The sequence below is a fragment of the Ralstonia psammae genome (genome assembly GCF_958405935.1).
Classification (GTDB): Bacteria; Pseudomonadota; Gammaproteobacteria; order Burkholderiales; family Burkholderiaceae; genus Ralstonia; species Ralstonia psammae.
On sequence record NZ_CATZBU010000012.1, the window covers coordinates 115,344 to 157,350 of the forward strand.

At 63.5% G+C, this 42,007-nt stretch carries 35 protein-coding genes and 1 tRNA gene (1 of these 36 running past the window's edge); 24 read left to right on the forward strand and 12 right to left on the reverse strand.

The window, feature by feature from the left end; translation table 11 throughout:
- The 3 genes from R2N16_RS20235 to yoaA form a co-directional block, all read left to right on the forward strand.
- Positions 1-695, forward strand: partial view of a hypothetical protein gene (locus R2N16_RS20235; protein WP_316667938.1) — the 3' portion only. The gene continues 70 nt to the left of window position 1, outside the view; the window shows 695 of its 765 coding nt (coding positions 71-765); its start codon lies beyond the left edge, outside the window; its stop codon occupies positions 693-695.
- 34 nt (positions 696-729) lie between these two features.
- The gene (locus R2N16_RS20240) at positions 730-933 is read left to right on the forward strand and encodes a DUF465 domain-containing protein (RefSeq protein ID WP_027681294.1); all 204 of its coding nucleotides are present in this window, start codon (positions 730-732) and stop codon (positions 931-933) included.
- A gap of 84 nt (positions 934-1,017) precedes the next feature.
- Entirely contained in the window at positions 1,018-3,159 is a 2,142-nt protein-coding gene (gene yoaA / locus R2N16_RS20245) for a DNA repair helicase YoaA (RefSeq protein WP_316667942.1), read from the forward strand.
- Positions 3,160-3,229: 70 nt separating this feature from the next.
- Here the strand turns inward: yoaA and R2N16_RS20250 are convergent, their stop codons facing one another.
- Entirely contained in the window at positions 3,230-4,087 is an 858-nt protein-coding gene (locus R2N16_RS20250) for an outer membrane protein assembly factor BamD (protein ID WP_316667944.1), read from the reverse strand.
- 15 nt (positions 4,088-4,102) lie between these two features.
- On the opposite strand from R2N16_RS20250, the gene R2N16_RS20255 reads away from it, so the two are divergent.
- Both R2N16_RS20255 and pgeF read left to right on the forward strand, forming a co-directional pair.
- Entirely contained in the window at positions 4,103-5,215 is a 1,113-nt protein-coding gene (locus R2N16_RS20255) for an RluA family pseudouridine synthase (RefSeq protein WP_316667946.1), read from the forward strand.
- A complete protein-coding gene (pgeF, locus tag R2N16_RS20260) occupies positions 5,199-6,008 on the forward strand; it encodes a peptidoglycan editing factor PgeF (RefSeq protein ID WP_316667948.1) in 810 nt (269 codons plus the stop codon). Before R2N16_RS20255 ends, pgeF begins: the two co-directional genes overlap by 17 nt.
- Positions 6,009-6,012: 4 nt before the next feature.
- Here pgeF and R2N16_RS20265 read toward each other — a convergent pair whose 3' ends face one another.
- A complete protein-coding gene (locus R2N16_RS20265; protein WP_316667950.1) occupies positions 6,013-6,249 on the reverse strand; it encodes a hypothetical protein in 237 nt (78 codons plus the stop codon).
- Between the two features lie 270 nt (positions 6,250-6,519).
- On the opposite strand from R2N16_RS20265, the gene phaC reads away from it, so the two are divergent.
- The 9 genes from phaC (at position 6,520) to R2N16_RS20310 (ending at position 17,246) form a co-directional block, all read left to right on the forward strand.
- The gene (gene phaC / locus R2N16_RS20270) at positions 6,520-8,313 is read left to right on the forward strand and encodes a class I poly(R)-hydroxyalkanoic acid synthase (RefSeq protein WP_316667952.1); all 1,794 of its coding nucleotides are present in this window, start codon (positions 6,520-6,522) and stop codon (positions 8,311-8,313) included.
- Between the two features lie 89 nt (positions 8,314-8,402).
- Entirely contained in the window at positions 8,403-9,584 is a 1,182-nt protein-coding gene (locus R2N16_RS20275) for an acetyl-CoA C-acetyltransferase (RefSeq protein ID WP_316667954.1), read from the forward strand.
- Positions 9,585-9,707: 123 nt separating this feature from the next.
- A complete protein-coding gene (locus tag R2N16_RS20280) occupies positions 9,708-10,448 on the forward strand; it encodes a 3-ketoacyl-ACP reductase (protein ID WP_316667956.1) in 741 nt (246 codons plus the stop codon).
- A gap of 405 nt (positions 10,449-10,853) precedes the next feature.
- Entirely contained in the window at positions 10,854-11,408 is a 555-nt protein-coding gene (gene phaR, locus R2N16_RS20285; RefSeq protein ID WP_004627096.1) for a polyhydroxyalkanoate synthesis repressor PhaR, read from the forward strand.
- A gap of 198 nt (positions 11,409-11,606) precedes the next feature.
- Complete coding sequence (locus R2N16_RS20290; RefSeq protein ID WP_316667958.1) at positions 11,607-12,587, forward strand: tRNA dihydrouridine synthase; 981 nt, start codon at positions 11,607-11,609, stop codon at positions 12,585-12,587.
- A gap of 66 nt (positions 12,588-12,653) precedes the next feature.
- Positions 12,654-14,015 carry a 30S ribosomal protein S12 methylthiotransferase RimO gene (rimO, locus tag R2N16_RS20295; RefSeq protein ID WP_316667960.1) on the forward strand — a complete coding sequence of 454 codons (1,362 nt, stop codon included), beginning with the start codon at positions 12,654-12,656 and terminating at the stop codon, positions 14,013-14,015.
- An 87-nt stretch (positions 14,016-14,102) separates the two neighbouring features.
- Entirely contained in the window at positions 14,103-15,287 is a 1,185-nt protein-coding gene (gene bktB, locus R2N16_RS20300; RefSeq protein ID WP_316667962.1) for a beta-ketothiolase BktB, read from the forward strand.
- Positions 15,262-15,996 carry a hypothetical protein gene (locus tag R2N16_RS20305; RefSeq protein ID WP_316667964.1) on the forward strand — a complete coding sequence of 245 codons (735 nt, stop codon included), beginning with the start codon at positions 15,262-15,264 and terminating at the stop codon, positions 15,994-15,996. Before bktB ends, R2N16_RS20305 begins: the two co-directional genes overlap by 26 nt.
- A gap of 65 nt (positions 15,997-16,061) precedes the next feature.
- Positions 16,062-17,246, forward strand: coding sequence for a cystathionine beta-lyase (locus R2N16_RS20310; RefSeq protein ID WP_316668012.1), 1,185 nt, complete (start codon positions 16,062-16,064; stop codon positions 17,244-17,246).
- 74 nt (positions 17,247-17,320) lie between these two features.
- On the opposite strand, the gene R2N16_RS20315 is transcribed toward R2N16_RS20310, so the two are convergent.
- The 4 genes from R2N16_RS20315 to mfd form a co-directional block, all read right to left on the reverse strand.
- Positions 17,321-18,382 (reverse strand): PDDEXK nuclease domain-containing protein, encoded by a 1,062-nt coding sequence (locus tag R2N16_RS20315; protein ID WP_316667966.1) that lies wholly within the window; start codon positions 18,380-18,382, stop codon positions 17,321-17,323.
- Positions 18,383-18,388: 6 nt separating this feature from the next.
- Entirely contained in the window at positions 18,389-19,246 is an 858-nt protein-coding gene (gene serB, locus R2N16_RS20320) for a phosphoserine phosphatase SerB (protein ID WP_316667968.1), read from the reverse strand.
- Between the two features lie 112 nt (positions 19,247-19,358).
- Positions 19,359-20,552: an acetylornithine deacetylase gene (argE, locus tag R2N16_RS20325; RefSeq protein ID WP_316667970.1), complete on the reverse strand. Its 1,194-nt coding sequence runs from the start codon at positions 20,550-20,552 to the stop codon at positions 19,359-19,361.
- 37 nt (positions 20,553-20,589) lie between these two features.
- On the reverse strand, positions 20,590-24,021 hold the full coding sequence (gene mfd / locus R2N16_RS20330) for a transcription-repair coupling factor (RefSeq protein WP_316667972.1): 3,432 nt from the start codon (positions 24,019-24,021) through the stop codon (positions 20,590-20,592).
- A gap of 171 nt (positions 24,022-24,192) precedes the next feature.
- On the opposite strand from mfd, the gene ispD reads away from it, so the two are divergent.
- Together ispD and ispF are read left to right on the forward strand one after the other, a co-directional pair.
- The gene (gene ispD / locus R2N16_RS20335) at positions 24,193-24,951 is read left to right on the forward strand and encodes a 2-C-methyl-D-erythritol 4-phosphate cytidylyltransferase (protein WP_316667974.1); all 759 of its coding nucleotides are present in this window, start codon (positions 24,193-24,195) and stop codon (positions 24,949-24,951) included.
- Positions 24,948-25,454: a 2-C-methyl-D-erythritol 2,4-cyclodiphosphate synthase gene (gene ispF / locus R2N16_RS20340; protein ID WP_316667976.1), complete on the forward strand. Its 507-nt coding sequence runs from the start codon at positions 24,948-24,950 to the stop codon at positions 25,452-25,454. Before ispD ends, ispF begins: the two co-directional genes overlap by 4 nt.
- An 80-nt stretch (positions 25,455-25,534) precedes the next feature.
- Here ispF and R2N16_RS20345 read toward each other — a convergent pair whose 3' ends face one another.
- The 4 genes from R2N16_RS20345 to ompR form a co-directional block, all read right to left on the reverse strand.
- Positions 25,535-26,056 carry a carboxymuconolactone decarboxylase family protein gene (locus R2N16_RS20345; RefSeq protein WP_316667978.1) on the reverse strand — a complete coding sequence of 174 codons (522 nt, stop codon included), beginning with the start codon at positions 26,054-26,056 and terminating at the stop codon, positions 25,535-25,537.
- A gap of 80 nt (positions 26,057-26,136) precedes the next feature.
- A complete protein-coding gene (locus R2N16_RS20350; protein ID WP_316667980.1) occupies positions 26,137-26,685 on the reverse strand; it encodes a peroxiredoxin in 549 nt (182 codons plus the stop codon).
- A gap of 279 nt (positions 26,686-26,964) precedes the next feature.
- Positions 26,965-28,326, reverse strand: a complete 1,362-nt coding sequence (locus tag R2N16_RS20355; protein ID WP_316667982.1) for an ATP-binding protein — start codon at positions 28,324-28,326, stop codon at positions 26,965-26,967.
- A 33-nt stretch (positions 28,327-28,359) separates the two neighbouring features.
- Complete coding sequence (gene ompR / locus R2N16_RS20360) at positions 28,360-29,082, reverse strand: osmolarity response regulator transcription factor OmpR (RefSeq protein ID WP_004627064.1); 723 nt, start codon at positions 29,080-29,082, stop codon at positions 28,360-28,362.
- A 190-nt stretch (positions 29,083-29,272) separates the two neighbouring features.
- On the opposite strand from ompR, the gene R2N16_RS20365 reads away from it, so the two are divergent.
- The 4 genes from R2N16_RS20365 to R2N16_RS20380 all read left to right on the forward strand — a co-directional run bounded on the left by R2N16_RS20365 (position 29,273) and on the right by R2N16_RS20380 (position 34,986).
- Positions 29,273-29,719 (forward strand): hypothetical protein, encoded by a 447-nt coding sequence (locus R2N16_RS20365; RefSeq protein ID WP_316667984.1) that lies wholly within the window; start codon positions 29,273-29,275, stop codon positions 29,717-29,719.
- Between the two features lie 68 nt (positions 29,720-29,787).
- A complete protein-coding gene (locus R2N16_RS20370; protein ID WP_316667986.1) occupies positions 29,788-31,413 on the forward strand; it encodes a DUF1800 domain-containing protein in 1,626 nt (541 codons plus the stop codon).
- A gap of 25 nt (positions 31,414-31,438) precedes the next feature.
- The gene (locus R2N16_RS20375; RefSeq protein ID WP_316667988.1) at positions 31,439-32,623 is read left to right on the forward strand and encodes a DUF1501 domain-containing protein; all 1,185 of its coding nucleotides are present in this window, start codon (positions 31,439-31,441) and stop codon (positions 32,621-32,623) included.
- A 260-nt stretch (positions 32,624-32,883) separates the two neighbouring features.
- Positions 32,884-34,986, forward strand: a complete 2,103-nt coding sequence (locus tag R2N16_RS20380) for a glycosyl hydrolase family 28 protein (protein ID WP_316668014.1) — start codon at positions 32,884-32,886, stop codon at positions 34,984-34,986.
- Positions 34,987-34,992: 6 nt separating this feature from the next.
- Here R2N16_RS20380 and hpnD read toward each other — a convergent pair whose 3' ends face one another.
- Positions 34,993-35,826 (reverse strand): presqualene diphosphate synthase HpnD, encoded by an 834-nt coding sequence (gene hpnD / locus R2N16_RS20385; RefSeq protein WP_316667990.1) that lies wholly within the window; start codon positions 35,824-35,826, stop codon positions 34,993-34,995.
- Positions 35,827-36,012: 186 nt separating this feature from the next.
- Here hpnD and R2N16_RS20390 point away from each other — a divergent pair, with 186 nt between their 5' ends.
- The 4 genes from R2N16_RS20390 to R2N16_RS20405 all read left to right on the forward strand — a co-directional run bounded on the left by R2N16_RS20390 (position 36,013) and on the right by R2N16_RS20405 (position 41,272).
- A complete protein-coding gene (locus R2N16_RS20390) occupies positions 36,013-37,221 on the forward strand; it encodes an efflux RND transporter periplasmic adaptor subunit (protein ID WP_316667992.1) in 1,209 nt (402 codons plus the stop codon).
- Positions 37,222-37,263: 42 nt separating this feature from the next.
- Entirely contained in the window at positions 37,264-40,383 is a 3,120-nt protein-coding gene (locus tag R2N16_RS20395) for an efflux RND transporter permease subunit (RefSeq protein ID WP_316667994.1), read from the forward strand.
- A 149-nt stretch (positions 40,384-40,532) separates the two neighbouring features.
- A tRNA-Leu gene (locus R2N16_RS20400) sits at positions 40,533-40,619 on the forward strand.
- Between the two features lie 167 nt (positions 40,620-40,786).
- Positions 40,787-41,272 carry a hypothetical protein gene (locus R2N16_RS20405; RefSeq protein WP_316667996.1) on the forward strand — a complete coding sequence of 162 codons (486 nt, stop codon included), beginning with the start codon at positions 40,787-40,789 and terminating at the stop codon, positions 41,270-41,272.
- A gap of 146 nt (positions 41,273-41,418) precedes the next feature.
- Here R2N16_RS20405 and R2N16_RS20410 read toward each other — a convergent pair whose 3' ends face one another.
- Positions 41,419-41,856 carry a VirK family protein gene (locus tag R2N16_RS20410; protein WP_316667998.1) on the reverse strand — a complete coding sequence of 146 codons (438 nt, stop codon included), beginning with the start codon at positions 41,854-41,856 and terminating at the stop codon, positions 41,419-41,421.
- Positions 41,857-42,007 lie beyond the last annotated feature (151 nt).

Genomic DNA, 42,007 nt, shown 5'->3' on the forward strand with positions numbered 1-42,007 from the left:
TTCTGCCGGCGTCCATACTGAGTTTCGCGCTGCTTGCCGCGCCTGTATGGGGCCAGTCTCAGCCCGCCGCTGCGCCGGCTGCCGCGGTGCCTGCCACACAGCCCGATTTCGGCGCCGAGCACGATCGCATCAACAGCGCCAAAACCTGGGCCGAATACCGTTACGCCGAGGCTGAACGCGCTTGCTACGACAAATTCCTCGTCACACGCTGCATCGACAAAGCCAAGGATGTGCGCCGCACGGAACTCCACACCATCCGCGAACGCGAGTTGGCACTGGACGAGGCCGAGCGTGCCGACCGCGCTGCCCGCCGCGACCAGGAGCGCGCCATCCGCGAGGCCCAGTACAACGCCGAGCGCCCGCAGCGCGAAGCCACCGAGCAGAAGAATCGAACCGATTTTGCGAGCAAGCAGGAGCAACAGCGCCTGAATGAAGCGCAGCGCCAGGCGCAAGCGCCGCAGCGCGCCGCCAACGCGCAGGCCGCGGCCAAGAAGCAATCCGATTACGACGCCAAGCTGAAGGCCGCACAGGAGCAGGGCGCTGCAAACGCCGCCAAGCGTGCCGAAAGCGCCAAGCAGTTCCAGGAAAAGCAGCAAGACGCCGCCAAGCGCCAGAAGGAACTGGAAGAGCGCCGCGAACAAACCAAGCGCCGCAACGAGCAAAACCAGAACAACACCAGTCCGCTGGGGTTCTAAACTTCAGCCAGGGCCGGGTTTCCGGAGGAGAGCGATGGACAGCGATCTGAATACGATCTCGCGTCGCATCATTGAATTGCAGATCGAGCACCGCGATCTCGATTTCCTGATCGACCGGCTGGCGGCTACAGCCGATCACGACGAGTTGCAGCTGCGCCGTCTCAAGAAGCGCCGTCTGAAACTCAAGGACACCATCACCCTGCTACAGTTGCAGCTTGAGCCGGACGTGCCGGCTTAGCGCCTGCCCAAAGTTGGTTCGATTTTCATCCTGAGAGGCCGCAATCACGTGCGGCCTCCGTCATTTGATCCCACGGATTCCGCGTTGACTTCGCTTTCCCCGCTGGCCGAGCCGTCGGCTGATTCCAACGCCGACACCCGCGACGCTTCGGCTCCGCCTGCCTCTGTACCTGCCGATGCCCATCATGCCGAGCTGGCGACGCTGTTCGCCGATGAAGGCACGCTGGCCAAGGGTATCGACGGCTACCGGCCCCGCAGTGCGCAGCTGACGATGGCGCAGGCCGTGGCCAATGCCATCGAAGCCGCCGACTCGATAATCGTCGAGGCCGGCACGGGCACGGGCAAAACCTACGCTTACCTTGTCCCGGCGATGCTCTGGGGCGGCAAGGTCATCCTCTCCACCGGGACGAAGAACCTGCAGGACCAGCTTTTCCTGCGCGACATCCCGACGGTGCGCAAGGCGCTGAATGCGCCGGTGTCGGTGGCGTTGCTCAAGGGGCGCGCCAACTATGTCTGCCATTACCACGTGGAGCGCACGTCGCAGAACGGGCGCCTCTCTTCGCGGCAGGACGCCGCGTGGCTGCGCCAGATCAACCTCTTTCTGAAGACCACGAAGACGGGCGACAAGGCCGAACTCGCCAGCGTGCCCGAGAACGCGCCAGTGTGGAACCTCGTCACGTCCACGCGCGACAACTGCCTGGGTTCGGACTGCGCGTACTACAAGGACTGCTTCGTCATGCGCGCCCGCAAGGAGGCGCAGCAGGCCGACGTGGTGGTGGTCAACCATCACCTGTTCTTTGCGGACGTGATGTTGAAGGACACCGGCATGGCCGAACTGCTGCCGGCCGCCAATACGATCATCTTCGACGAAGCCCATCAACTGCCCGAAACCGCCACGTTGTTCTTTGGAGAGACCCTCTCCACGAACCAGATTCTCGAACTCGCGCGCGACAGCGTGGCCGAAGGCCTTTCGCACGCACGCGATGCGGTGGATTGGGTTGCGATTGCCGCGCCGCTGGAGCGTGCCGCGCGTGATTTGCGCCTGGTCTTCCGCCAGGATGGCTCGCGCCTGTCGATCAAGCAGATCGACAATGATGCGGCACTCGCCAAGCCGTTCTACGAGGTGCTGCCGAAGCTGGAGCAGGCGCTTTCCGACTTTACCGGCGCGCTGGAGGCGCAGGCTGAACGCGCCGAGACCATCGAGCAATGCCACCGCCGCGCCGTGGCACTGTGCGAGAAGCTTGAGGCGTGGGCTGACCCCAAGCCGCCGAAGGCACCGAAGAAAGAAGGTGGCGACGAGAGCAAGGAGAGCGAGAACGCGGCCCCCGCCGACGAACGTGTGCGCTGGGTCGAGGTGTTCGCCAACGCCGTGCAATTGCATCTGACGCCGTTGTCGATCGCGCCGATCTTTTCGCGCCAGCGTGCCGGACAGCCGCGCGCGTGGGTCTTTACCTCGGCCACGCTTTCGGTGCGCGGCAACTTCACGCACTACGCCGCGCAGCTGGGCCTTGATCGTGATCGCTCGATGACGCTCGACAGCCCGTTCGACTACGCATCGCAAGGCTTGCTGTATGTGCCGCGCGATCTGCCGCAGCCGAGCGATCCGCGCTTTACCGATGCGGTACTCGACGCCACCTTGCCGCTGATCGAAGCGGCGGGCGGCAAGACATTCCTGCTATGCACGACGCTGCGCGCCGTCAACCGCGCGGCCGAACGGCTGACTGATGAATTCGCGCAACGCGGTTGGGATTTCCCGCTGCTCGTGCAGGGCCAGGCCAGCCGTACGGAGCTGCTGGACCGTTTCCGTGTGCTCGGCAATGCCGTGCTGATCGGCAGCCAGAGTTTCTGGGAGGGCGTGGACGTGCGCGGCGAGGCGCTCTCGCTGGTCGTGATCGATAAGTTGCCGTTTGCCCCGCCCGATGATCCGGTACTGAGCGCCCGCATGGAGGCGCTGGAGAAAAAGGGGCTGAGCCCGTTTGCCGTGCACCAGTTGCCGCACGCAGTGATCACGCTCAAGCAGGGTGCTGGACGGTTGATTCGCTCGGAGACCGATCGCGGCGTGCTGATGATCTGCGACCCGCGGCTGGTCGAGAAGAACTACGGTCGCCAGATCTGGCAGAGCCTGCCGCCGTTCAAGCGTACGCGCGAGGCCGAGACGGCTGCCGAGTTCCTTCGCTCTCTGCGGCCCGCTTCCGACGATCCGCCTGCCTGCGATACGGAAAACTGATCCGCGCTCACAAACAAAAAGCCCGGCCAATCGACCGGGCTTTTTTTTTGCTGTGATGTTCAAGCCTTGCTCACCACCATTGGTACCAGGGCTTGTCTTTCTTGCGCTGGCCGTAGGCGAGGAAATCGCTTTTCGGGTAGTTCTGCTTGATGATGCGTTCGGTGTCGTCGCGCATGTCTTTCATGCCCAGCGCTTCGTACGACTTCATCATGATGTACAGCGCTTCTTCCACAGCCGGGGCGCGGTCGTAATCCTTGATGGCGTCCTGTGCGCGGTTGACGGCAGCCAGATAGGCGCCACGGCGGTAGTAGTAGCGCGCGGCGCCCACTTCATGCTCGGCCATCGCGTTCACGATGTACTGCATGCGCTGGGTGGCGTCCGGCGTGTACTTGCTGTTCGGGAAACGCGTGATCAGCGTCTTGAATGCGTCGTACGCAGCGCGGGCGGCCTTCGGGTCGCGCTCGCTCAAGTCCTGGTTCGAGAAGCGGCCGAGCCAGCCCAGGTTGTCGTTGAAGTTGATCAGGCCCTTGAGGTAATAGGCGTAATCAACACTGGGGTGATTCGGGTGCAACTGGATGAAGCGATCCACCGCAGCCAGCGCGGCAGCCGTCTCGCCATCCTTGTAGTTGGCGTAGGCGGTTTCGATCTGGGCCTGTTGGGCGTACGGACCAAACGGATAGCGGCTTTCGAGCTTTTCGTAGTACTTGACCGCCTTGGCGTAGTCACCGCCATCGAGCGAGTCCTTCGCTTCCGAATATAATTTGTTAGCTGACCAGCCAGCGGTTTCGTCTTGCTGTTCCGGCAGGATGCCGCAGGCCGAGATAGCCAGGCATGCAACGCCTGCCACCAACGCTGCTCCAATGTGTGCGCGGATTCGACTGCCGATTCGACTGCCAATACGCGCCTGCTTTACGCTCGTGACCGACATGGGCACCTTTTCTGAATGAAAAATCGCATCAAGCATTATAGCCCAAGCCCTGTGTCAGACGACGCACTGGCTGACGTTTCCCTCACTGTGCAGGAGACGGAAGACGCCCTCGATGATGAGGCGCTCGATTTGCCAGCCGCCGCAGCGGCCCAGGCAGTCGAGCCGATCATCGTCGAGGTTCCAGAATCCATGCACGGCGAGCGCCTGGACAAGGCGCTCGCCAAGCTGCTGCCCGACTATTCGCGCAGCCGCTTGCAGCAATGGATCGACGCCGGTGCGGTACGCCTGCGTGGTGAGGCGGTGCGCCCGCGTGCGGCCATCTCAGGCGGGGACCGCATCGAAGTTGTCCCGCAACGGGCGGCCGACGAAAACGCCTTCGTTGCCGAGCCCATCGATCTGGATGTGGTGTACGAAGACGACACGCTGCTCGTCATCAACAAGCCTGCCGGGCTCGTGGTGCATCCGGCCGCGGGCAACTGGAGCGGCACGGTGCTCAACGGCCTGCTGCATCGCTATCCGGATGCCGTGGAGTTGCCGCGCGCGGGCATCGTCCACCGCCTGGACAAGGACACCTCCGGCCTGATGGTGGTCGCCCGTACGTTGCCCGCACAGACCGACCTCGTGCGCCAATTGCAGGCACGTACCGTCAAGCGGACTTATCTCGCACTCGTGTGGGGCGAGACGCCGGAAGAGGCCACGATTGACGCTCCGATCGGCCGCGACCCGCGTGACCGCACGCGCATGGCCATCATCGAGACGGCCAGCGGCAAGCCGGCGCGCACGCATTTCAAGACGCTGGATGTGGTGGACCTCGGGCGCGCTCAGGTGTCGCTGGTGCGCTGCCAACTCGAGACCGGTCGTACACACCAGATTCGTGTGCACTTTGAATCGGAGGGGCATCCGCTGCTTGGCGATCCGGTGTACACGCGCAACTTCCGCCGTGGCCAGCCGCAGACGATCAAGGCGCCGCTGCCGGTGCCTTTTACGCGGCAGGCGCTGCACGCGGTGCGCCTGGGGCTCGTGCATCCCGCATCGGGCAAATCGGTCCACTGGGAAGCGGCCGTGCCCGACGACTTCGCCGCTCTGCTGGAAGCCCTCGACCTGGACCCCGATGCCGATGTCAACTGATTGGATCGTCCCCGACTGGCCTGCGCATCCGCATGTCAAAGCGCTGGCCACGACCCGGCTGGGTGGCGTCAGCACGGGGCCTTACGGATTGGCCGGTGGTTTGCCGGGGGGTCTGAACCTCGGCCAGCACGTGGGTGACGCGCCCGAAGCCGTTGACAAGAATCGCCGCATCTTGCGTGCAGCGCTACCCCTCGAGCCGACGTGGATGGAGCAGGTGCACGGCACCGGCGTGGCTGATCTTGATCAACTCGTCGGCACGTCATCGCCTGTGGTCGCCGATGCGGCGGTGGCGTCCTGGTGGGATCGCGTCTGCGTGGTCATGACGGCCGATTGCCTGCCTGTCTTGCTGAGCGACGCGCGCGGCGTCACCGTGGGCGCGGCGCATGCGGGCTGGCGTGGACTATGTGGCGGCGTGATCGAGCGCACGCTCGATGCCATGATGCAGCGGCTGCGCGCCAGCGGCCAGGAAGCCGATCCAACGTGGCTGGCATGGCTGGGGCCAGCCATCGGACCATCGTGCTTTGAAGTGGGTGCGGAAGTGCGCCAAGCCTTTATCGACGCTGCTGGTCCCGGCGAACTCCCTGCCACGGAAGCCGCGTTCGTGAGGGGCGCATCTGCTGGCAAGTTCTTCGCCGATCTGTATACGTTGGCCCGGCTGCGGCTGGCGCGCGCCGGCTGTACCGAGGTGTACGGCGGCGGCCTGTGCACGATGACGGACGCCGAGCGCTTCTATTCGTACCGCCGGGAACGTACCACGGGCCGCATGGCCACACTGATCTGGCGCGCGGCGTGAGCGTTCAGACGGCGCCGTCGCCTTTGCTGCTGCGCAATGTGGGGGGAGTGTCCGCCTTGTCGCGTTCGGTTTCCTGGGCTTTCCGGCGCCGCCTGCGTGCCGGCGTGCCGACAATCCACAGGAAGAGCGACAACGGCGCCACGCCGTAGAAGACAAACGTGCCGATGCCGGCAATCCAAGATTGCTCAGTCAAGGACATCATCAGCACGACGTAGAGCCAGGCGATGGCGACGATATACATGGAAAAAAGCAGTGCCCGGCGTTGGCGCAATGCGGCAGTCTCGCACGAAATTGTGCAGATTGGACCATAGCCCCGGCTCCGCGCTTAGCCATTCGGTGGGCGCCGTTTTCGGTGAATGTGGCAAAACCCTTTCTGGGCCTGGGTTTCCGGTCGATCATCCGGTAACTCCGATTGACAGCCTTGAAACGGCAAGGCAACAATGCCCCGCAATACTACGAGTTGCGCCGCCTTTCCAACCGGAGCGGCGCATATCGTCGGATCGAGGGCACTATGGCATCGCGTCAATCGGCATCATCCAAAGCATCTAGCGCCCACACTCAAGCTCCCTGGCAGGGCTTGTCGGACCCTAAGCAGTGGGCAGAGCAGTTCAAGCAATGGCAAGCCTTTGCGGGCGCCTTCGCTCAACCCGGCGCCGCGGCATCGGGTCTTGGTCAGTTCAACGGTGCCGCGATGGGCGAAGGGGAGGCTCCCTTCGCGCTGATCCCGCACGAGCGGCTGGCCGAAATTCAGCAGAAATATCTCGAAGAATGGCTCCAGATCTGGCGCCACATGAGCACTGGCGAAAGCGCCGAGGCCGTGGCCCCGTCGGATCGTCGCTTCTCGAACGATGCGTGGCGCAAGAGCCCGCTCTATGGCTATGCAGCAGCGTTCTACGTGCTCAACGCTCGCACGCTGATGGAAATGGCCGACGCCGTGCAGGCGGACGCCAAAACTCGCGAGCGCGTGCGTTTTGCCGTGTCGCAATGGACGGCCGCCATGTCGCCGTCTAACTTTCTTGCGACCAACCCCGAGGCGCAGAAGCAGCTGATTGAGTCGCGTGGCGAATCCCTGCGCACCGGCATCCTGAACATGCTGCAGGACATGGAGCGTGGCAAGATATCGCAGACGGACGAAACGGCGTTCGAGATCGGCCGCAATGTCGCCAACAGCGAAGGCGCCGTCGTCTTCGAGAACGACTACTTCCAGCTCATTCAGTACAAGCCGCTGACGGCCAAGGTGTATGCGCGCCCTCTGCTGCTGGTGCCGCCTTGCATCAACAAGTACTACATCCTCGATCTGCAGCCGGCCAATTCGCTCGTGCGCTATGCGGTGGAGCAGGGTAATACCGTGTTCCTGGTGTCGTGGCGCAATCCGGACGCGAGCATGGCCTCCCGCACGTGGGACGACTACATCGAAGGCGGCGCGATCGAGGCGATTCGCGTTGCACGCGAGATCTCCGCGCAGGATCAGATCAACGTGCTGGGCTTTTGCGTAGGCGGCACGATCCTGTCGACTGCCCTGGCGGTGCTGGCCGAGCGCGGTGAACATCCGGCCGCGAGCCTGACGCTGCTGACCACGCTGCTCGACTTCACGGACACCGGCATTCTCGACGTGTTCGTCGATCAGGCCCAGGTGGAAATGCGCGAGAAGACCATCGGCACCAACGCGCCGACCGGCCCGGGCCTGCTGCGTGGCGTGGAGCTGGCAAACACATTCTCGTTCCTGCGCCCGAACGATCTGGTCTGGAACTACGTTGTCGAGAACTACCTGAAGGGCAAGACGCCCGCGCCGTTCGACCTGCTGTACTGGAACGGCGATTCCACCAACCTGCCGGGCCCCTGGTACTGTTGGTATCTGCGCCATACGTATCTGCAGAACGATCTCAAAACGCCGGGCAAGCTGAAGGTGAACGGCACGCCGGTGGATCTCGGCAAGATCGACGTGCCGGTTTACATCTACGGTTCCCGTGAAGACCACATCGTCCCGTGGAAGTCGGCTTATGGCTCTGTGCCGCTGCTCAAGGGCAAGCGGCGTTTCGTGTTGGGCGCCTCCGGACATATCGCAGGTGTAATCAACCCGCCCTCGGCCAACAAGCGCTCGCACTGGATCAACGCCAAGCTGCCCGAGACCGCCGATGCATGGTTCGAGGGCGCCAAGGAACATCCGGGCAGCTGGTGGCCGGATTGGTCACTGTGGCTGGCGTCGCATGCAGGCGCGCAGAAGTCTGCACCCAAGGGCTACGGCAATGCGGACTACCCGGCCATCGAGCCGGCACCTGGCCGCTACGTCAAACAGAAAGCGTAAGATCGCGCGCATGACCCCCCGTTGCCGTCGCGGCTTCGGCCGCTGACGGTGTCCGACGACCCTCTCTTTCGAAAGTGGAAGGTAAGCAAATGACCGATGTTGTGATCGTATCGGCGGTACGCACCGCCGTGGGCAAGTTTGGTGGTTCGCTGGCGAAGATCGCTGCGCCTGACCTCGGCGCGGCCGTTATCCGCGAAGCGCTGGCGCGCGCCAAGGTGGCACCGGACCAGGTGAGCGAAGTCATCATGGGCCAGGTGCTGACGGCGGGCTCGGGCCAGAACCCGGCACGCCAGTCCGTCATCAAGGCTGGGCTGCCGAACATGGTGCCTGGCCTGACCATCAACAAGGTGTGCGGCTCGGGCCTGAAGGCCGTGATGCTGGCTGCCAACGCCATCATTGCGGGCGATGCCGAGATCGTCGTGGCCGGCGGCCAGGAAAACATGTCCGCTGCGCCGCACGTCCTGCCGGGCTCGCGCGACGGTTTCCGCATGGGCGATGCCAAGCTCATCGATTCGATGATTGTGGACGGGCTGTGGGACGTCTACAACCAGTACCACATGGGCATCACGGCTGAGAACGTCGCCAAGGAGTACGGCATCACGCGAGAGGCGCAGGACGAGTTTGCCGTGGCTTCGCAGAACAAGGCCGAAGCTGCGCAGAAGTCGGGCCGCTTCAATGACGAAATCGTTCCGATCCTGATCCCGCAGCGCAAGGGCGACCCGATCGCCTTCGCGCAGGACGAGTTTGTTCGCCATGGCGCTACGCTCGAATCGATGGCTGGCCTGAAGCCCGCCTTCGACAAGGCAGGCACAGTGACGGCGGCCAACGCCTCGGGCCTGAACGATGGCGCCGCCGCTGTTGTGGTGATGTCGGCCGCCAAGGCCAAGGCGCTGGGTCTGACGCCGCTGGCCACGATCCGCTCTTACGCGAGCGCAGGCCTGGACCCGAAGGTCATGGGCATGGGTCCGGTACCGGCGTCGCAGCGCTGCCTGTCGCGCGCCGGCTGGTCGGTGGGTGACCTGGACCTGATGGAGATCAACGAGGCGTTTGCCGCTCAGGCGCTGGCAGTGCATCAGCAGATGGGCTGGGATACGTCCAAGATCAACGTCAATGGCGGGGCGATTGCGATCGGTCACCCGATCGGCGCGTCGGGCTGCCGCATCCTTGTCACGCTGCTGCACGAAATGCAGAAGCGCGATGCGAAGAAGGGCCTGGCCTCGCTGTGTATCGGTGGCGGCATGGGCGTGGCGCTGGCGGTTGAGCGTCCGTAAGCTTTTTGCAGTGGGATTGGGCGTGATGTGGAACGAAAGCCGCACACGCCAATCCGAGACACCTGAGCATCTGCTGCCCGGCAAGAGGCCGGGCGGTTCTAACAACAAGGACTAGGAGTGGACATGACCAAACGCATCGCATACGTCACCGGTGGCATGGGCGGTATCGGAACGGCGATTTGCCAGCGCTTGGCGCGCGACGGTTTCACCGTTGTCGCAGGCTGCGGCCCGAACTCGCCGCGCAAGGCGAAATGGCTCGAACAACAAAAGGCGCTTGGTTTCGATTTCGTGCCGTCCGAGGGCAATGTCGGTGATTGGGAGTCGACCAAAGCCGCGTTCGACAAGGTCAAGGCGGAAGTGGGCGAGGTGGATGTCCTGATCAACAACGCCGGCATCACGCGCGACGTGGTGTTCCGCAAGATGACCCGCGCCGATTGGGATGCGGTGATCGACACCAACCTGACTTCGCTGTTCAACGTGACCAAGCAGGTCATCGACGGGATGGCGGATCGTGGCTGGGGCCGTATCGTCAACATCTCGTCGGTGAACGGCCAGAAGGGGCAGTTTGGCCAAACCAACTACTCGACGGCCAAGGCTGGCTTGCATGGCTTCACGATGGCGCTGGCGCAGGAAGTAGCCACCAAGGGCGTGACGGTCAACACGGTATCGCCCGGCTACATCGCCACCGACATGGTGAAAGCGATTCGTCAGGATGTGCTCGACAAGATCGTCGGCACGATCCCGGTCAAGCGCTTGGGCGAGCCGAACGAGATTGCCTCGATCTGCGCATGGCTGGCATCGGAAGAATCTGGCTTCGCCACCGGCGCGGACTTCTCCCTCAACGGCGGCCTGCACATGGGCTGACGCCCCCACGCCCATGCTGCGGCGATGCTGCAGCATGGGTGCAGCAATTTCCCCCTTGATTTGCCTGCGTGCTGCGATGCTCGATTGCATCGCAGCAGGCTTTTCGCGTGCTCTCCGGGCAATTGCGCGAGTGCGTGAGTCGCATCAAAATGCTGCGGGTTTTTACCGGGGGAGGTCGCCTTTTCTTTGCAGGGCGATCCGCATAGAATCCAACCACGGAGGCGCTCCGCAGGGAGACACGGGGCGTCCGATCATAACCGGATGCATCTGCGCTGCTCTTGAATGCAGCATTCGCGCGCAGATCGGAACAGCCGGGCAACCGCGTATTTTGCTGCATTGCTCGATGCAGTCATTTCGCACTGCATCGGCTGCACCGCAGCAGCATCGCCAACACGGAAAGGCACGATGGCCACCAGCAAGAAGGGCACCGAACGGCTGATCAAGAAATATCCCAACCGCCGGCTCTACGATACCCAGACCAGCACGTACATCACACTGGCGGACGTCAAGCAGCTTGTGATGGAAACCGAGGAGTTTCGCGTCGTCGATGCGAAGTCCGGTGAAGACCTGACCCGCAGTATCCTGCTGCAGATCATCCTGGAAGAGGAAACCGGCGGCGTGCCGATGTTCTCCGGCGCGATGCTCGCTCAGATCATCCGTTTCTATGGCAACGCCATGCAGGGCATGATGGGCACGTACCTGGAAAAGAACATCCAGGCGTTTGTCGACATCCAAAGCAAGCTGGCCGAAAACTCGAAGGATCTGTACAGCGGCAACACCTTCAACCCTGACATGTGGTCGCAGTTCATGAACATGCAGGGGCCGATGATGCAAGGCATGATGAGCAACTACATCGAGCAGAGCAAAAACCTGTTCGTGCAGATGCAGGAGCAGATGCAGAGCCAGGCCAAGAACATGTTCGGGACATTCCCGTTCAACCAGCCGCCCGAAAAGAAGTAAGTTCGGCGGGCTGGCAAAACGAGGCGAATCGCGTGGCGGTTCGCCTTTTTTGTTGGGCACGCGCAGGTGAGGGCGGCAAGGTAAAATGCGGGTCCTTCAGGTGAGGTGAACGCCTCTCCAACGATCACGATTCCCGCTTCGGTCTCCCATGTTTGATGTCCGCCCCCGGCCTGCGCGCCGGCTGTCTTCCGTTTTCGCATGAGCCGCCTTTTGCTTGCCCCGATGGAAGGGGTTGCGGATTACGTCATGCGCGACGTGCTGACTCAAGCAGGCGGCTACGACGGGTGCGTCTCCGAGTTTGTCCGGGTGACGGGTTCATTGCTGCCCGCGCGCACCTACGAACGTGAGACGCCCGAGATCCGTAACGGCGGCTATACCGCCAGCGGCACGCCGATGACCATCCAGCTTCTCGGCAGCGATCCGGAATGGCTGGCCCGCAATGCGGCGTACGCGGCGACCCTGACGCCGCATGGCATCGACCTCAACTTCGGCTGCCCGGCCAAGGTGGTGAACCGCCACGGCGGCGGCGCCATGCTGCTTGCCACGCCAGAAGTGCTGCACGACATCGTGCACGCCGTGCGGGCCGCGGTGCCGGCCAACATTTCGGTGACGGCCAAGATGCGGCTCGGCGTTTCAGATACGTCCCGAGCGATTGATTGTGCGACGGCACTGGCGGAAGGCGGGGCCGAATCGCTCGTCGTGCACGCCCGCACGCGGGACCACGGCTACCGCCCCCCCGCCCATTGGGACTGGATTGCACGTATCGCCGACGCCGTCAGCATCCCCGTGACCGCCAATGGCGAAGTCTGGAGCGTGGCCGATTGGGAGCGCTGCCGCGCCGTCAGCGGCTGTCATGACGTGATGATCGGGCGTGGCGCCGTGTCCGACCCATTCCTGGCCCAGCGCATTCGCGGGCAGATGGAGCAAGCGCCGTCTGCGGCGGAATGGCCGATCGTGCTGGGCTATCTCGCCGATTATCTGAAGAAGCTGCACGCGCGCATCTCGGCCAAGCATGAGCATGGCCGCGTCAAACTGTGGCTCAGTTATCTGAAACGGACGTGGCCGCAGGCCGCAGAGCTGCACGACGCGATCCGCAGGCTGCAGGATGCGCTGGAAATCGAGCGCGTGATTGAACAGATGCAGCTTCGGCTTGGCCGCCCAGGCGCTGCGAACGGTTAAAATACGCAACCGCGCGGTGCACCCCGTGTGCACAGTGCACATCCTCTCCCACATCAGGTTGTTCCCATGTCCGACGTCAGTACCCAGAGCCCCAAGGTGGGGTTCGTCAGTCTCGGTTGTCCCAAGGCCTTGGTCGATTCCGAGCAGATCATCACCCAACTGCGCGCGGAGGGGTATGAGATCTCCGGCACGTACGGCGGGGCGGACCTGGTGGTCGTCAACACCTGCGGCTTCATCGACGAGGCTGTGCAGGAAAGCCTGGATGCGATTGGCGAAGCGCTGGCCGAGAACGGCAAGGTGATCGTGACCGGCTGCCTGGGTGCCAAGAAGGACGCCGCGGGCCAGGACATCATCACCAGCGTGCACCCGAAGGTGCTGGCAGTGACGGGCCCCCACGCGCTGGGCGAGGTGATGGAAGCCGTGCACACGCACCTGCCCAAGCCGCACGACCCGTTCGTCGACCTGGTGCCGCCGCAGGGCATCAAGCTCACGCCAAAGCACTACGCGTATCTGAAGATTTCTGAAGGCTGCAACCACCGTTGCAGCTTCTGCATCATCCCGTCGATGCGCGGTGATCTTGTCTCGCGCCCGGTGGCCGAAGTGATGCTGGAGGCGGAAAACCTGCTGAAGGCCGGCGTCAAGGAGCTGCTCGTCATCTCGCAGGACACCAGCGCTTATGGCGTCGATGTCAAATTCCGCATGGGCTTCTGGAACGGCCGCCCGCTGAAGACGCGCATGACCGAGCTGGTCGGTGCGCTTGGCGAGTTGGCGTCGCAATACGGCGCCTGGGTGCGCTTGCATTACGTCTACCCGTACCCGAGCGTGGATGAGGTGATGCCGCTGATGGCCGAAGGCAAAGTCCTTCCGTATCTGGACGTGCCGCTGCAGCACGCCCACCCCGACGTGCTCAAGCGCATGAAGCGCCCCGCCAATGCCGAGAAGACGTTGGACCGCATCCGCGCCTGGCGCGAGGTGTGCCCGGAGCTGACCATCCGCAGCACCTTCATCGCGGGCTTCCCGGGTGAAACGGAAGAAGAGTTCCAAACGCTGCTCGACTTCATCGCCGAAGCGGAACTCGATCGCGTGGGTTGCTTCGCGTATTCGCCCGTGGAGGGCGCCACCGCCAACGACCTGCCGGGCGCGCTGCCCGATGAGGTGCGCGAGGAGCGCCGCGCGCGCTTCATGGAAGTTGCCGAGCGCGTGTCTGCCCGCCGTCTGCAGCGCAAGGTTGGCAAGTCGCTGCGCGTGCTCGTGGACGAAGTGAATCAGGACGGCGGCATCGGCCGTTCGTCGGCGGATGCGCCGGAGATCGACGGTCTGGTCTATATCGCGCCGCCGTCGAAGCCGTACAAGCGCTACAAGGCGGGCGATTTCGTTTCGGTCAAGATTACCGGCGCGGATGGCCATGACCTGTGGGGCGAGGTCTGATCCACTTAGGTAGTCGTACCTAAATTTTGCGAACGGTCGTGCGTTTATACTGGCCGCCATCCAATTTCGATGGCACAGGAGACAGCAATGGCACGTGAAGTGGTGGTGGTCAGCGGCGTTCGTACCGCAATCGGGACATTCGGCGGCAGCCTGAAGGATGTGGCGCCGTGCGAACTGGGCGCGCTCGTCGTGCGCGAGGCTTTGGCCCGCGCCAGCGTGAAGGGCGAGGAGGTCGGCCACGTGGTGTTTGGCCACGTGATCAACACCGAGCCACGCGACATGTATCTCTCGCGGGTGGCCGCTGTGAACGGCGGTGTCTCGGCCGAGACGCCCGCATTCAACGTCAATCGCCTGTGCGGCTCGGGTCTGCAGGCCGTGGTGAGCGCCGCGCAAACCGTGCTGTTGGGCGACGCCGATATCGCCATCGCCGGCGGCGCGGAGAGCATGAGCCGCGCTCCGTACCTGGCGCCCGCCGCCCGCTGGGGTTCGCGCATGGGCGACGCCAAGATGGTCGACATGATGCTTGGGGCGCTGCACGACCCGTTCCACACGATCCACATGGGTGTGACGGCAGAAAACGTCGCCCGCGAATTCGGCATCAGCCGCGAACAGCAAGACCAGACTGCGCTGGAATCGCACCAGCGTGCATCGCGCGCCATCCAGGCCGGCTACTTCAAAGACCAGATCGTTCCGGTGACGATCAAGTCGCGCAAGGGCGATATCCAGTTCGATACCGATGAGCACGTCCGTCACGACGCGACCATCGACGACATGACCAAGCTCAAGCCGGTCTTCACGAAAGAAAACGGCACGGTCACGGCTGGCAACGCTTCGGGCCTGAACGACGCGGGCGCGGCGCTGGTGCTGATGGAGCGTTCAGTGGCCGAAAAGCGCGGCCTCAAGCCGTTGGCACGACTGGTGTCGTACGGCCATGCAGGTGTAGACCCGAAGATCATGGGGATCGGCCCCGTGCCGGCCACGCGCAAGGCGCTGGAGCGCGCAGGCCTGTCGGTCAAGGATCTGGACGTGATCGAGGCTAACGAAGCCTTCGCGGCTCAGGCGTGTGCCGTGACGAAGGAACTCGGCCTGGACCCGGCCAAGGTCAACCCGAACGGCTCGGGTATCTCGCTGGGCCACCCGATCGGTGCAACGGGTGCGCTGATCACCGTCAAGGCGCTGCACGAGCTGCAGCGCATCGGTGGTCGCTACGCGTTGGTGACCATGTGTATTGGTGGAGGACAAGGCATTGCGGCGGTGTTCGAGCGCATCTGAACGCATTTTCTCGATTGAACGCCTGATTCGGCCAACCGGCGCGCTGCTTGCGCTGGTGCTGGCCGCAGGTCTGGCACCGGTGTCTGCGCAGACGCCGGCCGCCAACAACGGCTACGACGTGTCGACCGGCAGCACCAACGTGCAGCCGGGTGACTTGGGCCTGAACCGCGCGGTTGCCGATGGCGACAAGCGCCGCGCTCAGGCCAAAGGGGGCGACAACGGGTTCTCCGCCCAGACCGCGCCACTTCGTGTGTTGCAGCCGCAGCCCGACTACGCAAAGTACCCCGTCTATACCGGGGTGATCGGCGACATGCCGATCCACATGCGGCTTGGCCGCAAGACCGGTGAAATCGACAGCGTCCACGGCGAATACGTCGCGGGCAATGCGGCGGGCGTGCGCTTGGTGACCGGCGAATACGAAAACGGCGGCTTTCTCATGGAGGAGTCCGACGACGGTACACACGTCACCGGCACCTGGGAAGGCGCCATCGACGGCCGCGGCATTGTGCGCGGCACGTGGACGGACGTGGCCCACGACGGCCGTACGCTGCCCTTTTTGCTGCGGCCCGTCGCGGTGGTCGTGATTCCGCCGTACGATGCCGCAGCTAATAGCAATGCCGCCGTGCCCGCCGCGCCACTCGTGCCTGCGGCGCCGGGTCAGGTTGCGCCACCATCCGGCAATCCAGCGCGATCAAGTGCGCACTGGTAGGCCGCCGGAAATCGCTCATACGCCATCAAACAGGAAACCACGTGAACGACAGCAAGCTCCCGCCCATGTTTCCCGCGACCCAGGCTGTGCATCCGGAATTGCATATCCCGCCGGGCTTTGCGGCGTTCTCGCATGCCACGCATCGTGCGTCGACGGTGGTGTTCAAGAACCTCGCCGACATGCGCGCCTTCGGCAGCGGCAGCGTGGTGCACTGGCGTTACGGCCTGCACGCCACGCCGACATCCGACACGCTGTGCCAGGCGCTGGCCCAGATCGAAGGCGGCTCGCATGCGTTGCTGCTCCCGTCAGGGCTGGCGGCGATTTCGCTGGTGTATTTCGCGCTCATCAAATCTGGCGACGATGTACTGATTCCGGACAATGCCTACGGCCCGAACCGCGACCATGGCGAGTGGATGGCGCGCCAGTTCGGCATCACCGTGCGCTACTACGACCCGATGATAGGCGCCGGTATTACCGACCTGATGCGCCACAATACCAAGCTTGTGTGGCTCGAAGCGCCGGGCTCGGTGACGATGGAAGTGCCGGACTGCAAGGCCATCGCGGAGGTGGCGCGCAAGGCCGGTGCCATCACCGCCATCGACAACACCTGGAGTGGCGGCGTGTACTACCAGCCGTTCGAACACGGCATCGACATCTCCGTGCAGGCGCTGACCAAGTACCAGTCGGGTGGCAGCGATGTGCTCATGGGCGCCGCCATCACCAACGACGAAGCGCTGCACCACAAACTGCTTGCCACGCGCATGCGCATGGGCTGGGGCGTGTCGGCGGACGATTGCTATTTCGTGCTGCGTGGCCTGCCGAGCCTGCCGACGCGCTTGGCAGCACACGACGCGCACGCCCGTGAAGTGGCCGAATGGCTGGCTGACCGGCCCGAAGTCGTCCGCGTGCTGCACCCGGCGCTGCCCGATTGTCCTGGTCATGAAAACTGGAAGCGCGACTTTACCGGCGCGACCGGATTGTTCTCGATCGTGTTGCACGAGCGTTATTCGCAGGCGCAGATCGATGCCTTCATTGAGGGCCTGCGCTATTTCGCCATCGGCTTTTCGTGGGGCGGGGCGCACAGCCTGGCGCTGCCGTACAACATCCCGTCGATGCGCACGGCGACCGCTTGGCCGCCGGCCGATTGGGAGAACGCGGGCGGTTTCGTGCGGCTGTATATCGGGCTGGAAGATCCGCGTGATTTGGTTGCGGATTTGAAGCAGGCGATGGAGACGCACCTGCGGACTTAATCTTTTAAGCTTCAGTCGGCGGTGATGGCGGGGCGTGCGAGTTGATCGTGGCGCCCCGTTTTTAATGATCGTGGCTACAGTGTTTCAAGCAGACGCGCAATGGCTTCAGGCGAAGGCAACTGACCCTGTAACTCTTTCGGTAAGCGCTTGGTGATGGCGTAAGTCGCTACGCCAATCGGTTTCCTTGCGTCGCGCAAGGCGTATTCAACGATGGTGCGCTTCTTTTCCTTGCACAGGATGATGCCAATGGACGGGTTCTCGTCGTCCTGGCGGACCTGTTCGTCAAGCGCTGCAAGGTAGAACTGCATCTTGCCGATGAACTCAGGTTCGAACTTGCCGATTTTCAGTTCGATGGCCACCAGCGAGCGCAAGCGGCGGTGGAACAGCAACAGGTCGATGAAATAATCGTCGCCATCCACTTCAAGTCGGTATTGGCTACCTAGGAAGGCAAACATGCCGCCCATTGCACGCAGGAAATCTTCGATGCGGGTAATCAGTGCACGTTCCAGCTCCCGTTCGCTATGCTGGTCGCCGAGTTCGAGAAAATCGAAGGCGTATTCATCTTTTACCGCAAGCTTGGCTTGCGCGCGCAGGGCTGGCGTCAGCGCCTTGTCGAAATTGGTCTGGCCCAGAAGTGATTTTTCGTAGCTCTGATTATCGATCTGGTGGGCCAGAACATTTTTCGACCAACCGAACTTGCGGGTCATGCGCAGGTAGAACTCGCGCTCTTGAGCGTCTTTGCAGCGCTCGAGAATGAGCAGGTTATGGCTCCAACCGATTTCTCGCACCAGTGGTGCGAGTTTTGTCGCGTCGCAGTAAGTCTCGAAGAAACCTTTCATCCGCCACAGGTTGGATGCCGAAAAACCGCCCGTGCCGGGAAAACTTGCCTGCAGGTCTGTGGCCAACTGCTGCACGACAGCTTTGCCCCAACCCTCGGTTTGCTGTCGGGCCACGATCCGTTGTCCGATGTCCCAATACAGCCCTACCAGCTCTTTGTTGACCGCTCGTAGGGCCGCGTATTGCGCAGCCTGAATGCGCGTCCGGATTTCGGTTAGCAGGGCTGCATAATCGTGCGCGTCCACCGTTTCTCGCACCACCGGTGCGAGTTTCCTGCGGGCAGGTTGGCGGGTCGCCATCGCCGCTTACTGCTGCGGGAACAGATTCAACAACCCATCCAGGCCGACAACGTTGAACGCCACGTCGGCTTGGGCCTGCACGATGGGCTTGGCGCGGAACGCTACCGACAGGCCGGCCACGCCCATCATCTTCAGATCGTTCGACCCGTCGCCCATGGCGATGGCGTTGTGCGGCGACACGCCCAGATCTTGGCAGAACGCTTTGAGTGTCTGCGCCTTCACATCCGCATTGACGATCTCACCGAGCACGCGGCCGGTCAGCTTGCCGTCGACGATCTCCAGTGTGTTGGCTCGCGTGCGGTCCAGGCCCAGGCGCTCCTGCAGGCGCGAGGTGAAGAATTCGAAGCCGCCTGACACCAGCAGCGTTCGGATGCCCAGCGCTTGCACGGCCTTGAGCATCTTTTCGGCACCCAGGGAGAGCTGCAGGCGCTCGGAGTAGACGCGCTCCAGCACGCTCGCATCCAAGCCCTTGAGCAGTTCGACGCGGCGGGTCAGGCTCTCGTTGAAATCCTTGATCTCGCCGCGCATCGACGCTTCGGTAATGGCCGCCACTTGCGGCTTGAGCCCGCAGAAATCCGCAATCTCGTCGATGCACTCGATGGTGATGAGCGTGGAATCCATGTCCATCGCCAGCACACGGAAGTCGCCGAACGTCCATTCGTCGGGAATCCACGCGTAGTCCATCTTCAGGTTGGCGCAGATGGCATCCAGCTGCACGCGCAACTCGCTGGGCAGTTCGTGCACCCATTCGATGGCGGCGACGTTGGGCGCGCGCATCTCGTAGGTGGCGCTGCCGAACAGGCTGCGGACGGATTCAATGTCGCCGGTAGACAGCGGCGACGGGCTTTGCAGGATGACGGGCATGGAGTGACAGGAGCGGGGAGCAGGCAGTTCGGCGCCGGGGAAGCCCGCTATTGTAGCGAACGCCCCCGGCGGAATGCGCCCCACCAAAAGGTGAGGCGTTGCTGTGTAAGCATTAGGCGGACGCGGTTTCGACCATCAGGCTGCGCGCCACCTTGGCGAGGAAGCGGTCGCACGCGTCGAGCTGCGCGAGTTCGACGAATTCGTTGGCCTTGTGCGCTTGTTCGATGTCGCCTGGGCCGCACAGCACGGCCGGAATGCCGGCGCGCTGGAAGAGCCCGGCTTCCGTGCCGTATGCGACCTTGCGTTTGTCGTTGTCTTCGGTCAGCACGCGCACAAGCTGCGTGATGGCGGCTTGCTCGGATGCGTCCAGCGACGGCGCGGCGGCAATCTCGTCGAGTTCGATGCGGGCGTCCGGGTGCTCGCGCTGCATGGCGGGCTCGATCGTTTCGCGCACGTAGTGCTCGACGCGCGCGCGGATGGCCGGCGCATCCACGCCAGGCAGGTTGCGGAACTCAAACACCAGCTCGCAGAGCGCAGGGATCGTGTTCAGCGCGATGCCGCCGTGGATGAGGCCCGTCGATGCCGTGGTGAACGGCACGTCAAACGCGTCATCAAACGGGCCCTTGGCGCGGAATTCATCGGCCAGGTCGCGCACGAAGCAGATGATGCGCGCGGCGTATTCGATGGCGTTGACACCCTGCGGCGTGAGCGACGAATGCGCGGCGCGGCCATGCACGCGGCAGCGGTACGCATTGATGCCCTTGTGGGCGATGATCGGGCGCATGGAGGTGGGCTCGCCGACGATGCAGCCGGCGGGCTTGATGCCGCGCGCGATCAAGTCTTCGATCATGCGCGGGGCGCCCACGCAGCCGACTTCCTCGTCGTAGGACAGCGCAAGGTGCACGGGCTCGCGCAGCCGCGCCTGCAGCAGCGACGGCACCAGCGCCAGCGACGAGGCAATAAACCCCTTCATGTCGCAGGTGCCGCGTCCGTAGAGCTTGCCGTCGCGCACTTCCGGCACGAACGGGTTGCTGTCCCATTTCTGGCCATCCACCGGCACCACATCGGTATGGCCCGACAGCACGATGCCGCCTTGCACGCTGCCGTCCGCTGCCGGAATGGTGGCGAACAGATTGGCTTTGTTGCCATCGTCGTTGTGCGACAGGTGCGATTCGAGGCCGAGGCCGCGCAGGTAGTCGCGCACGGTTTCGATCAGCGCCAGGTTGGAGCCGCGGCTGGTGGTGTCGAAGCTGACAAGCTTGTTCGTCCAATCGAGGGTGGAAAACGGGGTGAGGGCGGTGCTCATGATGGTTTCCTTGTTCTGATCGGCTGATCCTACTGGATCACGTCAATTGACGCATGGCGTGGCGAATGGTCTGCGCCAGCGCGGCGAATTCGCCCGGAATGTTTTCGATACGCAGACGATCTTGCCCCGCCAGCTTGATCTGTCGGTTCTTCTGCACGAGATCGATGATCTTGATCGCGTCCACAGGCGGGTTCGGTACGAACTGCAGCGTGACGGCGTTCGCGCCCGTGTCGATCTTGCGGATGCCCAGCGGCGCAGCGGCAATGCGCAGCCGGTGCGTTTCGATGAGGGATTGCGCTTGCGGTGGCAGCTTGCCGAAACGGTCGATCAGTTCTTCCTGGATGTTGTCGATGGTCTCGCCGCTTTCGCAGTTGGCCAGGCGCTTGTACAGCGACAGGCGTTCCTGCACATCGCCGCAATAGTCTTGCGGCAGCAGGGCCGGGGTGCCGAGGTTGATCTCGGTCGTGGCCGCGAGCGGCGCCATCAGATCGGGTTCCTTGCCGGCCTTGAGCGACTTCACCGCCTGGTTGAGCATGTCGGTGTAGAGCTGGAAACCGATCTCGGAAATTTCGCCCGATTGCTTGTCGCCCAGCACCTCGCCGGCACCGCGGATTTCCAGATCGTGCATCGCCAGGTAGAAGCCCGCACCCAGTTCTTCCATCTGCTGAATGGCTTCAAGGCGGCGTTGCGCCTGCTTGGTCAGGCCGTCCACGTCGTGCACCAGCAAGTACGCGTACGCCTGGTGGTGCGAGCGTCCGACGCGGCCGCGCAACTGGTGCAACTGCGCCAGGCCGAACTTGTCGGCGCGGTGGATCAGGATCGTGTTGGCGGTCGGCACGTCAATGCCGGTTTCGATGATCGTCGTGCACAGCAGGATGTTGGCGCGCTGGGCCACGAAATCGCGCATCACGCGTTCCAGTTCGCGCTCGTGCATCTGGCCGTGGGCAACCACCACGCGGGCCTCCGGAATCAGCTCTTCGAGCTTGGCGCGCTTGTTCTCGATGGTTTCGACCTCGTTGTGCAGGAAGTAGACCTGGCCGCCGCGTTTCAGCTCACGCAGGATGGCCTCGCGCAGCACGCCGTCTTCTTCGCGGCGCAGGAAGGTCTTGATGGCCAGCCGCTTCTGCGGTGCAGTGGCAATCACCGAGAAATCGCGCAAGCCTTCCAGGGCCATACCCAGCGTGCGCGGGATCGGCGTGGCCGTGAGCGTGAGCACGTCCACTTCGGCGCGCAGCGTTTTGAGTGATTCTTTCTGACGCACGCCAAAGCGGTGTTCCTCGTCGATGATGACGAGGCCCAGCCGGTTGAACTTCACATCCGGCGAGAGCAGCTTGTGCGTGCCGATCACGATGTCGATGGTGCCGGCGTTGATGGCCTCGATCGCGCCATCGATCTCCTTCTTGTTCTTGAAACGCGAGATCTCGGCAATGCGCACCGGCCAGTCGGCAAAGCGGTCGACCAGCGTCTGGTAGTGCTGTTCGGCCAGCAGCGTGGTCGGCGCCAGGATGGCAACCTGCTTGCCACCCATCACCGCAACAAACGCGGCACGCAGCGCGACTTCCGTCTTGCCGAAGCCGACGTCGCCGCAGACGAGGCGGTCCATCGGCTTGCCCGACGTCATGTCGGCGATCACGGCGGCGATGGCGGCGGCTTGATCGGGCGTTTCGTCAAAGCCGAAGCTCTCGGCGAATGTGGCGTAGTCCTCAGGCGTGAGCGGGAAGGCGAAGCCCTGGCGCAACGCGCGTCGCGCGTACAGGTTCAGCAGTTCGGCGGCGGTATCGCGAATCTGCTGGGCCGCCTTGCGCTTGGCCTTTTCCCATTGACCCGAGCCGAGCGAATGCAGCGGCGCGGTTTCCGGATCGGCGCCCGAGTAGCGCGAGATCACGTGCAACTGATGCACCGGCACGTAAAGCTTGCTGCCCTTGTCGTAGTCGAGGTGCAGGAATTCTTCCTCGCCGTTGCCCATGTCGATGGACACCAGCCCCTGATAGCGTCCAATGCCGTGCTCGCTGTGCACCACCGGGTCGCCGATCTTCAGCTCGGCCAGATCGCGCACCATCGAATCGACGGCAGTGGCCTGCTCCTGCTTGCGGCGACCGGCGCGGCGAACGGTTTGTGCGTACAGCTCGGTCTCGGTGATGAGCGCGATGCGTTCGTCGCCGAGGATGAAGCCCTGGTACAGCGGTGCCACGCCGAGCACGAACTTGGCATCGCCGCTCATCAGGTCGGCGAAGTCCGCCACGCCTTCGGGGTGCAGACCGCTGGCGGCAAGCATTTGCGCGAGCGTTTCACGGCGGCCTGCGGATTCGGCGCAGATCATCACACGGCAATTGCTGCGCATCAGGAACGATTCGAGATTGACCAGGGGGTCTTCCGCGCGGCGGTTGACAGCAACGTTTGGCAACGGCAACGAAAGCGGTGCATCGCCCGGCTCGGTGCGCAACACCAGACGTGCGTGCGGCTTGGCCGCCACGAAGAACGCCTCTTCATCCAGGTACAACGCAGACGGCTGCAGCAGCGGCCGCTCGCGGTCATGGCGCATGAAGTTGTAGCGCTGCGTGGTGTCGGCCCAGAAGCGGCGTACCGCACCTTCGATGTCGCCGACGAAGGCAAGATGCGTGGCGCCCGGCAGGTAGTCAAACAGCGTCGCGGTCTCTTCGAAGAACAGCGGCAGGTAATACTCGATGCCGGCGCTGGGCACGCCGTTGCCGATGTCTTTGTAGATCGGCGAGCGCGTCGGGTCACCCTCGAACACCTCACGCCAGCGGCCGCGGAAGGCAGTGCGCGAGGCCTCGTCCATCGGGAACTCGCGGCCCGGCAGCAGGCGGACTTCGTTCACCGGGTAGAGGCTACGCTGCGTGTCGGGGTCGAACGAGCGGATGGTCTCGATTTCGTCGCCAAACAGGTCGAGCCGATAGGGCAGCGGTGAGCCCATCGGGAACAAGTCGATCAGGCCGCCGCGCACGGAGTATTCGCCCGGGCGCATCACGGCGCTGACGTGCTCGTACCCGGCCAGCGTGAACTGCGCTTTCAGCGCAGCCTCGTCCAGCTTCTCGCCCTTCTTGAAAAAGAACGTATAGGCGGCCAGGAACGATGGCGGCGCCACGCGTTGCAGCGCCGTGGATGCCGGCACGAGCACGATGTCGCACGCACCGTTCTGCAGATCATGCAGGGTCGCCAGCCGCTCGGAGATCAAATCCTGGTGCGGCGAGAAATTGTCGTACGGCAGCGTCTCCCAGTCCGGCAGCAGCTTCACGCGCGCCTGCGGGGCAAACCAACGTAGCTCCTCCGCCAAGCGCTGGGCATCGACGGCATTGGCGCAGACCACCGCCAGCATCGGCACGGCGGCGCGATGCTGCTCCAGGTAGCGCGCAAGCAACAGGGCATCTGCCGCGCCCTGGAGGCCGCTGAAGACGAAGCGCGAGCCCGGTTTGACGGCGGGCAGGGCAGAGAGCGAAAAATCGGACATGAGGCGTCAGGTTCTGTGGGCACGACTGCAAGACAAAGCACGACACCCCGCCGGCATGTGCAGGCGGGGTGTCGTGACGCAGACCGCTATTATAAAATCCGCGCCAGCCGCGCGCTTGCGAGGGCCAAAATCCACGCAAATGCTGCGCCAACGTTCATTTTCCCGCCTGTCATGTCGATTTCCCACCCCGGCCGACGCCGTTTTGCGCTGATCCCCTCGGCCGGCACCGGCTCGCGCGCCGGCGGCGATCTGCCCAAGCAATATCGGGTGATCGCGGGGCGGCCGATGCTGTGGCACACCGCGCAGGCCTTCCTGGCGAGCCCCGAAATCGATACCGTGCTTGTGGTGACGACGCCAGGTGCCCAGCCGCTCGTCCAGCGCTTTCCCGATGGTGGTTTCGATACCCCCAAGCTGGTGGAGGTTGATTGCGGTGGAGATTCGCGCCACGCATCGGTCACGCACGGGTTGGCGGCGTTGCGTGGCCGGGGCGCGCACGATGACGACTGGGTGCTCGTGCATGACGCGGCGCGCCCTGGCTTGACGCCCGCCCTGATCGCGCGTTTGGTCGCGGCTGTGGAGGCCGAGGGCACGCAAGCTGCGGGCGGCATCCTTGCGCTGCCCGTGGCAGACACGCTCAAACGTGGCGATGCAGCTCAGCACATCGGCGCGACCTTGCCACGCGATGGCCTGTGGCAAGCGCAGACGCCGCAGATGTTTCCGCTTGGCCTGCTGGAGCGCGCCTTGCGGGAAGCGCTGCTGCAACATCGCATCGTCACCGATGAAGCCAGTGCGATTGAAGCCGCCGGTTACCCGCCGCTGCTGGTGCCGGGGGCGCTGCGCAACTTCAAGGTGACGTATCCCGACGATTTCGCGCTCGCCGAGGCCATCCTTGCGCCGAGCGCACAACCCAACGAGGCATCGCAAGCATGAACTGGATGGACATCCGCATTGGGCAAGGCTACGACGTACACGCGCTGGTCGAGGGCCGCAAGCTGATCTTGGGCGGCGTGGAGATTCCGCACACGCGCGGCCTTCTGGGGCACTCCGACGCAGACGCGCTGCTGCATGCGATTACCGACGCTCTGTTCGGCGCCGCTGGGTTGGGCGACATCGGCCGGCACTTTCCCGACACGGATCCTGCCTTTGCCGGCGCCGACAGTCGCGTGCTGCTGCGCGAAGCCGTGCGCCGCGTGCGCAAGGCCGGCTATGCGGTCGGCAATGTCGACGCGACGGTCATCGCGCAGAAACCGAAACTCGCGCCACACGTGCCGGGCATGGTGGCCAACCTTGCAGAAGACCTGGGCATTGCGCCCGAGCGGTGCAACGTCAAGGCCAAGACCAACGAGAAGCTCGGCTTTGAAGGCAAGGAAGAAGGCATCGTCGCGCAGGCTGTGGTGTTGATCTATCGTGCGGAAGGGGCCGATCAGGACTGAGTTGGCATCGTTTCCGCCCAAGGCAAACGGCAGCACCGGAGCGATCCGGGCTGCCGTTTTCGTTTGCGGAATCGGCCCGGCTATTCGGCCGCGATGACCTGCGCTGCCGCGTTGATGACGGCCGCGATACGACCCACATCTCGCAATTGCTGCGCACTCATGCCCTGGTGGTTCTTCAGCAAGTCGTAGTGCGACTTGATGCAGAAATGGCATTTCCCGATGATGGCGGCGGCCAGCGCATACATTTCGAAGCGGCGTTTGTCGACGCCGCCGTTGTTGGCGTAGGCGTTCATGCGCAGCTCCGCCTTCTGCTGCGCGAGGTCGGAGTCGTCCGCCATCTCGATGTACGGATACCAGACGTTGTTCATGCCCATGAGGGCGGCGGCGGTCAGCGCGCCGTTCACCTCCTCGGGCGAGAGCACCTCGGCATTGCGGATGGCGTCAGTCAGCACCTTGCTCTTCGCGGCAAACGCGGCCGCCAGCGCCACGCCTATCGCGTCATTGCCCTCCAGCGACGAGCGCGCGATCGTGCCATCCAGATTGAGGCGGATGTCTTTGGCATAGTCGGGAATCCGGCCCTTGATCGTCTGCAGAAATTCCATCGATTTCTCCTATCAGCGGCGGCGGAAAACGAAAGCCCGCGCGGGGGCGGGCTCCGGGTTCGGAGGGCGCCGCGTGGCGGTTACAACGTGGCGCCGCCGACTGCGCGGTTGCACGGGCACAGCTCGTCCGTCTGCAGACCGTCGAGAATGCGCAGCACTTCGTCCGGATTGCGACCCACGTTCAGGTTGTTGACCGACACGTGCTGGATCACGTTGTCGGGGTCGACGATGAACGTGGCGCGCAGCGCAACGCCGGCCTCGTGCTCGCGTACGCCAAGCTGGTCGACCAGCGCACCCGTCGAGTCGGCAAACGACCACTGGTTGAGCTTGTTCAGGTCTTTGTGCTCGCGGCGCCATGCGAGCTTGACGAATTCATTGTCGGTCGAGCCGCCGAGCACGACGGTGTCGCGGTCAGCAAAGTCATTGTTCAGCTTGGCGAAGGCAACGATCTCGGTCGGGCACACAAAGGTGAAGTCCTTCGGATAAAAGAAGATGACCTTCCATTTGCCCGGGAACGAGGTTTCGGTGATGTCTTCGAACGCCGACTGGCCGTTCTCCTCGTGATTGTTGAACCCGGGCTTGACGCCGACGACCTTGAACGGTTCGAGCTTGTCACCAATGGTCTTCATGAGCTTCTCCTGGAGTTGTGTGGCAATGGGTGCGAAACCCAACGGGACTTGCAGACACACGCTCACCGGCCGTCCGGGGCCGGGTGGAGCGTTCGGACGGAGACGAAGAACGCGCAGGCGCGCAGCCTGGCGGCTGGAGTATTGGCGAGGAATTCAAAACCGGCCAATTGATATTCTCAACGCCGGCCATAGCGCTGCCTGCCGCCGCACCCCATAGGCGGCGCATGACAGTCTGAGGAGCAGGGGATGTGCCCGGGCGGGCCGAGGCGGTGTGCCGGATCAGGCGCGCGCGTAGCAGGCGCTGACGAGCAGCCCCGTTTCGGGCGGTGTGCGGTTCTCGAGCACGAGGCGGCCGCCGCTGCGCTGCAAGATGCGATTGACGATCGACATGCCGAGCCCGGCGCCCTTGGCTTCACTGCGTGCCGATTCAAGGCGGTAGAACGGCCGCGTGAGCAACGCGAGCTGATCCGTCGGCACACCTGCACCGCGATCGGCCACGCACAATACAACCTCGTTGCCTTGCAGGAACGTGCTGACGGTGATCTTCGCGCGGCTCGTGCCGGGGGTCTTGCCATAGCGTCGTGCGTTCTCGATCAGGTTGTCGAGAATGCGCTGCGTTTCCATGCGGTTGCAGCGGGCGATGGCCTCGGGCGCGAGCTTGAGCGTCAGGTCGATATCGTCGTGTGCGGAGTAGACGGGCGCCGTGTCGCGCACGAGTTCGGTAAGGTCCACGTCTTCGAGCATCTCGCCGCTGGGGCGCGCGTAGTCCAGGAACTGGCCGATGATCGCGTCCATCTGTTCAATGTCGGCCACCATCAGTTCACGCGTTTGCTCGTCGACGGGGCTCATCTCGGTTTCCAGGCGCAGGCGCGTGAGCGGCGTGCGCAGGTCGTGCGAGATGCCAGCCAGCATGACGGCGCGATCGGCCTCAAGTTGTTTGAGGTCGCGCACCATCTGGTTGAAGCTGTGATTCGCCTGCGCCACTTCGGTGCCGCCGCCTTCGGGCAATGCCTTCGGATCATCCCCGGCACTGATGGCGCGCGCCGTGTCGGCCAGGCGCTTGAGCGGCTGGTTCACGCGTGAAGTAATGAACGCCGCGCCCAGCACTGACAGCACCAGCGCCGCCATCGACCACCACAGCCACTGCAACCCGGGCACGTGCTCAAAACGGTCCGGGCTGATGGCGACCCAGTAGTCGTCGCCCTCGATCTGGAAACTCACCCAAACGCCCGGGATGTCATTGACTGCCGTGGCGATCACCGCGTCGGCGCCAAGCCGGTTGCGGATTTCCTGTTGGACGAGCTGCGTGAGATACGGGTTGGTGTGGGGCTCGCGGTATTCGTCTTCCTTCTCGCGCGGGTAGACCTTGATGCCCTCGTTCTGCACGAGATCGAGCAGCAGGAAGCGGCGTCGAGACGGATCCGAATACAGCAGCGCCGCTCGCGTGAGCTTGACCACGCTGACCACCTGCATGGCGATCTGCTGCGCGCGCGGTTCACGCTCGAAAATACGGAAGCTCTGGAACCACACGCCCAGAGAAATCGCGATGAGCAATGCGATCAGCATGAAGGTTCGCCAGAACAGCGAACCAAACACACTGATCAGCAGACGCCGCAACGCGGCCGGACGCGGGATGCGCAAGTCGGATGCGGAAAAGAAGGGTTGCTCGGGTGCTTACTTGGCGCCGTCGGGAATGAACACGTAGCCCAGGCCCCACACGGTCTGGATGAAGCGGGGGTTGCTGGCGTCCGGTTCAATCAGCTTGCGCAAGCGCGAAATCTGCACGTCGAGGCTGCGGTCAAACACTTCGTATTCGCGCCCGCGTGCCATTTCCATGAGCTTCTCGCGCGATAGGGGTTGGCGCGGATGGCGCGCAAACACCTTGAGCACGGAGAATTCGCCCGTCGTGAGGGTGATCTCTTCGTCGTTTTTCTTGAGCGTGCGCGTGGCCAAGTTGAGCACGAAATCGCCAAAGGCGAAGGTTTCGGGGGTCTCCGACGGCGCCCCAGGGATCTCTGCCGGGCCGCGGCGGCGCAGCACGGCGTGGATGCGCGCAATCAGCTCGCGGGGGTTGAAGGGCTTGGGCAGGTAATCGTCCGCACCCATCTCGAGGCCGACAATGCGGTCCACGTCTTCGCCCTTGGCGGTGAGCATGATGATGGGGGTCTGATCGTTTGCGCCGCGCAGGCGGCGGCAGATCGACAGGCCATCTTCGCCCGGCATCATCAGGTCGAGCACGAGCAGGTCGAAGCGCTCGCGCAGCCAGAGTTTGTTCATGGCCGTGGCGTTTTCTGCCACCAGCACGGTGAAGCCCTGTTCCCCCAGGTAACGACGCAGCAGATCGCGCAGGCGGGGGTCGTCGTCGACGACGAGAATCTTTTGACCGGAATTTTCCATGGCGCTAATGGTAACGACAAAAACATGGGCCCAATGGACAGCAGAAGGCAGTAAAAGCCCAATTGAAACAGACGGTTACATTATTTACCGAGTTACGCGAACAGTCTGTAGGACGCGCAGCTACACTGCCCTGGCAGTTCCTCGCAACGGTTTGGGGTCTGTCGACCCCCGCGGAGGGGACTGGCGTGCAATGCGGTTGCCTGTTATCGATTGTCGCGCAATGATGCATGGCGCATCGGTTTCCAGCAACAAAGACGTGGCTTCTCAACTTCCTTTTTCGAATCGCTCAGTGATGTTTCGGCGGCGCGCGGCGCTGTTGACCTGTGTTCTTGCCCTCTGTGCGGCCGGCTCGCAGGCGCACGCGCGTGGTGACCGCGGCGGCTTTGGCGGATTCGGCGGCTTTTTCGGCGGCGGACATTCGATGCAGGCCGGGGCACAGGAAAAAAGGGGCGGGCAGGGCCCGGCGCGCGGCCGTGGCGGCGAGGAACGCAGCCGCCGCGCCGCCGCGATGGAGAACCGCCGTGGAGAGAATGCCGATCGTGGGGCTCCGCAACGCAAGCTGTCACCCGAGGAGCGCAGGCAATTGCGCCAGAACATCTATGACGTCACGCGGGATATCTACCACCGTGGCGGCTAGGTAGGGGCCGAGGAAAGGCGCACGAGTCGCTGCCCCGGCAAAGCAATAGGGTCTTTCGGGGGACCGACATGCGAATCCGTAGCACCACGATCTTCTTGGCGCTGGCAGCCGCCGGCGCACTTTCACTGCAGACCGCGCACGCGGCAACGCACGACAAGCCGCATCGCCACACCGCGCAAGCCAAGGTGCCCGCCGCCGACGAGCAGCGCCTGGACCGCGACGATGCGCGCTACTTCCTTACCCGCATCGGCTTTGCGCCTTCGGAGAGCGAACTCGACGCCTACGCCGGGCTCACGCACCGCGAAGCCGTTGATCGCGTCCTTGCCCAGACGGGCACCGTTGCCACGCAGGCGCCGCCGGCGTGGGTGAACGAACCGATCATCCCCTACAACAAGCTGCCGGACGAAGACGCCCGCAAGGCGGCGCGCCAGAAGAACGCCGCGCACGAGCTGGAACTGCGCGCATGGTGGATGGGCGAGATGATCAGGACGCCGTCGCCGCTGACAGAGCGCATGACGCTGTTCTGGCACAACCATTTCGTTTCCAGCTCGCAGAAGGTGCCGTTCGCGCAATTGATGTATCGGCAGAACGTGCTGCTGCGCCAGGACGCGGTGGGCAACTTCGGCACGATGCTGCACGCCATTGGCAAAGACCCGGCGATGTTGATTTACCTGGACGGCGCCGAAAGCCGCAAGGGCAAGCCGAACGAGAACTTCGCTCGTGAGGTGATGGAGCTGTTCACGCTGGGCGAAGGCCATTACACCGAGCAAGACATCAAGGAAGCCGCGCGCACCTATACGGGCTGGAGCATCGACCGTGAGCACGATTTCGCCTACATCTGGCGGCCGCAGATTCACGACACGGGCGTGAAGACGGTGTTTGGCCAGAGCGGCGATTACGATGGCGACCAGATGCTCGACATCCTGCTGTCTCGCCCCGAGACGGCCACTTTCATCGTCACCAAGCTCTGGCACGAGTTTGTTTCGCCTGACGTGGATGCGGCACAGGCGCAGCGCGTGGCCGATGCATTCCGTGCAAGCAACTATGACATCAAGGTGGCGCTGCGCGAGCTGTTCTTGACGCCGGCGTTCTGGGCGCCGCAATCGCGCGCAACGCTGGTGAAGTCGCCGGTGGAGATGATTGTCGGCACGCTCAAGCAGTTCAACGTGCAATACACCGACCCGACGCCGTTTGCGATCAAGTCTGCGCAGCTTGGGCAGAACCTGCTGGCACCGCCCAACGTAAAGGGCTGGCCCGGCGGCGATGCGTGGATCAACTCGACAACGCTGCTGGGGCGCAAGCAGTTTCTCGATCAACTGTTCCGCTCCACAGAGATGAAGACGCCAGCGGCCACGCAACAGGCACAGCAACAGAAGCCCGGCATGATGATGGCCGCAATGCGCGAAGACCTGAAACAGGGCGGCGCTGTACAGGGCCTGGGCCAGGCGCTCAAGGGCATGGGGCAGGAGGGGCGCTTCAAGCTTGCGCAGTCGCAGACGATGGTGTCGTTCAACTCGGCCAAGTGGCTCGCACAGTTCGGTGCGGATGGAGATGACCCGCCGCAACTGGCACCGCGCATTTCGATCCAGCGTGCGGTGTTGCCGATCGAGCCGACCGCGCCGATTCCCGTCAAGCTGGCCGGTACGGCGTACCTGCGCACGCTGATGATGGACCCGGCTTACCAGTTGAAGTAACGCCATCGCCGCAGGAGCACACATCATGGAACGTCGCGATTTTCTGAAGGCAGGCGCCATGCTCGGCATGGGTGGCGTTGTACCGGGGATTGCCTTTGCCCAAGGGCAAGACAAGCGCAAGGGCTACGGCAACCTGCTCATCCTCATCGAACTCAAGGGCGGCAACGACGGGCTGAACACCGTGGTGCCGTACACGAGCGCGCAGTACTACACGCTGCGTCCGCGTATCGCCATCAAGCGGGAGCAGGTGCTGCAACTGGATGACCGCTACGGCTTGCATCCGTCTTTGCAGGCGATGATGCCGCTGTGGCAGGCGGGTGAATTGTCGGTGGTGCAGGGGCTGTCGTATCCGCAGCCGAATCTCTCGCACTTTCGCTCGATCGAGATCTGGGACACGGCGTCGCGCTCCGATCAATACTTGCGCGAAGGCTGGCTGACGCGTGCGTTTGCCGCGCGACCGGTGCCGTCATCGTTCGGCGCCGATGGCGTGATCATCGGTAGCGCCGACCTGGGCCCCCTCGACGGCGGCGCACGCGCCGTAGCGCTGGCCAATCCCGATGCGTTCCTCAACGAAGCCAAGCTGGCGATGCCCTCGCATGCGATCGGCAACGCCACGCTCGCGCACGTGCTGAAGGTCGAGACGGATATTGTCAAGGCCGCCGATGGACTGCGCCCGAAGTCTGGCAAGTTTGCGTTCCAGACGCGCTTTCCCGACGGCGGCTTCGGCAACTCGATCAAGGCGGCGATGCAGGTGGTGGCAGCGCCAGGCCATGGCGGTGCGGACGTTGCCGTGGTGTGCCTGTCGCTCGGTAGTTTTGATACCCATACCAACCAGCAGGGCACGCAGGCGAACTTGCTCCGCCAGTTGGGCGAGGGTGTGGCTTCGCTCAAGAGTGCGTTGACGGAGCTGGGCCGCTGGAACGACACGCTGATCGTCACGTATTCCGAGTTCGGCCGCCGTCCGCGCGAGAACCTGAACAACGGAACGGATCACGGCACGGCGGCCGCGCATTTCGTGGCGGGTGGCCGGGTGAAGGGCGGACTGGCTGGGCAGGGGCCGGTGCTGGAGCGCCTGGATGGCGGCGGTAATCTGGACCCGTCGGTCGATTTCCGCTCGCTTTACGCCACCGTGCTGGAGCGCTGGTGGGGGATGGATTCCCAATCCGTGCTGGCGGGCCGGTTTGCACCGTTGGATCTCATCAAAACCTGATGCACGTCTTTCGGGCGGGCGGTTTGCCTCTGCAGGCTTCAAACCCGCCCGACGCCATCGATCTTCTCTAAGGGGTTTCGCGGTTGCCAACGCAACGCAAGGGAAAACCCTGCCTTGACCATTGATATATCAATAAATAGATTCTGATATATCAAAAAAGGCGTGCGCCCGCCACCCTGGCGGACCACAACAACAATGAGGAGACCTTCGTGAATGCATTGCAGACAACAACACAGCGGCGCCGACAATCGACTGGCTTGATGGCGATGCTGGTTGCAACGGCAATCGGCCTTGCGGCATGCGGCGGCGACAACACAGCATCGTCGAACACATCGTCCGCGGGCACCGGTAACCCTGCAGCCGCCGTCTTCCAGGTCGGGACGGCAACCACCGATGCGAACCTGCCGCCCGAGCCGACATTGCCGACCGATGCGCAGGTCTGCACGACGCTGCAGGCGAGCAATTCACTCGTGAGCCGGCCGGACGGTGCGCTGCCGCCGGAAGCTGATCCGTCGACCGTCGGCGTGGGTGTTGCGGTGACGACGGCGAAGGCGAACCCCGACCAGGCGCGCATTCAGGCCGCGCTCGATGCGTGCGGCGCGTCGGTCGATGCGGAAGTCGGCGCAACCATTGCCGCGGCCGATGCGACAGCCACGGCTGCGCAGACTGCGGCTGCAGTGCCCAACGTCAACATCGCCGGTGCCACTGGCGAAGAGCTTGCGAAACCGCAGTACCGCGCGTCGAAGTTTGCGGTGCGTCTTGTCGTGAACCCGAGCGGCCCGGGCAACGCGTTCATCAGCGGCCCGCTGACATTGCCCTCGGGCGTGACGCTGTGGATTGACAAGGGCGTCACGCTGTATGCGTCGCGCGACGTGATGGCCTACTCGCCCAACGCGGCAGGGCCGTACTGCGGCAACACGGCCGTCAGCGCGACGAAGGCCGGCAGCTCCAGCAACTGCACGGCGCTGATCACCGGCACGAACATCGTGAACTCCGCTGTGGTCGGCGATGGGCGGATCGACGGCCGCGGCTACGCAGAAATCGTCACCTCGAATGCGAAGTACCCGCTGATGAAGGTCGACCTGACGTGTTCGAACACCTATGCCGCGTACAAGACCGGCACCGTAGCGGCCGACGGTACGCCTTGCGACAACGGCGGCACGCTGGTCGATTCGAAATCGCCGGCGCGCAACATGACGTGGTGGGATCTGGCCTATCTCGGCAACATGGTCGAGAACGGCACGACGGGCGTCGGATCGCAATCGAACTTCCGCCTGATGGTGTTCAACTACGCCAAGAACCTCACGCTGTATCGCGTCACGCTGAGCAACAGCCCGAACTTTCACGTCGTGCCCAGCGGCGTCGATGGCCTGACCGTCTGGAGCGTGAAGGTGCAGACACCAAACCTTGCCGCGTTTGCGAACCCTGCCGGCAACGGCAACCCGCTGTACACCGGTGCGACGTTCACCCGCGACAACGTGAAAAACACGGATGCGTTTGATCCGGGTTCGGCATCGAAGGCGATCACGGGCAAGTTGTCGACGGGCAGCACGACCACGTCCGCCGCGGCCATCTCGTTTGACGGCTATCTGAAGAACTTCGTGTTTGCCTACAACTACGTCAGCACCGGCGACGACGACATGGCGCTCAAGGGCAGCGCCAACCCATCGCCGGCCGGCTCGGGCCTGTTCGGCGTGGACGGCAACCGTGGCGTGCGGTCAGACCGCAAATACGGCATCGTGATCGCGCACAACCATATCTACTGGGGCCACGGCATCTCCATCGGCAGCGAAACGAATGCAGGCGTGACGAACGTGCAGGTCTACGACAACGCGTTCTGGAATTCGGAAGAGGGCTTGCGCATCAAGTCGGATTACGCACGCGGCGGCGAAGTCAGCAACATCCAATATGCCAACATCTGCATTCGCGATGCGACGAATGCGCTGCTGTTCACGCCGTACTACAGCACGAAGGCCGTGCCATCGGGCGGGCCGCTGTATCCGAATTTCCACGATATTTCGCTGAACAACGTGGTCATTCAGGGTAGCGCGGGCGTCAAGCTGCAGGGCTTTGAGGCGAACACCGGTGGATTCGGCGAGCCAGCATTCCCGCTCGTGATGTCGCTGACCAACGTGATTGCCGATACGCCGGCCAGCATTGCCGTGACGTCGTCGGATGCCAACCTGACCCTCAACAACACGAACCTGCCGCTGTTCCCATCGACGGCAAATCGCGTGGCATTGACGGGCAGCCCAACGCAGTCGATCGATCCGACCCAGTACCTGGATTGCTCGAAGGCGTTCGTCGACTTCCCGGGGATCGATCAGTCGAGCATTTTCGGCACGACCTGGGCTTCGCAATAAGGCGCGTCAGGCGCGGATCTGCGTCTTCCAGGCCAGCCACAGCTTGCGCAGCGGCGTCAGGTCCGTCCGCTGGGTGAGCACCTGGAAGCCGTCGGCTTCTACCTCGTCGAGCAGGCGCATGGCCAGTACGCCGCGAATCAGCGCTGAACGCTGGGCGCGGCGATCTTCGGTCGGCAGCGCGGCCAGTGCTTCCTTGTACGTTGCGCGGGCTCGCTTGGCCTGAAATGCCATCAGCGGTTTGAAACCTTCTGCATACCGGCGGTTGAACAGATCGGCTGCCGGTACGTTGAAGCGCTGCAGTTCGTCCACGGGGATGTAGACGCGGTTGTGGCGTACGTCTTCGCCCAGGTTGCGGATGAAGTGGACGAGTTGCTCGGCCAGCGCCATCAGCCGCGCGAATTCCAGCGTACGCGCATGCGTTTGTCCGGCAATGCGAGCCGTCAGCCGACCTGCCACGCCTGCCACCTGATCGCCGTGGCGGCGCAGGTTGGGCCAATCCAGATAGCGGTTTTGCATCGCGTCAGCCTCGACGCCGGCCAGCAATTCGCCCAGATGCACGGCGCCGATGTCGTAGGACGCCAGATGCGGTTGCAACGCCTTGGCCGCCGGGTGCTCGGGGCGACCCTCGAACAGTCGCGCCAGTTCTTGCCGCCACCATTGCAGTTTCGACTGCACGACCGCCGGATCGCTCGCGTCGCGCACGGCGTCCTCCAGCTCACGGCGCACGGCTTCCAGGGCGATGGTCGCGCGGCGGCGTTCGGGCGCTAGAAACAATACGCTGTAGTACACATCGCTGCCGGGCGGCGCGGCCTTGTCTGCGCAGTAATCGTCGGGGGTCACGGAAAGGGCGGTCTTGGTGAGGTTCGAAGCAGGGCGGCCATTCTACAGCGCGTTGCAGTGCAGCATGCCGTCACCCCTTGCCCGAGCCCTTTTCAAGAAAAGTCAATCAGACGCGGCCGTGTCGTTGACCCTGCGCATTGCCATGGGTATATTACTGACCGGTCAGTTATTTACTGAGAGCGTGTCATGCCAGCGTTGCGTTTGCCGTACCCGCATTCCGACTCCACCGGTTTATCCGACACGCGGTCTTGGCCGCGCAGGGGTGCATTGTCGATGGCAACATCGGCCGTGTTACTGACAGGCGCGGCGCTGCTGGCCGGCTGCGGTAAGGCGCCGCCCAAGGCACCCGAGGTGCGCCCTGTGCGCACCATGACGGTCACCAGCGAGCAGGGCGCCGGCACGGCCGAGTTCTCCGGCGACGTGCGCCCACGCGTTGAATCGCGCCTGGGGTTCCGCGTGCCGGGCAAGATCGTCGCCCGCCTGGTGGACGTCGGCGCCACTGTCAAGAAAGGCCAGGTGCTCGCGCGGCTGGACCCGACCGATCTCGCCCTCGCCCAGCAATCGGCCCAGGCCCAGTTATCAGCGGCCAAGACCGACCGCGATCTGGCCGCGGCTGATCTCAAGCGGTATTCCGAACTGTTCGCCAAGGGCTTCATCAGCGCGGCCGAGCAGCAACGCCATCAAGCCAACTATGACGCCGCACAAGCCCGCTACGAGCAGGCCGGAGCCGGCTATCGCAACCAGGTGAATCAAGCCGGATATGCCACGCTCGAGGCCGACGCCGATGGCGTGGTGACGGGCGTCGATGCCGAAGTCGGGCAGGTGGTGTCCGCCGGCCAGCCGGTCGTGCGCGTGGCGCAGACGGCCGAGAAGGAAGTCGTGGTCGGCATTCCCGAGGATCAGGTGGATACGCTGCGCAAATCGCCCGAGGTGAGCGTCAAGCTGTGGGCCGATCAGTCCCGTAGCATTCCGGCCAAGGTGCGCGAGATTGCACCGGCGGCCGATCCGCTCACGCGCACGTACACCGTGAAAATTTCGGTACCGAACGCCCCGGCTGAACTGAGGCTCGGCATGACGGCGGTGGCCACGTTCGTGCGGCCCGGCGGTGGTGCAGACAGCGGCGGCATGGGCGTACGCGTGCCGATCAGCGCGCTGCAGCAAGATCAAGGCAAGAACGTAGTTTGGCTGTACGACGCCGCATCTCAAACGGTTAAGCCCGTCCCGGTGACGGTGGGGGCGCCGCGCGACAACGTGCTGCTGGTGACGAGTGGGCTCCAGCCCGGCCAGACCATCGTGACCGCTGGCGTGCACCTGCTCAAAGCCGGCCAGAAGGTGATGCCGATGGCGCCGGCCGATCAGCCGTCGGCGCAGTCCGCCATCACGCCGCGCCGGTAAGCTACACCCGGCCCCCGCCCCAACACGCCAACCTTCGCGCGTATGGAACATTCCCGTTTCAACCTGTCACGCTGGGCGCTTGAACATCAACCGCTCACGCGTTTCTTGCTGGTGGCGCTGTTGCTCGGCGGCATCTTTGCGTATTCCAAGCTGGGGCAGGATGAGGATCCGCCCTTCACCTTCCGCGCGATGGTGGTGCAGGCCTTCTGGCCCGGCGCCACGGCCGAACAGATGTCGCGCCAGGTGACCGACAAGATCGAGAAGGCGCTGCAAGAAGTGCCGTACGCCTGGAAGATACGCAGCTACTCCAAGCCCGGCGAAACGCTCGTAACCTTCCAGTTGGCCGACACGTCACCCGCCAAGGAAACGCAGCAGCTCTGGTACACCGTGCGCAAGAAGGTGGGGGACATCGCGCCCACCTTGCCGCAGGGCGTGCGCGGGCCGTACTTCAATGATGATTTTGGCGACGTGTATGGCTCGATCTATGCGCTGTCCGCCGATGGCTTCACGTATCGCCAGCTCAACGACTACGCCGATGCGATCCGCCAGCAACTGCTGCGCGTGCCCAACGTCGCGAAGGTCGAACTGCTGGGCGACCAGGACGAGAAGATCTACATCGAGTTCCAGCAGGCGAAGCTGGCGCAGATGGGGCTGGACATCAACAGCATTGCCACGCAGATCGGCCAGCAGAACAACATCGGCCCCAGCGGCGTGCTGGTCACGCCGACTGACAACGTGCAGATTCGCCTGTCGGGCCAGTTCTCGGACATCCGCGATCTGGAAAACCTGACGCTGCGCGGCCCCGGTGGCACGACGAACATCCGCCTGGGCGACATCGCCACGGTCAAGCACGGCTACATCGACCCGCCGCACGCCAAGATGCGCTTCAACGGCAAGGAGGTGATCGGCCTGGGCATCTCGATGACCAAGGGCGGTGACATCATCCAGCTCGGCAAGGACTTGCGCGCCGCGGTCGACAAGATCCGCGCCAAGCTGCCGATGGGCATCGAGATGGAACAGGTGCAGAACCAGCCGAAGTCAGTGCAAAGCTCGGTGGGCGAGTTCGTGCATGTGCTGATCGAGGCGGTGGTGATCGTGCTGGGCGTGAGTTTCCTCTCACTGGGGTTGCATACCAAGCCCAAGCTGCGCATCGACGTGTGGCCGGGGCTGGTGGTGGGCCTGACGATCCCGCTGGTGCTGGCGGTGACGTTCCTGTTCATGAACATCTTCGACATCGGCCTGCACAAGATCTCGCTCGGTGCGCTGATCATCGCGCTGGGCCTGCTGGTGGACGATGCGATCATCGCGGTCGAGATGATGGTGCGCAAGCTGGAAGAGGGCTTCTCCAAGATGGAGGCGGCCACCTTTGCGTACACCTCCACCGCCATGCCGATGCTGACCGGTACGCTCATCACGGCCACGGGCTTCCTGCCGGTGGGGCTCGCGCGTTCGACGGTGGGCGAATATACGTTCGGTATTTTTGCGGTGACAGCGCTGGCGCTGGTGCTGTCGTGGTTTGCGGCGGTGGTGTTTGTGCCGTATCTCGGGTTCCTGCTGCTGCGAACCAAATCGCACGTGGGGGGTGGTGGGCACCACGAGTTGTTCGACACGCCGTTCTACAACCGCTTCCGTGGCTGGGTGAACTGGTGCGTGGAGTACCGCAAGACGGTGATCGTCATCACGCTGGTGGCGTTTGGGCTGGGCGTGTTCGGCTTCAAATATATCGAGAAGCAGTTCTTTCCCGATTCCAGCCGCCCTGAGTTGATGGTGGAGCTGTGGTTGCCGGAAGGCTCCAGCTTCAACCAGACCGAAGCCGAAGCCAAACGCTTTGAAGCGCTGATGCGCAAGGCGCAGAACGTCGACAGCGTGACGCTGTTCATCGGCTCTGGCGCGCCGCGCTTCTATCTGCCGCTGGACCAGATTCTTCCGCAGACCAACGTGGCGCAGGCCATCGTGATGCCCACTTCGCTGGAGGCGCGCGAGGGTGTGCGGCAACACGTCATCGGGTTGCTCAAGTCGCAATTCCCGCATCTGCGGGGCCGCGTGAAGCTGCTGCCGAACGGGCCGCCGGTCCCGTATCCGGTGCAGTTCCGCGTAATGGGCCCGGACATTGGCGGGGTGCGCAAGATTGCCGATCAGGTCAAGGCGATCATGAGCGCCAACCCGAACACCGTGGGCGTGAACGACAACTGGAACGAGAACGTCAAGGTGCTGCGCCTGGACATCGACCAGGACAAGGCGCGCGCGCTGGGTGTGTCGACGGGTTCCATCTCTCAGGTCACGCAAACGGTGATGTCTGGCGCGCCCATCGCCCAGTACCGCGACGGCGACAAGCTGCTCGACATCGTGATGCGTCCGCAGGAGGACGAGCGCAATACGCTCGATGCCCTGCAACGCGTGCAAGTGCCGACCAGCAGTGGCCGCACGGTGCCGCTGACGCAGGTGGCTCGGGTGGGCTTTGCATGGGAGCCCGGCGTGATTTGGCGTGAGAACCGCGACTACGGCATCACCGTGCAATCCGACGTGGTGGACGGTGTACAGGGGCCGACCGTGACAGCGCAGATCAACCCGCTGCTGGACAAGATTCGTGCTGACTTGCCGCCGGACTATCAGATCAAGATTGCCGGCGCAGAAGAGGAAAGCGCCAACGCGGGTGCATCCATCGCTGCGCAGATGCCGCTGTGCATTTTCATCATCTTCACGCTGCTGATGCTCCAGCTCCACAGCTTCTCGCGCTCGGTGATGGTGTTCCTGACTGGCCCGTTGGGGTTGATCGGCGCGGCAGCAACGTTGCTGCTGCTGCAGGCGCCGATGGGCTTTGTCGCGCAGCTCGGCATTACAGCGCTGATCGGGATGATCATCCGCAACTCGGTCATTCTGGTGGACCAGATCGAGCAGGATGTGGCCGCGGGCGTGCCAACGTGGAATGCCATTGTCGAGGCAGCAGTGCGACGCTTCCGTCCCATCATCCTGACCGCGGCGGCGGCGGTGCTGGCGATGATTCCGCTGTCGCGCAGCGTGTTCTGGGGCCCGATGGCCGCCGCCATCATGGGGGGGCTGATCGTCGCCACGGTGCTGACGCTGCTGTTCCTGCCGGCACTGTATGCGGCGTGGTTCCGCGTCAAACCGCCCGAGGCGCAGGCGGCTGCGCCGACAGTCTGACATTTCGGCCTTGGAGCAAGTGCGAGGGAGGGGGCTCGAACCCCTATAGCGCGCCGAACAGGGCGGGGGATGGAAACCCCCGAACGTCTGCGATATAATCGCGGGCTTCCTTTCCGGCGCCCCTGCTCAGGGGCGCCGCGATCCATCCGGCGAGGGTGGCGAAATTGGTAGACGCACCAGGTTTAGGTCCTGACGCCAGCAATGGTGTAGGGGTTCGAGTCCCCTCCCTCGCACCACCAGCCTCAATTCGAGGTTTCCCCAATCTCTCTCATTTGCCCGTAAAGCCATATCCTGCAAGGGATCACGGCGGATATGCCGTTCTGTGCGTTTCCGCTCTTTCTCGCTAAAACACACCTTAGAATCCGCCGTTTTCCCCAAGATTTACCCAGGACTTCCCCATCTGATGGCATCAATCCAAAAGACGGCGACGGCGTGGCGGGTGCAGGTGGACGTGAAGGGCAAGCGCGACAGCCGCACGTTTGATACCAAAGCGCAGGCGCAAGAATGGTCGGCGCGAAGGGAGGCCGAGCTACGCTCGATCCAGAACGGAATAGGCAGTAAGAAGCACGCTGTCGGCGACGTCCTGGACCGGTATGAATTGGAGGTTTGCGATTCGCACTGTGGCGCACGGTGGGAAAGGCAGCGACTGGCACGCATTGGCCGTCAGTTCGTGGAGGGCGGGCTGTTCCGGCTTATCCGCCTGGCTCAACTCCGGTCGACCCACATCATGGCGTGGCGAAACGTCAGGCTGCGAGAAGTTTTGCAGACGCTTGCATTGGAGCAGATGGGGCTGCACAGAACGCTGTCGCTGCCGGCGCGCAGGGCAGGGTTGTGCTCAAGCACGCTTGACAGTCGCTCAGCGATCTCGACGTCTTCCTTGGTGTTGTGAGCTTTCCCTTCTGAGCATTGATGAACTGCCTGGCACAAGTGAAGTGGGTGCAAGGCGCTTGGGCAGCATCGCTGCCCAAGCCGGGCGTGAACGTTATGCTGGTCGTGGAAAACGGATCGCCCGAGCGTGATCCGGCATGGGGCGTCTTAGTACTGAACGAACAGCTTCACGCCGTCTCCGAGTTTACAGGTGTACGACACCTGGCTTTGCAGCGCGTAAGTCGGCATGGCGAAGATGTATGAAGCAAAGTGCGCCGTACCGGTCGGCTCAATCGTGTAGCGAAGAAACTGAGTGATCGGTGTGCCGTCGCTCCGCACGGTGAAGTGGGTGTCAGCAAAGCTCAGCGTACTGTCGGGGAGGACGCGATAGGCGCTAACGGTCAGGCCGCCGCGTGTAGTGCCTGCAGGCACGTTGGGTGTATCGCCGGTACAGCGGGTCAGATCAATGGTGGCGCTCAACTGTTTGCCAGCGGCAAGGGCGCGCTCGACCGCGAAAACGTCTTGGCTTGGAATGACGAGACCTTGGGAAAACGCGGGCGCGGCAGCCGCGCAGGCAACGACGATGGCAACGGATTTGATCAGCATCGGGGTTATGGTCAGGTTAGGGTGAAACAAGATGACGGGTCCTCCGTCCCCCTTTTTTTTGGTTCATCGAGTAATACCGGGGAACGCGGCGCGGATCTTGAGGAAGAAGTATTCCTCATCGCGGTACCCATAAGCCCGACGTTTGATGACC

Coding starts and splice junctions, on each gene's coding strand:
- R2N16_RS20240 (WP_027681294.1), top strand. CDS start 730: ATGGACAGCGATCTGAATACGATCTCGCGTCGCATCATTGAATTGCAG.
- R2N16_RS20250 (WP_316667944.1), bottom strand. CDS start 4,087: ATGTCGGTCACGAGCGTAAAGCAGGCGCGTATTGGCAGTCGAATCGGC.
- R2N16_RS20255 (WP_316667946.1), top strand. CDS start 4,103: ATGAAAAATCGCATCAAGCATTATAGCCCAAGCCCTGTGTCAGACGAC.
- pgeF (WP_316667948.1), top strand. CDS start 5,199: ATGCCGATGTCAACTGATTGGATCGTCCCCGACTGGCCTGCGCATCCG.
- R2N16_RS20265 (WP_316667950.1), bottom strand. CDS start 6,249: ATGTATATCGTCGCCATCGCCTGGCTCTACGTCGTGCTGATGATGTCC.
- phaC (WP_316667952.1), top strand. CDS start 6,520: ATGGCATCGCGTCAATCGGCATCATCCAAAGCATCTAGCGCCCACACT.
- R2N16_RS20275 (WP_316667954.1), top strand. CDS start 8,403: ATGACCGATGTTGTGATCGTATCGGCGGTACGCACCGCCGTGGGCAAG.
- R2N16_RS20280 (WP_316667956.1), top strand. CDS start 9,708: ATGACCAAACGCATCGCATACGTCACCGGTGGCATGGGCGGTATCGGA.
- phaR (WP_004627096.1), top strand. CDS start 10,854: ATGGCCACCAGCAAGAAGGGCACCGAACGGCTGATCAAGAAATATCCC.
- R2N16_RS20290 (WP_316667958.1), top strand. CDS start 11,607: ATGAGCCGCCTTTTGCTTGCCCCGATGGAAGGGGTTGCGGATTACGTC.
- rimO (WP_316667960.1), top strand. CDS start 12,654: ATGTCCGACGTCAGTACCCAGAGCCCCAAGGTGGGGTTCGTCAGTCTC.
- bktB (WP_316667962.1), top strand. CDS start 14,103: ATGGCACGTGAAGTGGTGGTGGTCAGCGGCGTTCGTACCGCAATCGGG.
- R2N16_RS20310 (WP_316668012.1), top strand. CDS start 16,062: ATGTTTCCCGCGACCCAGGCTGTGCATCCGGAATTGCATATCCCGCCG.
- R2N16_RS20315 (WP_316667966.1), bottom strand. CDS start 18,382: ATGGCGACCCGCCAACCTGCCCGCAGGAAACTCGCACCGGTGGTGCGA.
- serB (WP_316667968.1), bottom strand. CDS start 19,246: ATGCCCGTCATCCTGCAAAGCCCGTCGCCGCTGTCTACCGGCGACATT.
- argE (WP_316667970.1), bottom strand. CDS start 20,552: ATGAGCACCGCCCTCACCCCGTTTTCCACCCTCGATTGGACGAACAAG.
- mfd (WP_316667972.1), bottom strand. CDS start 24,021: ATGTCCGATTTTTCGCTCTCTGCCCTGCCCGCCGTCAAACCGGGCTCG.
- ispD (WP_316667974.1), top strand. CDS start 24,193: ATGTCGATTTCCCACCCCGGCCGACGCCGTTTTGCGCTGATCCCCTCG.
- ispF (WP_316667976.1), top strand. CDS start 24,948: ATGAACTGGATGGACATCCGCATTGGGCAAGGCTACGACGTACACGCG.
- R2N16_RS20345 (WP_316667978.1), bottom strand. CDS start 26,056: ATGGAATTTCTGCAGACGATCAAGGGCCGGATTCCCGACTATGCCAAA.
- R2N16_RS20350 (WP_316667980.1), bottom strand. CDS start 26,685: ATGAAGACCATTGGTGACAAGCTCGAACCGTTCAAGGTCGTCGGCGTC.
- ompR (WP_004627064.1), bottom strand. CDS start 29,082: ATGGAAAATTCCGGTCAAAAGATTCTCGTCGTCGACGACGACCCCCGC.
- R2N16_RS20365 (WP_316667984.1), top strand. CDS start 29,273: ATGCGGTTGCCTGTTATCGATTGTCGCGCAATGATGCATGGCGCATCG.
- R2N16_RS20370 (WP_316667986.1), top strand. CDS start 29,788: ATGCGAATCCGTAGCACCACGATCTTCTTGGCGCTGGCAGCCGCCGGC.
- R2N16_RS20375 (WP_316667988.1), top strand. CDS start 31,439: ATGGAACGTCGCGATTTTCTGAAGGCAGGCGCCATGCTCGGCATGGGT.
- R2N16_RS20380 (WP_316668014.1), top strand. CDS start 32,884: ATGGCGATGCTGGTTGCAACGGCAATCGGCCTTGCGGCATGCGGCGGC.
- R2N16_RS20390 (WP_316667992.1), top strand. CDS start 36,013: ATGCCAGCGTTGCGTTTGCCGTACCCGCATTCCGACTCCACCGGTTTA.
- R2N16_RS20395 (WP_316667994.1), top strand. CDS start 37,264: ATGGAACATTCCCGTTTCAACCTGTCACGCTGGGCGCTTGAACATCAA.
- R2N16_RS20405 (WP_316667996.1), top strand. CDS start 40,787: ATGGCATCAATCCAAAAGACGGCGACGGCGTGGCGGGTGCAGGTGGAC.
- R2N16_RS20410 (WP_316667998.1), bottom strand. CDS start 41,856: ATGCTGATCAAATCCGTTGCCATCGTCGTTGCCTGCGCGGCTGCCGCG.